47 protein-coding genes, 1 tRNA gene and 1 other RNA gene (2 of these 49 cut by a window edge) are annotated in these 57,671 nt (G+C 49.0%); 19 read left to right on the top strand and 30 right to left on the bottom strand.

The annotated features are described in order from the left end of the window. The 3 genes from JIE71_RS03845 to cysM form a co-directional block, all read right to left on the bottom strand. On the bottom strand, positions 1–225 hold the 5' portion of the coding sequence (locus tag JIE71_RS03845; protein WP_199507408.1) for a Bug family tripartite tricarboxylate transporter substrate binding protein. Its footprint begins 816 nt before the window's first position; the window shows 225 of its 1,041 coding nt (coding positions 1–225); the start codon lies at positions 223–225; the stop codon falls past the left edge of the window. A gap of 401 nt (positions 226–626) precedes the next feature. Further along, positions 627–1,436, bottom strand: a complete 810-nt coding sequence (locus tag JIE71_RS03840; protein WP_199507407.1) for a 3'-5' exonuclease — start codon at positions 1,434–1,436, stop codon at positions 627–629. A 77-nt stretch (positions 1,437–1,513) separates the two neighbouring features. Next, positions 1,514–2,452, bottom strand: a complete 939-nt coding sequence (gene cysM / locus JIE71_RS03835; RefSeq protein ID WP_199507406.1) for a cysteine synthase CysM — start codon at positions 2,450–2,452, stop codon at positions 1,514–1,516. A 255-nt stretch (positions 2,453–2,707) separates the two neighbouring features. Here cysM and JIE71_RS03830 point away from each other — a divergent pair, with 255 nt between their 5' ends. The 10 genes from JIE71_RS03830 to tsf all read left to right on the top strand — a co-directional run bounded on the left by JIE71_RS03830 (position 2,708) and on the right by tsf (position 15,600). Next, positions 2,708–6,148, top strand: a complete 3,441-nt coding sequence (locus JIE71_RS03830) for an ATP-binding protein (protein ID WP_228284530.1) — start codon at positions 2,708–2,710, stop codon at positions 6,146–6,148. Between the two features lie 259 nt (positions 6,149–6,407). After that, positions 6,408–7,223 carry a crotonase/enoyl-CoA hydratase family protein gene (locus tag JIE71_RS03825; RefSeq protein ID WP_199507405.1) on the top strand — a complete coding sequence of 272 codons (816 nt, stop codon included), beginning with the start codon at positions 6,408–6,410 and terminating at the stop codon, positions 7,221–7,223. Between the two features lie 205 nt (positions 7,224–7,428). Continuing rightward, positions 7,429–8,679: a multidrug effflux MFS transporter gene (locus tag JIE71_RS03820; RefSeq protein ID WP_228284529.1), complete on the top strand. Its 1,251-nt coding sequence runs from the start codon at positions 7,429–7,431 to the stop codon at positions 8,677–8,679. A 335-nt stretch (positions 8,680–9,014) separates the two neighbouring features. Continuing rightward, entirely contained in the window at positions 9,015–9,887 is an 873-nt protein-coding gene (locus tag JIE71_RS03815) for a transporter substrate-binding domain-containing protein (RefSeq protein ID WP_199507404.1), read from the top strand. A gap of 2 nt (positions 9,888–9,889) precedes the next feature. Further along, positions 9,890–12,046 (top strand): ATP-binding protein, encoded by a 2,157-nt coding sequence (locus JIE71_RS03810; protein ID WP_199507403.1) that lies wholly within the window; start codon positions 9,890–9,892, stop codon positions 12,044–12,046. Positions 12,047–12,066: 20 nt separating this feature from the next. Then, the gene (locus tag JIE71_RS03805) at positions 12,067–12,429 is read left to right on the top strand and encodes a response regulator (RefSeq protein ID WP_199507402.1); all 363 of its coding nucleotides are present in this window, start codon (positions 12,067–12,069) and stop codon (positions 12,427–12,429) included. Positions 12,430–12,458: 29 nt separating this feature from the next. Then, positions 12,459–12,908 (top strand): chemotaxis protein CheX, encoded by a 450-nt coding sequence (locus JIE71_RS03800; RefSeq protein WP_199507401.1) that lies wholly within the window; start codon positions 12,459–12,461, stop codon positions 12,906–12,908. 35 nt (positions 12,909–12,943) lie between these two features. Next, positions 12,944–13,390, top strand: coding sequence for a chemotaxis protein CheX (locus tag JIE71_RS03795; protein WP_199507400.1), 447 nt, complete (start codon positions 12,944–12,946; stop codon positions 13,388–13,390). Between the two features lie 347 nt (positions 13,391–13,737). Then, entirely contained in the window at positions 13,738–14,520 is a 783-nt protein-coding gene (rpsB, locus tag JIE71_RS03790) for a 30S ribosomal protein S2 (protein WP_199507399.1), read from the top strand. Between the two features lie 201 nt (positions 14,521–14,721). Then, positions 14,722–15,600 carry a translation elongation factor Ts gene (gene tsf, locus JIE71_RS03785; RefSeq protein WP_199507398.1) on the top strand — a complete coding sequence of 293 codons (879 nt, stop codon included), beginning with the start codon at positions 14,722–14,724 and terminating at the stop codon, positions 15,598–15,600. A 126-nt stretch (positions 15,601–15,726) separates the two neighbouring features. Here tsf and JIE71_RS03780 read toward each other — a convergent pair whose 3' ends face one another. The 12 genes from JIE71_RS03780 to coaD form a co-directional block, all read right to left on the bottom strand. After that, complete coding sequence (locus JIE71_RS03780) at positions 15,727–16,461, bottom strand: lytic transglycosylase domain-containing protein (protein WP_416232005.1); 735 nt, start codon at positions 16,459–16,461, stop codon at positions 15,727–15,729. Between the two features lie 514 nt (positions 16,462–16,975). Then, complete coding sequence (locus JIE71_RS03775) at positions 16,976–17,659, bottom strand: LrgB family protein (protein WP_199507396.1); 684 nt, start codon at positions 17,657–17,659, stop codon at positions 16,976–16,978. After that, positions 17,659–18,087, bottom strand: coding sequence for a CidA/LrgA family protein (locus tag JIE71_RS03770; RefSeq protein WP_228284527.1), 429 nt, complete (start codon positions 18,085–18,087; stop codon positions 17,659–17,661). Before JIE71_RS03770 ends, JIE71_RS03775 begins: the two co-directional genes overlap by 1 nt. A 326-nt stretch (positions 18,088–18,413) precedes the next feature. Beyond that, positions 18,414–19,823 carry a ribosome rescue GTPase HflX gene (gene hflX, locus JIE71_RS03765; protein ID WP_199507395.1) on the bottom strand — a complete coding sequence of 470 codons (1,410 nt, stop codon included), beginning with the start codon at positions 19,821–19,823 and terminating at the stop codon, positions 18,414–18,416. 397 nt (positions 19,824–20,220) lie between these two features. Further along, positions 20,221–21,123 carry a signal peptidase I gene (gene lepB / locus JIE71_RS03760; RefSeq protein ID WP_199507394.1) on the bottom strand — a complete coding sequence of 301 codons (903 nt, stop codon included), beginning with the start codon at positions 21,121–21,123 and terminating at the stop codon, positions 20,221–20,223. 54 nt (positions 21,124–21,177) lie between these two features. After that, a complete protein-coding gene (gene lepA, locus JIE71_RS03755; protein ID WP_199507393.1) occupies positions 21,178–22,977 on the bottom strand; it encodes a translation elongation factor 4 in 1,800 nt (599 codons plus the stop codon). A gap of 314 nt (positions 22,978–23,291) precedes the next feature. Then, positions 23,292–23,368, bottom strand: a tRNA-Met gene (locus tag JIE71_RS03750). Positions 23,369–23,520: 152 nt separating this feature from the next. Further along, positions 23,521–23,888: RNase P RNA component class A (gene rnpB, locus JIE71_RS03745), an RNA gene on the bottom strand. Positions 23,889–23,938: 50 nt separating this feature from the next. Beyond that, on the bottom strand, positions 23,939–24,673 hold the full coding sequence (gene bioD / locus JIE71_RS03740; RefSeq protein ID WP_199507392.1) for a dethiobiotin synthase: 735 nt from the start codon (positions 24,671–24,673) through the stop codon (positions 23,939–23,941). A 163-nt stretch (positions 24,674–24,836) separates the two neighbouring features. Continuing rightward, positions 24,837–26,150 carry an adenosylmethionine--8-amino-7-oxononanoate transaminase gene (bioA, locus tag JIE71_RS03735; RefSeq protein WP_199507391.1) on the bottom strand — a complete coding sequence of 438 codons (1,314 nt, stop codon included), beginning with the start codon at positions 26,148–26,150 and terminating at the stop codon, positions 24,837–24,839. Positions 26,151–26,291: 141 nt separating this feature from the next. Continuing rightward, positions 26,292–26,540, bottom strand: coding sequence for a YfhL family 4Fe-4S dicluster ferredoxin (locus JIE71_RS03730; RefSeq protein ID WP_199507390.1), 249 nt, complete (start codon positions 26,538–26,540; stop codon positions 26,292–26,294). A gap of 22 nt (positions 26,541–26,562) precedes the next feature. Beyond that, positions 26,563–27,060, bottom strand: coding sequence for a pantetheine-phosphate adenylyltransferase (gene coaD, locus JIE71_RS03725; protein ID WP_199507389.1), 498 nt, complete (start codon positions 27,058–27,060; stop codon positions 26,563–26,565). 216 nt (positions 27,061–27,276) lie between these two features. Here coaD and smpB point away from each other — a divergent pair, with 216 nt between their 5' ends. Together smpB and JIE71_RS03715 are read left to right on the top strand one after the other, a co-directional pair. Further along, positions 27,277–27,753 carry an SsrA-binding protein SmpB gene (gene smpB, locus JIE71_RS03720; protein ID WP_199507388.1) on the top strand — a complete coding sequence of 159 codons (477 nt, stop codon included), beginning with the start codon at positions 27,277–27,279 and terminating at the stop codon, positions 27,751–27,753. 184 nt (positions 27,754–27,937) lie between these two features. Further along, on the top strand, positions 27,938–28,657 hold the full coding sequence (locus tag JIE71_RS03715; RefSeq protein ID WP_199507387.1) for a hypothetical protein: 720 nt from the start codon (positions 27,938–27,940) through the stop codon (positions 28,655–28,657). Between the two features lie 92 nt (positions 28,658–28,749). Here JIE71_RS03715 and rarD read toward each other — a convergent pair whose 3' ends face one another. Beyond that, entirely contained in the window at positions 28,750–29,739 is a 990-nt protein-coding gene (rarD, locus tag JIE71_RS03710; protein ID WP_228284526.1) for an EamA family transporter RarD, read from the bottom strand. Between the two features lie 371 nt (positions 29,740–30,110). Here rarD and JIE71_RS03705 point away from each other — a divergent pair, with 371 nt between their 5' ends. The 4 genes from JIE71_RS03705 to JIE71_RS03690 all read left to right on the top strand — a co-directional run bounded on the left by JIE71_RS03705 (position 30,111) and on the right by JIE71_RS03690 (position 34,395). Continuing rightward, positions 30,111–30,578, top strand: coding sequence for an Lrp/AsnC family transcriptional regulator (locus tag JIE71_RS03705; protein WP_199507385.1), 468 nt, complete (start codon positions 30,111–30,113; stop codon positions 30,576–30,578). 206 nt (positions 30,579–30,784) lie between these two features. Beyond that, the gene (locus JIE71_RS03700; RefSeq protein WP_199507384.1) at positions 30,785–33,262 is read left to right on the top strand and encodes a YgiQ family radical SAM protein; all 2,478 of its coding nucleotides are present in this window, start codon (positions 30,785–30,787) and stop codon (positions 33,260–33,262) included. 107 nt (positions 33,263–33,369) lie between these two features. Continuing rightward, on the top strand, positions 33,370–33,774 hold the full coding sequence (locus JIE71_RS03695; RefSeq protein WP_199507383.1) for a hypothetical protein: 405 nt from the start codon (positions 33,370–33,372) through the stop codon (positions 33,772–33,774). A gap of 42 nt (positions 33,775–33,816) precedes the next feature. Continuing rightward, positions 33,817–34,395: a hypothetical protein gene (locus JIE71_RS03690; RefSeq protein ID WP_228284525.1), complete on the top strand. Its 579-nt coding sequence runs from the start codon at positions 33,817–33,819 to the stop codon at positions 34,393–34,395. Positions 34,396–34,460: 65 nt separating this feature from the next. On the opposite strand, the gene JIE71_RS03685 is transcribed toward JIE71_RS03690, so the two are convergent. The 7 genes from JIE71_RS03685 to JIE71_RS03655 all read right to left on the bottom strand — a co-directional run bounded on the left by JIE71_RS03685 (position 34,461) and on the right by JIE71_RS03655 (position 46,104). Then, complete coding sequence (locus JIE71_RS03685; RefSeq protein ID WP_199507382.1) at positions 34,461–35,225, bottom strand: sulfite exporter TauE/SafE family protein; 765 nt, start codon at positions 35,223–35,225, stop codon at positions 34,461–34,463. 48 nt (positions 35,226–35,273) lie between these two features. Then, the gene (locus tag JIE71_RS03680; protein WP_199507381.1) at positions 35,274–36,881 is read right to left on the bottom strand and encodes a hypothetical protein; all 1,608 of its coding nucleotides are present in this window, start codon (positions 36,879–36,881) and stop codon (positions 35,274–35,276) included. Positions 36,882–36,884: 3 nt separating this feature from the next. After that, complete coding sequence (gene ligA / locus JIE71_RS03675) at positions 36,885–38,933, bottom strand: NAD-dependent DNA ligase LigA (protein WP_416232004.1); 2,049 nt, start codon at positions 38,931–38,933, stop codon at positions 36,885–36,887. Between the two features lie 120 nt (positions 38,934–39,053). Then, a complete protein-coding gene (locus tag JIE71_RS03670; RefSeq protein ID WP_199507380.1) occupies positions 39,054–40,100 on the bottom strand; it encodes a cell division protein ZipA C-terminal FtsZ-binding domain-containing protein in 1,047 nt (348 codons plus the stop codon). Positions 40,101–40,337: 237 nt separating this feature from the next. Then, positions 40,338–44,132 (bottom strand): chromosome segregation protein SMC, encoded by a 3,795-nt coding sequence (gene smc, locus JIE71_RS03665; protein WP_199507379.1) that lies wholly within the window; start codon positions 44,130–44,132, stop codon positions 40,338–40,340. 108 nt (positions 44,133–44,240) lie between these two features. Next, positions 44,241–45,218: a hypothetical protein gene (locus JIE71_RS03660; protein WP_199507378.1), complete on the bottom strand. Its 978-nt coding sequence runs from the start codon at positions 45,216–45,218 to the stop codon at positions 44,241–44,243. An 82-nt stretch (positions 45,219–45,300) separates the two neighbouring features. Beyond that, positions 45,301–46,104, bottom strand: coding sequence for a sulfite exporter TauE/SafE family protein (locus JIE71_RS03655; RefSeq protein WP_199507377.1), 804 nt, complete (start codon positions 46,102–46,104; stop codon positions 45,301–45,303). Between the two features lie 133 nt (positions 46,105–46,237). Between JIE71_RS03655 and JIE71_RS03650 the strand changes: the two genes are divergently transcribed. Both JIE71_RS03650 and JIE71_RS03645 read left to right on the top strand, forming a co-directional pair. After that, the gene (locus JIE71_RS03650) at positions 46,238–47,149 is read left to right on the top strand and encodes a biotin--[acetyl-CoA-carboxylase] ligase (RefSeq protein WP_199507376.1); all 912 of its coding nucleotides are present in this window, start codon (positions 46,238–46,240) and stop codon (positions 47,147–47,149) included. Then, entirely contained in the window at positions 47,136–47,873 is a 738-nt protein-coding gene (locus JIE71_RS03645; RefSeq protein ID WP_199507375.1) for a pantothenate kinase, read from the top strand. The genes JIE71_RS03650 and JIE71_RS03645 overlap by 14 nt, the downstream gene beginning before the upstream one ends. A gap of 421 nt (positions 47,874–48,294) precedes the next feature. Here JIE71_RS03645 and JIE71_RS03640 read toward each other — a convergent pair whose 3' ends face one another. Together JIE71_RS03640 and JIE71_RS03635 are read right to left on the bottom strand one after the other, a co-directional pair. Then, positions 48,295–48,711, bottom strand: a complete 417-nt coding sequence (locus tag JIE71_RS03640; RefSeq protein ID WP_199507374.1) for a hypothetical protein — start codon at positions 48,709–48,711, stop codon at positions 48,295–48,297. A 195-nt stretch (positions 48,712–48,906) separates the two neighbouring features. Beyond that, the gene (locus JIE71_RS03635) at positions 48,907–50,088 is read right to left on the bottom strand and encodes an FAD-dependent oxidoreductase (protein WP_199507373.1); all 1,182 of its coding nucleotides are present in this window, start codon (positions 50,086–50,088) and stop codon (positions 48,907–48,909) included. 191 nt (positions 50,089–50,279) lie between these two features. Here JIE71_RS03635 and JIE71_RS03630 point away from each other — a divergent pair, with 191 nt between their 5' ends. Continuing rightward, positions 50,280–51,230 (top strand): Hsp33 family molecular chaperone HslO, encoded by a 951-nt coding sequence (locus JIE71_RS03630; RefSeq protein ID WP_199507372.1) that lies wholly within the window; start codon positions 50,280–50,282, stop codon positions 51,228–51,230. Positions 51,231–51,373: 143 nt separating this feature from the next. Here JIE71_RS03630 and JIE71_RS03625 read toward each other — a convergent pair whose 3' ends face one another. The 5 genes from JIE71_RS03625 to JIE71_RS03605 all read right to left on the bottom strand — a co-directional run. Continuing rightward, positions 51,374–52,825: an alpha/beta fold hydrolase gene (locus JIE71_RS03625; RefSeq protein WP_199507371.1), complete on the bottom strand. Its 1,452-nt coding sequence runs from the start codon at positions 52,823–52,825 to the stop codon at positions 51,374–51,376. 262 nt (positions 52,826–53,087) lie between these two features. Next, positions 53,088–55,313 (bottom strand): PhoX family protein, encoded by a 2,226-nt coding sequence (locus JIE71_RS03620; protein WP_199507370.1) that lies wholly within the window; start codon positions 55,311–55,313, stop codon positions 53,088–53,090. A 272-nt stretch (positions 55,314–55,585) separates the two neighbouring features. After that, positions 55,586–56,254, bottom strand: coding sequence for a fumarylacetoacetate hydrolase family protein (locus JIE71_RS03615; protein WP_199507369.1), 669 nt, complete (start codon positions 56,252–56,254; stop codon positions 55,586–55,588). Positions 56,255–56,307: 53 nt separating this feature from the next. Beyond that, positions 56,308–57,033, bottom strand: a complete 726-nt coding sequence (locus JIE71_RS03610; RefSeq protein WP_199507368.1) for an ABC transporter permease — start codon at positions 57,031–57,033, stop codon at positions 56,308–56,310. Between the two features lie 13 nt (positions 57,034–57,046). Then, positions 57,047–57,671, bottom strand: the 3' portion of a protein-coding gene (locus tag JIE71_RS03605; RefSeq protein ID WP_199507367.1) for an ABC transporter permease. The gene runs 95 nt beyond the window's last position; 625 of the gene's 720 nt are visible here — the last part of the coding sequence; its start codon lies beyond the right edge, outside the window; the stop codon is at positions 57,047–57,049.

The following is a 57,671-nucleotide window of genomic DNA, read 5'->3' as shown; positions in this document are numbered from 1 at the left end:
AAGAATACCTGTATCCTTTAGACCGCTTTGTGCCAACTTACAGGTCAAATCAAAACCGCCGCCTGGCTTTGCAGGAGCGATACATTCAGGACGTGATGGACCTTCAAAAGAGCCTTCAGCACTCGCGCTGGCATCAGCACCAGCAGCAGTTTCATTGCTTGCATTATTACACGCGGTAAGGGAAAGAACAGACAGGCCAAGCGCCAAATAGGATAGTTTTTTCACACTACACTCCTTGTGTGTTAAATCATGCTAAAGATAATAGCATTGCATACCAATGATTATTACCGCATGAGCATTTATTGATGAATATGCACCCCAAAATAGTTTTAAGGCTATGCTGCATACTGTGGATGGTAGGGTGCAAACAGTACGCGCATAGCCAATAAACATAAGCAAATAATAGACATTATGTTTAGGTTATCTAAATTAAGATAAATAGAGAGGGCTGTGAATCTAACAGATGAAGTGCAGTAGAAGCGGCGTGCAGAATGAGGGCGGTTTCGCTTCCATGCAATTGGTTAACCAGCATCTCTTTGCCGATTATGGAATAAAAAAGGCACCAAAACAAGTGCCTAGTAAAATATTTATATAAATATATGTATGTTTGTACGCAAAGTAAGGGCTTATGAATCCATAATAAATGCTTGATGGCGATATTGACCATCATCATCTGTAATGGACTTTAGATAGACTTTTGTCTTTTCTTTCCATGCGTCGTGAGCCTCATCACTTAGCCTTCCAGTCAAGCGTTGCCAACGCAGATAAATCAGCCACGTGTTTAACACATCACTTTCGCAATAAGTGGTTAAGGTCTGCCAATCACCGCTCGCGACCAAATCCCCCACCATGCTGCCATCGACATCGGTTTTTCCAGGTAAGCCATAGAGGCTTGCGACCACATCCATAGGCTGGCGAGGGCTGGCGCCAAATTGACTAAAGCGATCCATGAGGTCTAAATGGCGACTGTGATAACGATTAACGTAGTTATCAAAGCGCATATCGCGCGCGTTATCGCCTTCTTCAAACAATAAAGGCACGCTTAAGTCATACAGCATGGCACGATACATAAGTACAGGCAGATCAAAACCTGAACCGTTCCAACTGACCAGTTGCGGCAGGTCATCAAATTGGCTGAAGGCTCGAAAAAATTTGCGTAAAATCTCGCATTCGGACAACTGCTCCGAGCTTAAAGAAAACAGCTGCTTGATTTGTCCGTCTTTAATATATAAAGCAGAGATACAAACAATCCGCTGGAGCGGTGTACGCATAAAATCGTGCCCTGACTCTTGGATGCGCAAGGATTTTAGCGCGCTTAAGGCGTTATCATCGTTTAATCCCATCAGTTCAGGATAAATACGCTTCGCCGCTTCAATGTCGGCGACAGTCTCAATATCAAAAACCAAAACGGGATTGTATGGCAAATCGTGGGTCATCGTATTTCCTACACAAAGGCGGTCGCCGCATAGGATGCGGCCTCAAACCAAAACATATAAACAGACAAGAAGAAAGATTAGTCCTCAACGCCGAACAGTCCCGTCGATAGATAACGATCGCCACGGTCGCAAACGATAAAGGCGATTACTGCATCAGGATTCGCCGCGCCAATCTGCATCGCTGCCCACGCCGCTGCGCCCGAGGACACGCCTGCAAAAACGCCTTCACTACGGGCAAGTTTGCGCATATAGCGCTCGGCGACGCTTTGGTCAACGTCCATCACCTCATCAACCAGTTCGGCGTCAAAAATACCTGGCATATATTCAGCAGGCCAGCGGCGAATACCAGCAATAGACGCACCTTCATCAGGTTGTAGGCCAATGATTTTAATCTCAGGATTTTGTTCTTTTAAGTAGCGTGCCACACCCGAAATCGTGCCAGTGGTGCCCATTGAGCTGACAAAGTGGGTGATGCGCCCATTGGTCTGCTGCCACAGCTCAGGTCCTGTGGTTAAGTAATGGGCTTCTTTATTGTCGGCGTTATTAAACTGATCCAGCACCACCCCTAGGCCATCCGCTTGCATTTGCAGTGCCTTGTCACGCGCCGCTTCCATACCTTCATCCACCTCAATTAAGGTCGCGCCGTAGGCTTTCATCGCGTCTTTACGCTCTTGGGTTGAGTTGGTTGGCATTAATAAAATGATGGGATAACCACGCATCGCTGCCACCATGGCAAGGGCAATACCTGTGTTGCCGCTGGTCGCTTCGATTAAGGTGTCGCCAGGGGTAATGTCGCCACGTTTTTCAGCTTGATAAATCATATTGAATGCGGCGCGGTCCTTTACAGAGCCTGCGGGATTATTGCCTTCTAGCTTGGCAAGCAGTTGCGTGTTGTCGCTGATGCCTTCTTCGGTTGGCAAGCGGTGCAATCTGACCAATGGCGTTTGACCCACACAGTCGGCAAGCGCTGTGGTTTGGGTAATAAAGGTGGCATTGCTTGTGGGCTGAGAAGACATAACGCATCCTTGATGGCAAATTGTAATAAATAATCAGGTATATATAAAATGCACTGCTGAGGCATCAATATCATGCCTACAGGTGCGTGTATTTGAAAATTCAGACAGGAAATGGCGCCATTATAGCATTTTGTGTCTCTCTGCGCGTATCTGTGCATGGGCGATACACCGCTTTACTGTTAAAATAGCGCGCAGTCTTTTTATTTTTACTCTCTGATGGCTTAGGGTTTTGGGCATCAGCAATCGGTGATGAGCATGGCTTACAAAAAGCGGTTTGATACCAGTACGGCATATGGGCAGTTGATTTTATTGGTGTTTTTGCCTATTTGTGTGCTCGCCATGGTGGGTGGGCTGCTGGTATTTCATGAAACGATGCGTGCCAGTGAATCTGAGCAGCAAGCGCTTGCTGAGGCGGTACTCATTCGTTACAAACCCATGGCCACCGAGCTGATACCGACCTTGCTGGAGCAAGAACGCCAGCAGCGCGAAGACAATCAAGGGGTGGTTGATGATATTGTAGAAAACCGCAGCTCGCAGCCGACCCGCCGCAGCAGCCTCAAAGACACGCAGCCGCTACTCTCAAATCAACCAACCGAATACTACAGTAACAGCTTGGGCTACATGGTGAGCAGCGCGCCCACGCTGGGTAATGTCGTGGCGCCTGTACCACAAAATACAGCCAGCGCTGACAGTATTGACGGTCAGATGAATAAAAATGATGTACCGACAGGGGCGATTGCACAGCTGGTGATGATACGTGACAGATTGAGCCGTATGCAGTCGGAGCAGCATGTACAGCGCATCGCAATTATTCGCGAAAACAATCAAGTTTTGGCCACAGTCGGTTATGGTATTGACGCCACATGGCCAATGATTGACCCAAACACCCATTTTTTATCACAAAAAAGCACGCCCATTGGCACAGCTTACGGCACGTATTTGGGTGAGTTTGAAGGCCAAAATCTGTGGCTGCTCATCGATATGGACAATGAGCCGCTGTACATTGCCCGCTATCGTATCGCGATGGCGCTGATGGTGACGGGGCTGTTTACCATTTTAATTTTATTACTAAGCCTGAATATCTATGCCAAGCGCTGGATTGCGCCGATTTATGAGCTGCGCTTGCAGTTGCAGCGTACCAATGTGGACAATCTGTATAAGCCCATTCCTGTGGAATCGGACGGTGAGCTGAACTTATTACAGCAGGATTTGGTCAAAACCTTGCGCCGCTTGCACAGCAGCTTTCAAGAGCTAAAAAGTCATGCTGAGCAGACTGAGGACGACTTACGTCTGGCGTTTGATGAGATGGAAATGCAAAACATCTCCATTCGTAATGCGCGTGATGCCGCGATTTCGACCAGCCAAGCCAAGTCGGCGTTTTTGACCAATATCAGCCACGAGCTGCGCACCCCTTTAAACAGTATTGATGGCTTTATTAATTTGCTGGCGCGTCATGGCGAATTAAATCCTGAGCAGGACTTGTATGTCCAGACCATTCGTAAGTCGTCGGCGCATTTGCTGGCGCTGGTGAATGATGTGTTGGACTTTTCTAAAATCGAGGCAGGTAAACTGGTGCTGGATCAGCATGAGTTTGACCTGTATGACACCATTTATGATGTGGTGGACATGCTCTCGCCAGTCGCCGCAGAAAAAGGGCTGCGCATGGCGGTGATGTTTTATAACGATGTGCCGATGCAAATAATCGGCGATGCGCTGCGCCTCAAACAAATCTTAACCAATATCGTAGGTAACGCGATTAAATTTACCGATACAGGCGAAGTGTTGGTGCGTGTCAGCCTCGATGATCATCAAGACAACTGCCTGACGATTAGTGTGCAAGACAGTGGCAAAGGCATCTCGCCCGATGCACAAAAAAGTCTGTTCCAAAGCTTTAGCCAAGGGGACCCATCAATCACCCGCCAATATGGGGGAACGGGGCTTGGCTTGGTGATTTCTAAGCAGCTGGTGCGCTTGATGGGTGGTGAGATTGGTTTTTATGACAATGCCCAAGAAAACATCGACAAACAAGGCGCGACTTTTTGGTTTAGAATGCCCATGCATGTTGATGCGCTTGAGGTGCCTACGGGTGATAGCATCGCGCCGCCAGTATTGTCACCGCTGGCACGCATGCACGATACTTTCCGCATGCTGGTGTGGATTAATCACAACGCCTCAAAACAAGTCTTAAATGCAAGCTTGCAAACGCTGCCCATCAGTATTACCCACGCCAACTCCTTACCAGGACTATTACAATCATTAAAAGAGCAGGGTAACGAGTGGGATTGGGTGGTTGTTGATACCGATACCCAAGATGACATGATGGCATTGTTAAAACAAATTCGCCTGCATTATCAAGGCAAGCTGGCGGTCTTTGGTTATCAAGTCAGTGCCAATCAGCACCTTTTAGGGCGCTATCATGCCAAGATGCTTTACGAGCCACTTGATAAACGCCAGCTGTACGCCATGCTCGACACCGCAGGCAGCAAAGCGCCTGTTGTGAACACACCGCGCTGGGAAGGAGTGACCGTACTCGCGGTAGACGACCATCTGCCCAACCTACTGGTGCTCGATGCCTTGTTAAGCGAGCTGGGTATTAAAGTCATTACCGCCAATAGCGGCTTTGAAGCGATTGAGGTGGTCAGTAAAGCGCACGTGCAAAAAAATAAAGGCAACAAGACGCAGCGCCTTGAGCACAAGCCTGCACAGTCCAAAGCCGAACAGCGCCAACAAAACACGCCAGATGCCGAAGATAAAGGCAGCATAAGCGAAGGCATTGATTTGATATTTATGGACATTCAAATGCCGCGTATGTCTGGTCGAGAAGCGGCGGCGCAAATTCGTAACATCGAAGGCGGAGAACGCCGCATTCCCATCATTGCCTTGACCGCGCATGGCCTCTCTGATGAGCGCGACAAACTGATGGCAATCGGTATTGATGATTATGTGGGTAAGCCCATCAGCCAGCCGCAGCTACTGCAAGTCTTACAAAAATGGCTGGGACGTACAGAGAGCTTTGCGCATGGCAATGCGACCGAAACGGCGGTACAAGCGGCGGCGTCTATGGCAATGCACGCCACCGAAACGCCAATCAATCGCCCGCTGTCTTTGAAAAAAATTCGTGATGGCTACGTTAAGGATGTGACCAACAGTGTGCTTAAAAGCGCAACCTCAAACAGCGCTATCGTGGATACCTCTGACGACTCCCAAGACGGTGCTGGTTCTGAGTCTGAATACAGCTCAGGGTTACATTTTGGTCTACACAGCCCCATGCCAAGTACCCATGAGCACCATACAGTACTCGACTGGGAAGACGCGCTCATGCGCTCAGCCAACAAGCCTGACTTGGCCATCAAGCTATTGACCATGATGATTGATAGTGTCGATGAAGAAAAAGAGGCCCTTGCGCGCGCATGGCAAGCGCATGACCGCCAGCAGTTGGGGCAAGTTGCCCACCGTATTTTGGGTGCCAGCCGCTATACGGGTGTGCCTGAGCTGCGCTTTGCCAGCCAAAACCTTGAAGACAAATGCTTATTAAACACGCAGCACACCACCTCCGTACAGTTTGCCATGCTCACCCCTTATTATGAGGCATTACAGCATGCACTTGATAATCTAAAAACGGCGGACTTAAAAGCCCACCCACAGCTGCAGTTTCATTTGCTCAGTGAAAATGACATGACTTGGAAAATGATTTGATGGTTAAAGGCACAATGTGTTACCAAGAATGACTGGTGCTGCCTCAGTCAGTTGCGCACAATAACCACTATTATACGATGCAACATTTATTGACTGGTTGAGACAATAACGCGCATTGACGCATGGTTTTTGGCGGGTCATATTGATTTTACGCCATGCTTTGTCATTTTTCGATGACCGTTTTTGATAATAGGGTTTGCACGAAATGACGAGATGCATGGCGATTGTATACCGCCACTATTATAGATAAGGAAAAACCATGCATCCGCACGCCGTTGCCACCTATTGTTATAAAACCTTACAAGTCCGTATCGATGATGCCATCGTCACTTTGACGCTATATCGTCCTGACAAAAAAAACGCCATGAGCATTGAGATGATGGAGGAGCTGCTACAAGTGGCGCAGCATATCCGTGCGGATAAAACCTTACGTGCGGTCATCGTCACTGGCGCGGCAGATACCTTTTGCTCAGGTATTGACCTTGGTGATTTGAATCAATCAAAGCGCCAAGCGTGGATTGTCTGGCAACTGCTAAAGCCCACGCGCAGTCTGTTCCAAGAGGTGTGCCTTGTATGGCGTGAGTTACCGATTCCTGTGATTGCAGCGCTTTCAGGGCACTGCCTTGGCGCAGGGTTACAGCTGGCGCTGGCGTGCGATGTGCGCTTTGCCCATACAGATACAAAGCTTGCTATTATGGAAGCTAAATGGGGACTTGTCGCAGATATGGGGCTGAGTCAATCGGCGCTAGGACTGGTGCGCGCCGATGCGCTTAAAGCACTAGCGATGAGTGCGGAAGTTTGTGATGCTAAGACCGCGCTAGATTATGGCCTGATTACGCGCCTTTGCGTAAATCCTCCTGATGAGGCAATGGCCTTAGCAAAACAAATTGCCAATCGTTCTCCTGATGCGGTGCTGGCAAGTAAACAGCTTATTAATGGTATGCAATCAGTATCGACGACCACTTTATATAAAGAAAAGCTATGGCAGCTAAAACTGTTACTCGGCAAAAACCGTAAGCGTGCGGTACAACGCGCAAAGGACAGTAGCGTGTCTTTTTTAGCGCGTCAATGGTGAGGCAAAAGAGCACCAAAAATATTGCTGCCTTTAATCGAGCGTGTTTCTGATGCCGTATCAGTTTTACTTAGGTTTTACTATAGCTGATTATTCAAACATACCTTATTTTTAAATGTAAAAGCATCCTTATTTTTGCTCCTTGGGTATTACCAAGCGGGGCATAGGGTGTTTTATTTTTTCTTATCACAACATGACGGTTATCTTTATGTCTGCTATCAAACCCAATCTGCCCAATCCAAATGACCGTGTGCGCTCCTCAGATCTACCTGTTGCATGGATTATGATGCTCGGCCTCATGGTCGCTATAGGTCCCTTATCTATTGATATGTATTTACCTGCGCTGCCTGCCATGGCGGATAGCTTTGGGGTATCGACCGCTTTTATTGCCAACTCTGTACCCGCTTATTTTGTTGGTCTGGTCTTTGGTCAGCTGTTTTATGGCCCATTTAGTGACCGTATCGGGCGCGTCAAGCCGTTATATATTGGCATGAGCCTATACGTGGTCGCCTCCTTGGTGTGCGCGACGACAAATAATGAATATATTTTGTTTGTTGGGCGGACGGTTCAGGCTTTGGGTGCTTGTGTGGGAGCAGTTGTGACGCGGGCTGCCATTCGTGACCGCCTTACCGCAAAACAAACCGCAAAAGCCTTTTCAATTATGATTTTGGTAATGGGTCTTGCACCGATTTTAGCGCCACTATTAGGCGCACAATTTTTGGAGTTTTTTAGCTGGCATTCTATTTTTTGGTTCTTAACTGCCTTCGGTCTATTGAATCTTATATTAACCAAGTTCTTTTTTACTGAAACCTTGGCCGAAGAGAACCGCAATTTACGTCCCGCTAGAGAAGTGCTCAGTCAGTACTGGGACTTATTAAAGGACCCTACGTTTAATTATCCTGCTATCGGTGGGGGGCTATTAATGGGTTCTATGTTTGTGTATATCAGTGCGGCATCTGAGCTGCTTATGGACACCTACGGTGTCTCTGCACAACATTTTAGTTGGATATTTGGATTTAATGCTGCAGGCTTTATCGCGCTGACCCAGCTGAATCAATGGTTGACCAACCGCTTTCGTATACTCAGCTTATTGCGCTTTGGCGCGCTGGTGCAGGTCGTAGCCTCAGGCGGACTGTTTGTTTTGGGGTCGCTCTTTGGTAGCGATGCATGGTTGCCGCTGGTCTTGGTGTGTATCTTCTTTTGTATTGCAGGCTTGGGTTTGACGCAGCCAAATGCGTCAGCGATTGCGCTCGCATTTCAAAAGCGCCGCGCAGGTATGGCTAGCGCACTACAAGGCTCACTGATGTTTTCTGTCGGTATCTTTGGCGGGCTTTTATTGAATCTATTTGCTGTCAATCCAGTGTTAAAACTGGGTATAACCATGTTTGCCTTAATGGCAACAGGGTGTTTTTTGGTTTGGAAAATAGACAAAACATTGAATCTTGATGATGCAGAATAATATTTATCAAAATAACCATAAAAAAATTAAGGAATTATAATATTCAAACACAACATAAGTTCATAATGAGTAAAAATAATAGACGCTTAAAAAAGTATACGTATTCTTGATAGACAATAGTTCTTTAAATTGTTGATAATTAGACTATTTTCTTTCATTATTTATTCAGTTGCAAAGATAACATTAGATAATAATTGCATTTCTTAGATTGCTTCAGTATTATTCGGTGTAACTGCATGTAATAAATAAACCGCATATTTGTCATTTAATATTGCTGGTTTGTAAAAAAAATGCGAAAACAGGTTCAGAACTTCACGAAGTAACAAGGATGTGTCATGAAACAGCTTTATCGAATACTCCCGCTTGTATTGAGCGTAGGTATGGTTGGGTGCAACAACTCAAGCCAACCAGAAACGACCGCCAGCAATAGTACGCAAGAAAAGGGCCAAGATGCGTTTGTTAGTAGTTTGCCAGCAGATGCGCCTGTTATCAAAGTAGCGACCACAGGCACCATGCCTCCATTCTCATTTCAAGACGATTACGGCAATATGCAAGGCATCGACATTGATTCGATCCGTGCTATCGGTGAAGAAGAAGGGTTTAAGGTCGAGTTTTATAAAGAGACGTGGCAAGACATGTTTGACAGTGTAGAGTCAGGCAGTCGTGACCTAGCAATTTCTGGTATTTCTTATAAAGATGAGCGTGCAGAAAGATACGGACTCTCTAATTCTTATTTCTTCAACCCTGCGGCCGTTATGTACGCAAAACCAGAGTTAAACGTTAATAGTTTAGATGATTTGCAAGGTAAAAATATCTCTGCAATGGAAGGCTCTAAGCAGGTCGATCAAGCACTTGCGATGGGTAAATACAGTAACTTCTCAACAAGAACTACGGCGTTTTTATTGTATGAAGATTTGATACAAGGCAAAACGGATGCCATTTTGCATGATTTGCCGATTCTTCAGTACACCGCCAAAAACCATCCTGAATACAAAGTAAACATTGTTGCTTATGAAGGGGAAGACAATCCTTCAGCACAGCAGGTCATCCTAATGGCTAAAGGTAATGATGAGTTGATTAACAAAGTCAATGACGGTATTGCCAAACTAAAAGCAAGTGGTACGTTTGCAAAAATTGGTGAAAAATGGCTTGGTGAGCAAGGTGCAGCACCTGAAAACGCGACAGCAACCAATAAAGAGGGAGCGTAATCATGGCGACAACTACTACAAATAACGGTCGTTACCGTGGCTTGATTATTTCGATTGCGCTGTTCTTATCTTTGATTGGCGCTCTTTTGGCCTTTACTTTTTATACATCAAGCTTGCTTGAGCGTAATACGGTTTTGATTGACCAAACCAACCAAGTTGCCAACAGCGCACAGGCGGTAATTAAAGACTTGTTCGACTTAGAAAGCAGCTATGGTGAAGATACCAACTCACCGCACATCCAACGTGTGCTTGAGCGTTTAGAAAACAATACCAACCTAATCAACCAATCAATCGATCAGATTGGCACAGGTGGTACGATTACTGTTGATGATAACAGCTATACCTTGCCAACCATCAGTGGTGAAGCGCAGCAAAATCTACAAGTCGCTGATGCGCAGTGGAAATTATTAGAGCCGCGTATTCAGGCGTATTTAAAAGACGCAGATAACGTTATGGTTGATTCTAGTGATGAATTGACTCAGGCAGTAGAGCAGGCGAAAACCTCAAGTCTATTGATGAACGAATCATTAGGCGACTTGACCAACGAAGTATTTGAAGACGCTGAAAACCAAGCGCGTACCATTCGTTTGATTCAGATTTTGGGTGTTGCGGCGATTTTGGGCTACTTCCTAATCTTTATCTTCTTCTTCGTACGCCGTCTACGTGAAAGTGATGCTGAAGTACTCGAAGCCCGTCGCGAGACCGAAGAGATTCTAGAGACCGTAAACACAGGTCTGTTCCTACTTGATAAAGACCTAAACATCGGTCAGCAGCACTCACGTGCACTAGAAGGCATTATCGGTACGCAAAAATTGGCTGGTGAGAACTTTGCGCAAGTACTTCGTGGCCGTATTTCAGACAAAGACCTATCAACCACGCGTCAGTTTATTGAGCAGCTCTACAACCCACGCGTAAAAGAGAAGCTGGTAGACTCACTCAATCCGCTACACAAAGTGATGCTACACAATACCTCAGGCGAGCAAAGTAAAGACAGTCGCTTCCTTGACTTTAAATTCTCACGTGTTTATGAAGACAAAGAAATTGCCCGTATTTTGGTCAACGTAAGTGACGTTTCAGACGCGGTCATGCTAGAGCAGCGCCTAGAAAAAGAGCGTGCGCAAAATGACATGCAGATTGAGATGTTGACCACCATCTTGAATGTAAATCCAAAAGTGATCAACGAGTTTATCAATAACACGAAGATCAACATCGATAAAATTAACAATATCCTGAAAAACCCAGGTAGCTCACAGTACGAGCTAGAGAACAAGCTCAAAGCCATTTATCGTGAAATGCACAGCTTAAAAGGTGAAGCCTCTGCACTTAAGCTACACAGCTTTACTAAGATTGCATCAGAAGCAGAAGACAAATTATACGCGCTACAAAACCAAGGCAAGCTCTCTGGTAACGACTTCTTACCATTGACCGTACAGCTTGATGAACTGCTTAGCCTATCAAACACCATCGAAAGCTTGGGTCAGCGTATTAATAGCTCATCACCTGCAGCTACCAGTACAGTGGCAGCCAGCACAGTAGCAACCGACAACAGCACAGCCCCCATTGCGGCTGACGTCACAGATGCAGTAATCAGCTTAGATGATGAAAACGATCATTTGTACAGCTATTACCAAAACTTTGCGCGTGAGATTGCAGCTCGCCAAGGTAAGCAAATTAACCTAAACAGCGACAGCCTAAAAGATGTGCGCATCCCGCAACATCTAAACAAAGCGGTCAAAGAAATCAGCATCCAGCTGCTACGTAATGCTATCGTGCATGGGGTGGAGTCGCCTTCAGTACGTATGGGACTGGGTAAACCTGCAGCGGGTAATACAGACTTGACCATGCAAAACAACGGCAAAGAGTTTGTCATTACCATTCAAGACGATGGTCAAGGCATTGACTATGATAAGATCCGCGATCGCTTAGTGACACTGGGTCGCTATAGTATTGATGAAGCACGTGAGCTTGAGCGCGGAGAGCTATTAAACGCACTGTTTTCATCAGGATTCTCAACCAAAGAATCAGCGGATGAAGATGGTGGTCGCGGTGTGGGTCTGGATATCATCAAAGCACAAGTTAAAGAATATGATGGTACGCTCAATGTAAATAGTGAGCTTGGCAAAATGACACGTTTTGTCATTACCCTGCCAAACGCTTAAATTAAGGATGATAAATACTTATGTATAAATTAATGATTGTTGATGATTCTAATATCATTCGAAACCGCATTCAGCGCGCTTATGATTCAGGCAAGTTCACTTTAGTTGCGACAGCGACCAGTGGGGTGATGGCACTAGAAAAATTCAATATTCACCGTCCTGATGTTGTGACTATGGATTTAACCATGCCACAAATGGACGGTTTAGAGTGTATCGAAAAAATTATCGCTCAAGATCCTAATGTACGTATCTTGGTAGTTTCGGCATTATCGGATAAAGCCACAGGCATTGAAGCTTTGTCGCTGGGCGCAAGTGGCTTTTTGTGTAAGCCTTTTTCTGAAGAAGAATTGGTAGAAGCTCTCGATGAGCTGATGGAAGACTGACACCCGAACCATAAGCTATAGAGGCGATTATGAAAGAACAGAAACTTCAGGTTTTTTTAGATATTATCACTGGTTATTTTCAGCAGTTTGGTGGCGAAGAACTGTTGGTAGACACCCCATACCTGCTAGAAAATGAGCAGCCAAAAGTCCATGACTATACAGGACTAATCGGTATTTCAGGCGTGCAAAAGGGTGTGGTTTACTTTTCATCTACCACGAAATTACTAGACCGCATTTTAGACAGCATGGGTGAGTCAGACAAAAGTGAAAGTAATTTGGTAGATTTGGCAGGTGAAGTAGCCAATACCATTGCGGGTAATGCGCGTACGGAGTTTGGTTCGACATTCCATATCTCTGTACCGTTTGTATTTAAAGGTTCACCACAGAGCATCATTCTGCCCAAAAATGAACGCTCATTTATCATTCCTGTGACTTGGAAGTCTGAAGTTGGGGAAATTGTGGTGTGTTTGCAAGACTAAATGACGCGTGTGTTGCGTCGGGACGATAAGATATTATGGTTAAAGTAGAAAAGTTAGGGGTTTTTTTAAGCTCAATCAGTGCTTTTTTTTCGCAGATTGACGACAGCCCCGTTGCACTCGATACGCCCTATCTCAACAGCAATAAATCTGCTGTTGGTTATGATTATAGCGGTGTCATTCGTATCTCAGGACCGCTTGAAGGTTGTGTGTATGTGAGTGCGCCCAGTATCATGCTGCGTGAGATTATCAATGTCATGCAAGAGCCTGACTCTTCTTTGACAATGATGAAAGACTTACTCGGTGAGATGGCTAATACTATCTCAGGTAATGCGCGTACTGAATTTGGCCCTGATTTTGTTATTTCACCACCCAGTATCGTCGATGGTGCGCCAGTGGTTCATCTGAACAAAGAGAACAACGGTTATATCACGCCCTTTAGCTGGCGTGGCCACAGTGCCGTCATTGGTATTTGTATCAACTAGTCCTGTTTTATTTTAAAAAGCAGTAATAGCAAATAAAAAACAGCGTCTCGGCGCTGTTTTTTTATGCTCAGATCAAGTGTAAAAGAGCTAGAGGTTAAGAGCGATAATGTGATAAAATACGCCGCAACTTTGCATGCTTGTTCCCATCTTTCAGTCTTGTACTGCTCGATAAGATAAGTATCAAAGTATTCTTTATTTTTAATCAACCAATGACACACACATCACGGCAAAAAACTGCTGGGTGTCTGCTGATTTGATTAATTTGCCCCTTGATGGCGCAGATGCGTATCAGCAGATAGGCTGTTTTTGTGGTGTGGAGGCATAACCCAACACAAAGGACATATTCCATGGCGAATCAAAACCCAACTCAAGTATCTATGCGCGACCTACTACAAGCAGGCGCTCACTTTGGTCACCAAACACGTTTTTGGAACCCAAAAATGGGCCCATACATCTTTGGTGCGCGTAACAAGATCCATATCATCAACCTAGAGCACACCGTTAAAGCCTTCAATGAAGCGCTAAACTACGTAAATAACCTAGCCAGCAAGAAAAACAAAATCTTGTTCGTTGGTACTAAGCGCGCAGCAAGCGGCATCATCCGTGAGCAAGCAGCACGTGCTGGTATGCCATACGTTGACCATCGCTGGTTGGGCGGTATGTTGACCAACTGGAAGACCCTACGCCAGTCAATCAACCGCCTAAAAGAGCTAGAAAAGCAAGCTGAAGACGGTACTTTTGCTAAGCTGACTAAGCGTGAAGCGCTAGAGCGTACTCGTGATATGGAAAAACTTGAGCGTTCACTAGGTGGTATCAAAGACATGGGTGGCCTACCTGACGCTATCTTCGTTGTTGACGTTGACCACGAAGCCATCGCTATCAAAGAAGCCAAAAACCTAGGTATTCCAGTTATCGGTATCGTTGATACCAACTCAAACCCAGATAACGTTGATTACATCATCCCAGCAAACGACGACGCTATCCGCGCCGTAACTTTGTACGTAACTGCTGTTGCTGATGCGATCATCGCAGGTAAAGAGTACGCACAAACTCAAGCCGCTGGCAACAACGCCGCTGCTGAGCAAGAAGAAGCTGCTGACACTACTGAAGAAGCACAAGCTGACCAGTAATCCTATCAAGGGAGACGTTTTCTGACGTCGTCACCTTAAGTCAGTCAGATACGTAATGGACAGGCATGATGTAGGCTAACTCGTCATGCCTTGTTCTTATTAGGCCGTTACAAGATTTAAGGTATCGGTCACACGTATGTCACTGACGTTTGCTACCATAACACCCAATTATTTTTTTATAACAATACTGAGGTAACTCTTATGGCACAAGTAACCGCCAAAATGGTAAAAGAATTGCGTGACCGTACTGGTCTTGGCATGATGGAATGTAAAAAAGCGTTAGAAGAGTCAAATGGTGATGTTGAAGTAGCCATCGACAACCTACGTAAATCAGGTCAAGCAAAAGCAGCCAAAAAAGCAGGTAACATCGCAGCTGACGGCGCTATCATTATCGCGCAAAATGGCAATAAAGCATTGCTACTAGAAGTAAACTGCCAAACTGACTTTGTTGCAAAAGACGACAACTTCACAGCATTTGCTGAAAAAGTGGCGAACATTGCTCTAGAAAACAACACTACTGACGTAAATGAAATTGCTCAGTTGGCATACAGCGACAGTCAAACTGTTGAAGAAGCGCGTGTATCTTTAGTACAAAAAATCGGTGAAAACATCCAAGTTCGCCGCGCTGAAACTATCGAAGGCGACAACCTAGCGTCATACCGTCATGGTATTCGTATTGGTGTTGTGGTTTCTTACGAAGGCGGCACTGAAGCAACTGGCAAAAACCTAGCAATGCACATCGCTGCATTTAACCCAGTTGCTGTAAACGATGAAGATGTGTCTGCAGACGTACTTGCACGTGAAAAAGACATCATCGAAGCCAAAGCAAAAGAATCTGGCAAGCCTGACAACATCGTTGAGAAAATGATCGAAGGTGGCTTGCGTAAGTACCTAGACGAAGTGACTTTACTGCGTCAGCCATACGTCATGGACAACGAAAAGAAAGTTGGCGATGTACTAAAAGCTGAAGGCGTAAAAGTTCTTGGCTTTAAACGTCTAGAAGTTGGTGAAGGCATCGAGAAGAAGCAAGAAGATTTCGCTGCTGAAGTTGCTGCTGCCCAAGCATCAGCTGCTAAATAAGCGTGATACTGCTTAAACAAAACATTGCTTAAGCAAAAACCCGCCATAATTTATGGCGGGTTTTTTTATGGTTGGTATTTAGCGTTGGTCTAAAGCCTGTTACTGATTGGGTATATTCTTACAACCTTAACGCAAAGCAGCATACGCTTGATTGGCGTTGGCATTCACATTGGCATAACCAATACTGGCGCTATTGCTGCTCGTGCCATAGCTGACATTGCGCATAGAGCCATTTACCGTACTGTTATTACTGGCATTCATTGTACCGCCATACAGCCCTGCATCATTTTTATACAGCGTATGATAGCGGCTCATCACGTTTTTGACATAGTTGCGCGTCTCAGTAAAGGGTGGTATACCGCCGTACTTATCGACATTGCCTTCGCCAGCATTATAACCTGCTACTGCATGTTCAACATTGCCATTAAAGCGGCGCATCAGCCATGCGATATACTTGGCCGAGCCCTCGATATTTTCCGCAGGATTCCATGGATTGTTGACTGAAAAGCGCCGAGCAGTGGCTGGCATCAGCTGCATTAACCCTTGTGCGCCCACAGGGGAGCGGGCGCTGGGATTAAATGCTGATTCGGTATGCATCATCGCTTTCATGAGTGCAGGGTCAACGCCATGACGCGCTGCAGATGCGCGAATATAGCTGTCATAGGCATTGCGGTTGCCACTGCTGCTCGCGGCTGCATTACCGTAGCTGTTACTGCCATAATTATTGCTATAGCTACCAGCGCTGCTGTTGCCTTTATAATAGGTGGTTTTGACGTGCTTGGTATATTTTTGAAAATTCTGACCGCTTGGCTTGACATTGGTCAATAGCGCTTGCCCATTTTTATCCTTATAAATCGACATTTTGACACCGCTATTGGCATGAGCGGTAAGAGTAAAAGCGCTTAAGATAAATAGAGTAGACAGCGAAAGGACGGAAACACGAGGTAGAGCAGCATTTATCATAGTGGTACCACTTGTGGTCATACGGTCGCAGATGACACAGACGAGTTACAGCCTATGGGCAGCGGTAATGATTGGCTGTGTTAATCGATAAGTTAACGATCAACAAAGTTACCCAGCAGGCAGCGAAAGTGTGTGCAATAGATACAAAATATAATAATTACTTACTATAGCATAAAAAATATGACCGCTACATGATATTGCGCATAAAGCAGATACAACGCGAAAATATTTTGTAAACCTGTAAATTTTATTACAATATCAAAAGGTTAGGTTTTTAAGCGGTCAATAAATGATAAGAGAGATGACTGCTATTTAAGAGTTTGCGTCTTTAAGCTTATAAAAATGGGCAGACATTTTGTTTAATAAAATTTCTCTGATGATGCTAAAAATTTATCTATTTTTAAAGAATCCACTAAGGCGCAGGTAACGCCAGCATACTCATAAATATGGGTAGCCAAATGGCAGTCAATAGGCCATTGACCGCCAGTCCAAATGCAGCATAACGGCCAGCGGCGGTACTGATTTGCCATGCTTCAACGGTACCAAAAGCATGTGCTGCTAAGCCTAGCGCTAAACCTTTGGCGCGGTCGTCGTCAATATTGGCAAATAAGAACTTACTGAGCATGCCGCCAAGCAACCCTGAAACAATAATAATTAAGTTTGCTAGTGCTAAGGGCGCGTGTATCAGACTTGCGACACTCAGACCAATAGGTGTCGTTACAGAACGAGTAGCAAACGCTAAGATAGTATCTAGCGGTAGCGTAAACAGATATGCCAAGCCCATAGGCAGTAATGCGCCAGCAGCACTTGCTGTAGCGACAATCATACACAGGCGCTTTACAGGCAAGCCCTTAAAGTTCATTGCGGCAAGCGGTACAGCAAGCAGCACCGTCACATAGCCCAGTAGACGGTCAAAAATAGGCTTTGCTGCGGTATAGTATTCCTGATAATCCCATTTAACCAACCATAGCAATAACAATACCAAAGCAAGGGCAGTAATGACGGTAGGAAACACAGGGAACCTGCGCGATATCATACGTGAGCCAATGTGCGCAGCTAAGGTCAATACAAAAGCAGCGATTACAGCCATTATCATTAGGATTGTCCTTGTTTTGTAGTCGTGGACTGCGCGCTTGGGGTATCTTTTAAGGCGCGCTTTGCTAAATGCACCAAGCCCCAAAGTGGAATAAGGGTGCTGATGACAATGGTCGCAAGCACGCCCCACAGCTCATCTCCCATCGCAAATAAAATAAGACCTGCGCCTGCGGAGATAGGCAAGAAAGCAAAACCACTGTCCACAAGTAGTGTGTTGCTCGCACTGGTCAACCAACTGGGCAAACCGCGCCACACACGCCAAAATATCAATAGGATAAACATCACAACCAGACCGACGATATTGGCGGCTTTATCCATGCCCAGCGCTGCACAGACCAGTACTGCCAATTCGCGCACGATAATGACCATGGCAAGTGTTATAACAATACCCATCCAGCGCGGTAGGGTAGAAGTAGCGGGCGAGCGCATAAACAGTCCTTGCGGATAAGAAAGAGGAGCAAATATACCTGCGGATGCATTAGGACATAAAAGCGCGCACAGGAATAGTCATAAAAAGGTATGCAAGATTATAACGCTGTGTATACCAATCATAAACCCCAGTTGAACAATCAGCGGTGGTGATGTGATTTTTGTCATGGCAGCAATCTAAGGTAACTGAATGTTTTTATTGATATTATTAAACAATCAATGCCTATGGTAATTTTTTAAAAAATAGCACGTATAAAAAAACGCGCCTCTTATGACAAGCGGCGCGTTTTAGTAACGCTCATTGATACGTTAACGGACATTAAAGATTAAGAATCTAGCGATGCCTCGTCAAAGGTATCATCGTCCATAGGCGCATCATATGCATCAGTGACGTCGGCGCTTTTGTTTTGCTCAAATTCTTCTAGCTTTGGCATCAGTAGCGTGGCTTGCGCAGGTGGCAACACGTCACTTGGTGACAGACGTGCTTGCCCAAGCAGCTGCTTGAGTTTGTCACTTTGTAGACGCACGGTCAGACGCTCATGCCCTGTGTCGTCAAAGCTTTCTTCTTCGATGACGTTTAGCTCATACAGCGCATTTTTAAGCTGCCCTGCATCGTATGGCAAAGTCAGCTCAAAAGTCGTCAGCGTCCCTGTGAGGAGCTGCTGCACCGCAAGCGATAAGCCTTCGATACCGAGGTTTTCACGCGATGAGATATACACACGATTGGGCGTATCTTTGTCCGCATAGCCCACATGCGGCGGCTCGCCTGTCACATCGATTTTGTTGTACACGTTTAATACAGGTACGTCGTTATTAATCTCTGCCAGTACTGCCTTAACCGCGTTGATTTGCTCATGCATGTCTTCACTTGAGGCGTCGATGACGTGGAGTAGCAAGTCCGCCTCTAGCGTTTCTTCTAGCGTCGCATGGAACGACTCGACCAATTCGTGCGGCAAATGACGCACAAAACCAACGGTATCTACGAGTACCACACGGCCAACGCCTTGCCAATCCAAACGGCGCAAAGTTGGGTCTAGAGTCGCGAACAGTTGGTCAGCGGCATAGATGTTTTCATCGACCAAACGGTTAAACAAGGTTGATTTGCCCGCATTGGTATAGCCCACTAAAGAAATGGTCGGCACGTCTGACTTTTGGCGTTTCGCACGACCTTGTGCGCGGGTTTGCTTGACCTTATCGAGCTTGGTTTTGAGCTGATTGACCCGCGTTTGTAGCAAGCGGCGGTCGGTCTCAAGCTGCGTCTCACCAGGACCACGCAGACCGATACCGCCTTTTTGGCGCTCCAAATGCGTCCAACCGCGTACCAGACGCGTGGATAGGTGATTGAGCTGCGCCAGCTCGACCTGAAGCTTACCTTCGTAGGTACGCGCACGCTGGGCAAAAATATCCAAAATTAAGCCCGTACGGTCAAGCACGCGGCATTTGGCAATCGATTCGATATTACGCTCTTGCGAAGGGGACAAGCTGTGGTTAAAAATCACAATATCCGCGTTGTGCAAGCGCACCAGCTCGGCGATTTCTTCTGCCTTGCCTGAGCCGACAAAGTATTTGGCATCAGGCTTGAGACGTGAGCCTGTGACCAGTGCCAAACGTTGCGCACCTGCTGAATCGACCAGCAACTCAAACTCGCCCAAGTCGTCTGGGTCTTGCAACTGGCGAATATCCAAATGTACCAAAATGGCACGTTCGCCGCCTTCATATCTGTCAAAATATTCCAAAAATAGTCACCTATGTCATGTTATTAAAAAATGAGAATGTAAAAATCGTTGATGGAAGCAGAGGGGTATAAAAATCATAATAATATTAGGGCGTGTTGACCATTCGACCATGGCACTGACAGCGACTATTTTTTAGGCGATTCGAGGTTAAAAATAATAAGTTTAGTCATTCTAAGCGTTTATTTTTAACGATGAAGCGGCAACAAAGAGTCCTGTCCCTGCGGGCTGATGCTAAAATTGCCCCATACTGCGTTACAAATCTCGCTAAGGCATCTGCATTATCGTCGCTTTGTGCCTTGTCTGGAACAATTTTAGCAATCAGCAGTGCCTATTTGCGAATGTTCAACACGCCCTAGCCTTTATGTCGCTCTCATGCATCAATAACCGCGCGTAAGGTTTAATCAATCGCACCATTACGGTCAAAGGTTGGCAGCGTTAGGCCTGCAGGCTTATGCATCCAAATGTACACGGCTTTGCCTGCAAGGTTTTCATCAGGGACAAAACCCCAAAAGCGACTGTCCGCACTGCGGTCACGGTTGTCACCCATCATAAAGTAATGCCCTTCAGGCACAGTAACTTGCCACTGCTTGCCTTCTGAGCTGACCACATCAGGTGACTGCGACTGTAAAAATGGCCCATATTGCGAGCTGTTCATACCTGTAATATAGCGTACCAAGTGCTGATGTTCACCTTGAGTTTCTTGCAGATATTGAGCACCCATCTCTTCAGATTCGCCCATCTCTTTGGCTTGCTTGGCATCTAGCATTTGACCTGGAGCGACCTCACCTGCGCCATACAGCTGCGCGGTCAGCTCAGGATTGGCATCAAAGTCCGCCACTTTAGTAGGGACAGGCTCGCCATTGATAGAAATCTGACCATTATCAAAACTGACCGTATCGCCCGGCAAACCAATCAAGCGCTTGATGTAATAGATGTTGGGGTTTTCAGGATAGCGAAAGACCACCACATCGCCGCGCTCAGGGCTGCCAGTATCTAATATCTTATTATAAGTCAATGGCAGACGCACGCCATAGGCGTATTTGTTCACGGCAATAAAGTCACCCGTGTATAGCGTCGGTACCATCGATGAGGATGGAATATTAAACGGCTCAAGTAAAAATGAGCGCACCACAAGCACCACAGCAAGGACAGGGAAAAAGTCATAAGCCCAGCGGACAAAGACATTTTCTTGACCCCGTCCGCGTGTCTTACGCTGCTTGAGCGCAAATTTTTCCACCAGCCAAATGACGCCCAATACCAAGGTTAAGGGCACCAAAATCAAGTTAAAATCAAAATCCATACTCAGCTACCTATCTGCGCATATCGCACTGCGGCTTGTTTGCAAATGAGAAAATCAGCTATCCACCTTGAGTACCGCAAGGAAGGCCTCTTGTGGAATCTCCACGCTGCCCACTTGCTTCATGCGCTTTTTACCTTCTTTTTGCTTAGACAGTAGCTTTTTCTTACGTGACACGTCACCACCATAACATTTTGCCAAGACGTCTTTACGCATGGCTTTAACGGTACTGCGGCCAATGATTTGACTGCCAATCGCCGCTTGAATCGCCACATCAAACATCTGACGCGGAATCAGCTCTTTCATCTTAGTAACCAGCTGATTGCCACGATAGCGCGCTTGCTCTTGGTGACAAATCATCGCTAAGGCATCGACTTTTTCGCCATTAATCAGCACGTCTACTTTGACGAGCTTATCGTCTTGATAGCGCTCAAAGTTATAATCCAATGATGCAAAACCGCGTGATACTGATTTCAAGCGGTCAAAGAAATCCATGACGACCTCGCCCATCGGGATATCAAAAATCAGCTGTACTTGTTTGCCCATAAAACGCATGTCCACTTGAACGCCGCGGCGCTCAATACACAGTGTCATGACATTGCCCAAATAATCTTGAGGCACCAGAATATGACAGCGCGCAATCGGCTCACGGAATTCTTGGATATTGTTTGGCTCAGGCAACTTTGATGGATTATCGATATAGAGGATATCGCCGTTTTTCTTTTCAATCTCGTAGATGACCGATGGCGCGGTGGTGATTAAGTCCAAGTCATATTCGCGCTCTAGACGCTCTTGGATAATCTCCATGTGCAGCATACCAAGGAAGCCACAGCGGAAACCGAAGCCTAGGGCATCTGAGGTGTCTGGCTCAAAGAACAGCGCCGCATCGTTGATTTGTAGCTTTTGCAGGGCTTCACGGAACTTTTCAAAGTCGCTTGAATCTACAGGGAACATGCCCGCATACACCTGCGGCGTGACTTGTTTAAAGCCTGGAATACGCTCAACATCTGGGGTCTTGGCATGGGTGATGGTATCACCGACTGGCGCGCCAGCAATGTCTTTAATACCCGCAATAATAAAGCCCACTTCGCCTGCTTCAAGGACGCCTGTATCTAGCGGCTTTGGGGTAAACACACCGATAGCGCTAACAGGATGTGCCTCTTTGGTGGATTTGATATAAATCTTGTCGCCTTGCTTGACCGTACCTTCACGCACGCGCACCAGCGAGACCACACCCAAATAGTTGTCAAACCATGAGTCGATAATCAAGGCCTGTAACGGTGCATCACGATCCCCTACTGGCGCAGGGATATAGTCGACGAGCGCTTCGAGCAAATGATCGACGCCCAACCCTGACTTGGCCGATACACGTGGGGCGTCAACGGCTTCAATACCGATGATGTCTTCAATCTCTTGAATCACACGCTCAGGCTCAACTTGTGGCAAATCGATTTTGTTAAGCACCGCCATGACTTCAAGACCTTGGTCAACAGCGGTATAGCAGTTGGCCACCGACTGTGCCTCGACGCCTTGCGCCGCATCGACGACCAAAAGCGCGCCTTCACAGGCAGCCAGTGAGCGCGAGACCTCATAAGAGAAATCCACGTGACCTGGGGTGTCAATGAAGTTAAGCTGATAGCGCTCACCATTAGGGTGGTCGTAATACAGCGTCACCGACTGTGCCTTGATGGTGATACCACGCTCGCGCTCGATATCCATCGAATCAAGTACCTGCGCTTGCATCTCGCGGTCTTGCAGCGCACCACACATCTGAATAAAACGGTCAGCCAAGGTCGACTTGCCGTGGTCAATATGAGCAATGATAGAAAAGTTACGAATATTAGCTAGTGCAGTCACAAAGCGCCTACGAAATCATGGTGATTAAAAAATCATCGTGGAAAATAATAAAATATGGGTCGTGTCGTACGAAGAAAATGCCTGTTTGGCACTTGGCTGCCAGCCAAAGACCGTGCGTCTGTTGTGCGCTGGCAGTGATATACACGTGACCGTATTCTACCAGCTTTCGGCTATAAAGTAAGGCGATTTTATTTTAGCTGTGTATCTACATGCTATAGATAAGACAAACGGCGGCGCGCGCCAAGCAAAAACAAACAGGCAAAAAAAAACCAATCACAGCGGATTGGTTCTTTTCGCACGTAACGTGCAGTATATGGTGGCGATGGAGAGACTTGAACTCTCGACCTCACGATTATGAGTCGTGCGCTCTAACCAGCTGAGCTACATCGCCATTTGAGGCTCAGTATTATGCCCAAGCAGTGACCTATCGTCAACCCCCGAGCCATACTTTTTTTAACCTTTTTGCGCTTTTTTTGGCTTTTTTTAAAAAACTGTCATCTGTAGTATAGGGTCACGCCCTAAAAACCACTGAACAGCAAAAAAAATCTTGGTAAACCGATAAGCCGGGTTCTGTCGTGGACAATCATTCATCTAGGCGTATCGTTGCCAATACGCTCAAGCAACCTACCCGCATCGAACGCGGGCCGCGCCATGCCGATGCCTATTTGGTCTTGCTACGCGTGGAGTTTACCCTGCCGTGAACTGTTACCAGCCACGCGGTGCGCTCTTACCGCACCCTTTCACCCTTACCGATGATGCCAAAAGGCAATCATAGGCGGTCTGCTCTCTGCTGCACTGGTCGTCGGGTTGCCCCGCCCAGCCGTTAGCTGGCACGCTGCCCTATGTAGCCCGGACTTTCCTCCCCCACCTGTATGTTGCCAGCAGGTAGCGGCGATTGCCTAGTCTACCAAGCGCGCTAGTATAGCAAACCGTATCGGCTGTGTGAACTGTCTTTTTTGGCTTATTTGTCCTCCCAGTCGGCTGTCAGCGTCGCCACAAAATCTGTGGGCAAATCGGGCAACATCGCATCAGCCGATTGCAAACTGTTGGGAACGGGCGGCCTGATAGCCATACCCAACCAATAGGTCTCAGGATAATGTTTGCGGATATAGTTACGCATATAATGAATGCTGCTATTGGCAATTTGCTTATCGTCATCGTGAATGTGATTATAAATCACGCTATGCACGGTCAAACCGCGCTGGCGGATGGCTTCAAGGCTGAGCAATGTGTGATTAATACTGCCAAGCCGTCCCGTCGTCACCAGTACAATCGGGTAGCCTTGCTCAGCGATGTAATCTAAGCTCAGCAATTCATTGGTCACTGGCACCAACAAGCCACCTGCCCCTTCGAGCAGCACCATATCAAATTCAGACAACAAATCGCGGGTCGCGTCTGTCACCACCTTCAAATCTGGCGTTTGTCCTGAGAGCGCGGCTGCCAAATGTGGTGACGCAGGCTTGATATAGCGATACGGACAGGTGGTGTGGTTTAAATCGCACAGCTGGAGCGGCATGCCCATCAGCTCGCGATGGATAATAATGTCATCCGAGATGGCGTGTTGCGGCACGCCTGTCTGTATAAGCTTTTGGGTAATGACCTTGACGCCTTGATTTTGCAAGGCGCGCGCGAGCATCCCTGTGACGTAGGTTTTACCGATTTCGGTATCAATGCCTGAAACGAATAAAACGCGCATAAACTTCCTTAGGTCAAATTAATAGGGCAATAAGAGTAACGATAATAAGTGGTGGTCAGAATAAGGCAGTACAAACGCGGTCAAACCTGCCGCTGTCTGTCGTTTGGTATCAAACCTTTGTTATCAAAAAGGTCTGTATAGTCAAAAAGGTCTATATAGAAAGTCATGCCGCAGCAGACAAATAGCGACGCACCACGGACAAGAGCGCCGTGCATAACGTTGTCAGCTCATCGTCACTAATGATGTAAGGTGGCATGATGTACACAAGCCGTCCAAAGGGACGTACCCAAATACCCGCCTCAAGCAGCAAGGTCTGAAACGTCGGCATATCAACCGCGTCTATCAATTCAATCACGGCGACCGCGCCCAAGCAGCGCACTTCTTTTACGCCTACCAAGTCTTGAGCAGGCGCAAGCATATCAGTCATTAACTGCTGCATGTGGGCGGTGCGGGCTTCAATGTCGTATGAGACAATCAAGTCCACTGACGCACACGCCACCGCGCACGCCAAGGGATTGCCCATAAAGGTCGGACCATGCATCAACGCAGGATAGTCGCTTTGACCAATCGTATCCGCCACGTGCCGCGTGCATAGGGTCGCAGCAAAGCTCATATAGCCGCCCGTCAGCGCTTTGCCAATGGTCATAATGTCAGGACAGATATCGGCATGCTCACAGGCAAACAGCTTGCCACTACGCCCAAAGCCTGTGGCAATCTCATCAGCAATCAGGAGCACGCCGTAGTCATCACACAGTTGGCGCACAAGCTGTAAATACTCAGGGCTATAAAAGCGCATCCCGCCAGCGCCCTGAATAATCGGCTCAATAATAAACGCCGCCAACTCCTTACCTTGCGCGGCAAAAAACGCCGTGACCTGCTCACGCTCCGCCGTCTTTAAAGGGCGCGAAAACCCCAGCGGTGGCGCGTCAATAAAGTGCTGCATCGGCAACTGACGACCATATAAGCTGTGCATGCCCGTCACAGGGTCGCACACACTCATCGCGTGCCACGTATCGCCATAATAGCCTGAGCGCGTGGAGGCAAATTGTTTTTTGTGCTCGTAACCCGCGGCAATTTGATATTGCAATGCCATTTTCAGCGCTACCTCGACAGCGATGCTGCCACTGTCAGCATAAAAAATCGCTTCAAGCCCAGCGGGAACAATGTCCAGTAACTTTTTGCCCAAATCAATCGCAGGTTGATGCGTGAGTCCGCCAAACATCACATGCGCCATCTTATCGAGCTGGGCACGTATCGCAGCATTAAGGGCAGGATGATTATAGCCATGCACGCTCGCCCACCACGACGACATACCATCAATCAGGAGCGTGCCATTTTGGGTAAAAATATACACCCCTTCGGCGCGGTCAATAACCAAATTGGGATACGTCGGCGGCAAACTGGCATACGGATGCCATAAATGCTGTTGGTCAAAATCGCTGGTATTGCTGGGGTGCTCAGAGGGGAGTAAAGACATATGGTTTATATCAGGCGCGCTTGTTTTTGCTACAGACAAATAACAGGCAACGCTTTATAAAGGATAAAGAAGAAAAGCAGACGACGGTATTATCAACAACTCGCTCTTTTAGCGACTTAATAAAGAACGTTTAAAAACGCCCTACTGCCCCGTCAAACGCTTGTATTTTGCCAATAAATCGCTTTCGCTCTCAACGTGGTTGGGGTCTTTGGGGATACAATCGACAGGACAAATCACCACGCATTGCGGCTCATCAAAATGCCCGACGCATTCGGTGCACAAATCAGGATTGATGACATAAATGTCTTCGCCTTCTGAAATGGCTTCGTTGGGGCACGCAGGCTCACAGACATCACAGTTGATGCATTCATCAGTAATCAATAATGCCATGACAGCTCCTTAGAATAACAGGCTAACCCAGCTTTTGGGTAAAAGCACGCGACACACACGGCGGTACAAACTTATTCACATCACCGCCCAATTTGGCAATTTCGCGAATCATGGTCGAGGAGATAAACGAATAATTTTGCGACGGCGTCAAAAATACTGCTTCAAAGTTGTCGTCCAGCTCGCGATTCATGTTGGCAAGTTGAAACTCATATTCAAAATCAGACATCGCTCGTAGACCGCGCAGCACCGCCGTGGCATTTTTTTCGCGCATAAAATCAACGAGCAAGCCATCAAAACCGACAACGGAAACTTGCGGTAAGTGCGCAAATACGGTCTCAACCAGTGCCACACGTTCTTCAAAATCAAACAATGGCTTTTTGTGATGACCAAGCGCGACCGCAATCACCACCTCATCGAACAGCTTGACAGCGCGCGTGACCAAGTCCACATGACCATTGGTAATGGGGTCAAAGGTGCCAGGATACAAAACTTTGGTGTGCTGAGGGGTCGGTGTGGTCATAGGCGGCTATCGGTCGGTGGCTGGAGAATGCAAAATAGTACCGTGTATGCTAGCAAATTTTAGGCACTTTTAATACTCATGCGCTACATTTGTGCCCCTTATCGTCATACACAACGGGCGCAGGCTTTGTTACAATGCGGGTTCGACTTATTCACGTCTGTCCCTTGGCTTATAAAGGGTGTGCGTGAACTAAGGATAAGCAATAATGAGGACACCATGTCAAAAAAAGCCAAAAAACCAGACAATCAAATCTGCGCCAATAAAAAGGCGCGGCACGAATACTTTATTGAAGAGACCTTTGAAGCGGGTATTTCCTTGCAAGGCTGGGAAGTCAAAGCCATCCGCGCAGGCAAAATGAGCATCACCGAAGCCTACATCATCTTGCGTGATGGCGAGGCGTTTTTGTTCGGCTCGCACATTCAGCCGCTACTCTCAAGCTCGACGCACATCAGCCCTGATAACATTCGCACGCGCAAACTGCTGCTTAACCGCCGCGAGATTGACACCTTATACGGTGCGGTCAACCAAAAAGGCTATGCCTGCGTGCCGCTGTCATGCTACTGGAAGCGCTCATTGGTCAAATGCCAAATCGCGCTTGCCAAAGGTAAAAAACTGCACGACAAACGCAAAACCACCAAAGACCGTGACTGGGAACGTGACAAAGAGCGCGGCTTTAAGCAGCATATGGATTAATCGGGTACTCGTGCTACCCGCCTTATCCAAAAGCCAAACGGTAATGCGTTTGGCTTTTTTATTTGTTAAAAGTCTGCCTTACTTTTCATGAAATAAAACACTGGCGCAAATGAACACAAACCCGCTAATATACCAACGAAAGTTTGTCTTTTATTGCTCTCTTTGATTATGAATGGAAATCGTTATGTCTCAATTCTTCAAGCGCCCAACCTACAAGACCCTACTCGCTACAGGCACAATAGCAGCCATGCTTGCCAGCTCGGGCTGTGCTACCAGCAGCGTGCTCAATGATGGCTCATCATACAGTTCAACGGAAAAAGTCACGCTGTCTACCGACCAAATCGTCGCCTTTGGTAAACCTGCTGAAGCACTTCCGCGCACACCCAACGCATCGATGGTCATCATCGGTGAGAAGAAAAGCTATGTGCTGACCGAAGGCGGTAACGAAATGATTAACCTGCTGAGCAACCTTGACCCCAGATACATCACGGTCAAAAACGCCATGGAATTTGAAGTGCCCAACAATGATGGCTACTTTACAGGCATGATGAGTTTTTCTTATGCCAAGCTCAAAGAAGAGTTTAATAAGCGCGATTATCAATACTTTTTACAACATGGCGGCGAAGACTGCACCAGCAGCAGCGATACCCGTATTAATGCGCAGCGTTTTTGTTTTCATGTGCCTGTACGCGGCGCCATCTACCCTGCGGTCAGTAACCTAAACGTCATCCGTGCCAATTACCGCCCGCTCAGCAAACCTTACTCCGTATCGTTTTATAACTACCAAAAAACAACCAACAATCGCGGCAAGAACGCCGCAGACAAGCTAATTTTATTGCCTTTTGCGTTGGCCTTTGATGTGGTCACCCTGCCGCTACAAATTCTTGAAAAAGCCGCAGATTAAGACGTCTTTGTTAGCCAAAAGTGACAAACACAAAAAAAGCCGTCCCCACGTTATTACGTGAGGACGGCTCTTTTCATATACATCACTAAAGTTTAAACAGGCAATGCCTTTTTGGCATCGCGCGGACGACGTAGCTGCCGCGCCCCGTGCACGAGCAAACACACAATCCCAAGCCAAATCAAGCCATAGCTATAAAGCATTGCCGTTTCTAGCGGATTGCCGAGCACCGTCACCGCAAGTACAAACAAAATCGCGGGCTCCACATAACTGAGCATGCCATACATGTTTAAAGGCAACAGCTGGCTGGCATCAATGTTGGTCTTCATCGCCAAGACACTAATCACACCAAGCCCCGCAAGCAGCAGAATCGTTAGCCCTGAGCCGCCAACAACCGCAAGACTGCTGCTGTCAATCCACCACAAATACGCAAGGATAAATGGCAAGGCAACAGTCAAATCAAACAGCAACCCCGTCACTGCGCTGATGCCCTGCACGCGGCGCACGACAAAATATATCGGATAAGTGCTACACACCCACAAGGTCGCCCAAGACACGCTGTGCGTGCGCCAAATCTCTGCGCTCACGCCCAAAACCGCTAAACCAACCGCGAGCCACTGCAACGGGCTTAAACGCTCCTTAAACACCACGCAGCCTGAAAGCACCATCGTCAATGGCAATAAAAAGTAACCCATCGCGGTTTGGATACTCTGACCATTGACAGGCGCCCACATAAACAGCCAAAACTGACTCAGAAAAATCGGCGTGGGCAGCAGCAATAAAGCCCAAGCGCGCCATGTACGCAAACCGCGCACAATCGCCACATGCTCGCCCAAACGACCACTGACCATGAGTACCAAAACCAGCGCCGTCCACATTGCAACGATACGCCATAAAAACACCTGCGTGCCTGATAACGGCGCTAAAAAATTGCTGTATAAATACAGCACGCCAAACAGCACGCTAGAAAACAGCAGCAGCGCGATACCTGACATCATCACGCGCTCGCTTGCTGAACGGCTGTGCCAATAAGTGCCCAAGCCAAAAGTTGGAAATCTTGATTTTGAAGTCAAAGTAGATAGCATCGCAGACCCCATATGTCATTATTGTGATAAGAGTTGATATGCGGCACAGTGTAACGACTATCGGTGATAACGCTTCTCTAATTTTACATTTTTATGGTTATATTTTTCTAATTGTCGTTAATTTAACAACTTTTTTATCATTTTAAAAAAATTCATGAAATTTCTGTTCATTTATACGTTATTTTGGGCACAATATAGACATTATTTTTTAAAATCAATGCAGTAAGATTAAATGATGTTTTTCGCAGCATCGAAAGACGCAGTCACAGCAAGCAAGAAAAATATCGTTTAATCTCGCGTGTTTATCAGGAGATGTTTTTCTGTTGGCATTTGACGGCAATTATTTTTTATAACGCAAGATAGGAGGAACCATGCAGCACGAGCTCGACGCCATCGACAAGGCCATTTTGAACTTATTACAAGACGATGCGACCTTGCCTCTAAAACGCGTCGCCGAGGCGGTGCATGTGTCTACCGCGACCGCGCAACGCCGTATCCAAGCGCTGACCGACACGGGCGTGATTACCAAACAAGTCGCTATCGTCAATCCCAACAAGGTCGGCTATGGTCTGACCGCTGTGGTGATGATAGAGATGCAGCGCTCTAGTCGCGTGATGCAGCAGCGTTTTGAACGCTTGATGACGCGCCAGCCTGAGGTGATGAGCTGCTATGAAATTTCAGGCGATGTGGATTTTTTATTGGTGGTCAATGCCAAAAATATGAGCGACTATCACCGCTTTACCCGCAGCGTGCTGACCGATGAAAACAACGTGCGCCACTTTAAAAGTCAGTTTGTGATGAACTTTACCAAAAGTGGAACCAAGATTGCGCTGGATTAAAAGCCGTGCTGGATTAACAGTAAAGCAGCGCGCTATTTATCGACATTTTTTCTTAGACTATCAATAACTTATCCGTTGATAATTTCGCAGTTATTTGGGCAGTTTTACACAACCTGAGCGTGATTCATGATAAGATGAGCCGTTTTTTTAAACGGTGCGCCGTCATCGTTTTACGCCACTTCAGCCAATCAGCCAAAGGGTCGCCCATGTCTGCCGATACCATCGCCCGCACCGCCTTTAAACAAGGCACCAAGCCACTTTATGACTACGACAAACATTGGGCAAGCTGCTACGAGCCTGCGCCCTATCTGCCGATGAGCCGTGCGGAGATGGACGCGCTCGGCTGGGACGCGTGCGATGTGATTATCGTGACGGGTGATGCCTATGTCGACCATCCAAGCTTTGGCATGGCGATTATCGGGCGTTTGCTTGAGGCGCAGGGCTTTCGCGTGGGCATCATCGCGCAGCCTGATTGGACGAGCAAAGACGCGTTTATGGAACTGGGCAAGCCTGTATACGCGTATGGCGTGACGGCGGGCAACATGGACAGCATGATTAACCGCTATACCGCCGACCGCAAAATCCGCAGCGACGACGCCTACTCGCCTGGTAATGTGGCGAACAAGCGCCCTGACCGCGCTGCCATCGTCTACAGCCAGCGCTGCCGCGAAGCCTACCCCGATGTGCCGATTATTCTAGGCGGTATCGAGGGCAGCTTGCGCCGTATCGCGCATTACGACTACTGGTCGGACAAGGTGCGCCGCAGTGTGCTGTTGGATTCGCGCGCCGATGTCTTATTGTATGGCAATGCCGAACGCGCCATCGTCGATGTGGTGCATGGACTGTCAAAGGGCTATAGCTTTGAGCAAATGAGCAAACTGCGCGGTGCAGCCTACTTACTGACGCCTTCACGCCGTCACTGGCAAGCAGACATGACCGAAATCGCCAGTAATGACGTTGATACCGTCGGGCGCGTCGACCCGATTATCAACCCATATGTCATGACCGAAGACGTCGACAGCTGCAAGATTGAACAAGAAAAGCCGAGCGACTCACCTGTCGGTCAAGCCATGCCGTCATCAATGGCCTCGCAGTATCAAGGCTTCGTCGCTGAGCCTGTCGCCAATAAAATCATCAACGCCGAGCAAGTCGATACCGATACCCAAGTGGTGCAGCTGCGCGGCTTTGATAACACATTAGATAGTGCGTTTAACAAGCCAAAAACCGCACGCAAGCACAAACTAAAGCTGCCGCCACGCGAGCAGACGGTGATTCGCCTGCCCGATTATGAGCACGTCAAATCTGACCCAGTCCTCTACGCGCACGCCAGCCGTATCCTACATATGGAAACCAACCCCGGTAACGCCCGCGCGCTCGTGCAGCGTCACAGCATGGGCGGCAACGCGCAGACCGCGATTGATGTCTGGCTGAACCCGCCACCTGTGCCGCTCTCGACCGAAGAGATGGATTATATCTTTGATTTGCCATACGCTCGCCTGCCGCACCCAAGCTATGGCAATGCGCGTATCCCTGCCTTTGATATGATTAAATTTTCGGTCAATATCATGCGCGGCTGTTTTGGCGGCTGTACCTTTTGCTCCATCACTGAGCACGAAGGGCGCATTATTCAAAACCGCTCAGAAGAATCTATCTTGCGCGAAGTCGAAGCCATCCGCGATACCGCGCCGAACTTTACGGGCGTCATCTCTGACCTTGGTGGTCCAACAGCGAATATGTACCGCCTAAGCTGTAAAGATGAAAGCATTGAGAAAAACTGCCGTAAGCCCTCGTGCGTGTACCCAACGGTGTGCGAAAACCTACTCACCGACCACAGCAACCTAACCCAGCTGTACCGCAAAGCGCGGGACATCAAGGGCGTAAAAAAAATCCTTATCGCCTCAGGTCTGCGCTATGACTTGGCGGTTAAAGACCCTGAATACGTCAAAGAGCTGGTCACGCACCACGTCGGCGGCTATCTAAAAATCGCGCCTGAACACTCCGAAGACAACGTATTGTCAAAAATGATGAAACCTGGCATGGGCAGTTATGACGAGTTTAAAGCCATGTTTGAGCGCTTTAGTGCCGAGGCGGGCAAAGAGCAGTACCTCATCCCTTACTTTATCGCCGCGCACCCTGGCACCACCGATGAAGACATGATGAACCTTGCGCTGTGGCTCAAACGCAATGGCTTCCGCGCGGACCAGGTACAGGCGTTTTACCCAAGTCCGATGGCAACCGCGACCACTATGTATCACACGCACAAAGACCCGCTGCACAAAATCAACCGCGAGCAAGGCGATGTGACCATCGTCAAATCGGGCAAACAACGTAAATTGCACAAGGCGTTCCTACGTTATCACGACCCCAAAAACTGGGCGCTACTGCGTGATGCGCTAAAAGCCATGGGGCGCAGTGACTTGATTGGCAAGAGCCGCGCTTGTCTTATTCCGCCGTTTAACGCAAGCCTTGAGGGTCGTGACGCAGGGCAAGACAGCTATCAATCGGCGCGTAAAAAGAACAGCCGTCTGGGTAACGACTCGGTGAAACGCCGCGGCAAGCAAGACGGTAATGGCAGCCAAACCAACAAGCAAAAAGCTTCAGGCAAGCCGCCTGCGCGTAAACGCGTACAAAAGGGCAACTTCCAAACCCAGCACACAGGATTGCCGCCACGCAAACAAAAATAGCGCGCCCGCAGCTACCTGCCGCGTGCGCACTTTCTATACGCACGCGGCGATTGGTCTGCTACACTAAGGCTCTGTTTTTTGACGATATATACTGATTGGAGCACCTCATGACCCTATCAAAATCACTAGCCCTTATTCCTGCCATCGCTTTGTTGAGCGCCTGTGCGACCACATTACCAAAAGCCCCTGTCAGTGACGGCGCAAGTCAAACGCCAAGTGCTGCCTATGACCGCATGGCATCACCGCGCTATCAGTGCACCGATGATGCCGTGATTACTGCCAAGCAATCAATTAATAAACAACAAGTCATGATCACCGCAACCGTGCCAAACATTGGCTGGAAGGATCAGCGTATCATCATGAATGGCAGCGTCCAAGGCGACACCGCAAGCTATATCAATGATGCGCAAGACAACATTATCTACGCTTGGCACATGAAGCCAGGTGCAGGCCTCCTCGCTATGAAATGGAACAATGGTAAGAGCTACCACATCACCTGTGAGCGCATATAAACTGCCCGCTTGCCAACACCTCTAATAAGGAAATCGTGCCCCATGCGTCTGCCTCACCTTGCCAGTATCACGGCGCTTAGCGCGCTGCTTCTCATTGCTTGCACGCCCAATAATGAAACGAGTGGCGCGGACAATGCGAGTACAGACACAGCAACTGAGGCAGCGGATACGCAAAACGCAAACAGCGCGGACGACGCACAAAGCAGTGCACAAGGCGCTATCGACTGGACAGAGCTGGACACAGGCGTTACCAAAGTCGCGCCTAGTGACTACGACTACTCCTTTGCGCCCGACAGCCAACCTGTGCGCGCCTATATGGACTACTTTGGGGTAGATACCGCCACCGCACAATACAACCTAACCGTCAGCATGGCGAGCAATGAAGCGCTGTCCAAACTGCTCGACCAGCTGGGCACCAACTATGTGTCGCACGAAATCATTGACGGTAATGACTTAAAACTGGTCGTCCACACCACCGACGCCGTCCCCGCCGCCACGTATGACTATGTGATTGCGGGCGACTTTGGCAAAGGCTTGGTGCTGCCGATTGAGATTGTCCCTGATGGGGTGAAAGACACGTCCGCCACTGATGAGATGAGTGCAGCGCACGCGGGGTCGTAACTTATCGCGTTGCGCTGTCGTCCCGCTATACGCCAAAGGCAACGCGGTATAAAGAAGGGCTTACGCTAAAATAAGACCGTCACATTTTGCGCAACCATCACCACGCCACTGACGACCATCAAGATAATGAGCAGCACTCGAAACTGTTTGACGCTCATACCTGCCAAAAAGCGCTTACCAATGATATTGCCCACCACCGCACCCAGCCCAAGCGCCAAGCCATAAATCCAAAGCTGAAGGCTAAGCACGCCAAAAAAAGCATAACTGCCAATCTGCGCAAGCCCCACAAAAAAAGAATTGGCGGTCTTAGTGGCGACGAGGTCTTCTTTTTTGAGTCCGGCATTCATATAAAAAGGGTTGAGCACAGGACCCAAACCACCGACCAGCGTACTGATAAATGCGGTGATAAAACCTAAAGACACAAAGCCCAGTTTTGGCATAGCAAACGACTTGTCTACTTTGCCAAAGCGATACTGAAAGACCGTGGATATCAAAAACACACCCACCAACAGCTGAATCCAGCCGCCCTCAAGTCGGCTAAATAACAATGCCGCTAGCCACGCGCCAATAATCGCGCTGGGGACGTAATACTTGATCAGTGACCAGTCGATATCGTGCCAAAACAGATAAAGGCGTGAGGGACGGCTAATAAAAGTCCCCAAGTTAATCACAGGCGGCGCGGCGGACGTACCAATCAGCGCCGAGGTAACAGGAATCAATAGCAATGCGCCGCCACCTCCTGAAATGGTCGAGACAACAAACGCAATCACCCCTGCCACAAACAGCCCGACCAGATGCCAAACAGGAATGGCTTGTATCATCTCAAACATCGTGACACCCCCGTATTAGCAAGAAAGAAAAAGTTTTAAGTGTTAATTTTAGTGGCTCGTAGGTAAGCGGAAAGGGTTATTTGAGAGTTCGATTTTGACATCAGTATCGCACAGCAGTTTTGCTAAGTAAGTCTGATATTGTGTTGCGGCTGGTGCGATATAAATTTTGTCCAAATTTGCTTTTACCTCTGGCTCGTACTCTACGTATAGAAACTTGCCGAAATCCATTTGTACTCTTTCGTCTTTCAATGATGTGATATACACCATACGGCATTCCTGCTCTTCTTGAAATGCTGAATGCTTGATGAGATATTTTAGAGGTAGAATTATCATGTCTAGCAAGCTGTCTATCTCATTTATATCCTCTTCACTTACATTTTTTAAGGATTTCTTGCTTGCTATAGCAGCACGATAAATCTCTTTTAGCTCTTTAAATGCTTTTTTAAACTCCTCTGTTTTCTCTGTTATATATTTTTTATACTCATTCCACTCAGCTTCAGCTTTAGCAGTACTACTTCCTTCCAAATTTTCACGACCAAACTCACGGAAAAATGTCAGGCGATTTCTTTGAGCTAAATGGATATAGTCAGAAGTAGGATCAATATACACACATCTCATCACTGATTGTTTTTCTATTCTCTTAGTTGAACTATCACCTTTTTCTTCATCTGAATCATCATTTACATTTTTTATCGTTCTATCAATAGATATATTAGTCATACTAGACTGGCTATCAGTCTCTTTAAAGAACTCCTTATTAAATACCAAACTTACGCCAGAGGCTTCTTTGTTATCTTCTTTTCCATACAGCCTAAACTGATTTAAACTGTCATGGTTGAAAGTGAAACAGCTAATAAACGCATGTAATTTTTCATCAAAATCAGGTTTGTAGAAAGAGCTTTCTTTCACATCTTCAAGATAATTTTTGAGTAATTTACCTTCGCTAGGGTCATTAACATTATTAATAGTATTTAGACGGAAAGCGCTTGCTTTGTCTTTATTTTCTTCTTTAAAAAGTAACTTGTTCGTGGTGTACGTACCTGTATAATGTGCTAATTTTCTTTCAGGAGCTTGCTCGTCTTCTGATAAAGGAAGAAAATCTAGTCTTAAAATATCTATGATTTCCTCTACCTTCCTTATCAGAGATTCGCTCAACTCTCCTATTCTTTTAGTCTCCATCTTAATTGTTAATTCACATACTCTTTCATAGCAAGTCGCTTGATATGAATATGAACCCCCAATCAAACTAAACAACTTCTTAGAATTTCTACAATCTCCATTTTCAAGACACTCTTTAGCAATTTTAAAAGCATTATTGAAAAAAACATCAAATGACCATTTACCTTCTTCTAAAACCCTTATAAACAACAGGCAATTTTCATCATAATTTTTTTTAAGAATACTCTGTGTTAAGGCTATAAAAGATATTGCTAAGTAATAATTGTTTCCATCTGCTTCTTTCACATTACGTAAATAAAATATACCATTATCAAGTTTATCATGACCAAACTCATATGGTTCCAATATATATCTGAATATATCGATTTGAGCATTTGCATAGGCTTTATTTCCATCCTTTTCACGCGTTACTTGCAGTAACTTCTCAAGTTCTTTACGCGTTGCTTCATCCAAACCATCAAATAAATTATCTTCCATAACCTACTCCCCAACCATTCCCAAAAACTCATCTTCACTCACCACTTTTACGCCCAACTTTTCGGCTTTGGTGAGTTTTGAGCCTGCTTTTTCGCCTGCCAGCAGCGCGCTGGTTTTGGCGGAGATGCTGCCTGAGACTTTTGCGCCCATCGCTTGCAGTTTGGCTTTGGCTTCGTCCCGCGGCATGGCGTGCAGTGTGCCTGTGATGACCCACGTCTGCCCATCGAGCGGCAAGCCTGCTGCCGAGACCGCCTCGACCGCGTCCCAATGCACACCCGCTGCCTGTAGCGCGCCGATCACCTCGATATTGTGCGGGGCGCGGAAAAACTCATGCACCAGCTCGGCGGTAATCGCGCCCACGTCGGGGGTCTGTAGTAGCGCCTCGATGTCTGCCTGCATCAAGGGGGCAAGCTCGCCAAATTGCTGCGCGAGGTTTTGCGCGGTGCTCTCGCCCACGCCGCGAATGCCGAGCGCGTAGATAAAGCGCGCAAGGGTGGTGTGTTTGCTCGCTTCAATAGCGGCAAGGATGTTGTTGACTGACTTTTCACCCAGCTTTTCAAAGTTAATCAAGTCATCGGTGTGCTTGTGCAGCTGATAGATATCGGCGACGGTCTTAATCAGTCCGTGCTCAAAAAAGCTGATCAGCCAGCGCTCGCCCAAGCCATCAATGTCCATGGCGCGGCGCGAGACGAAGTGAATGAGCGCCTCTTGCTGCTGCGCGGGGCAATACAGTCCGCCTGTGCAGCGGGCTAAGGCTTCGCCCTCGGGCAAGATGACGGGCGAATGACAGACAGGGCACGCGCTGGGCAAGGTGACAGGCTCGCTGTCTGCGGGGCGCTGGTCTGTCCAAACGCGCGTGACTTTGGGTATCACATCGCCTGCACGGTGCACGCTGACCATGTCGCCTGCGCGCACGTCAAGACGCTGAATCTCGCCAAAGTTGTGCAAGGTGACATTGCTGACGGTGACGCCGCCGACTTTGACAGGCTCCAGCTTACCCACAGGGGTAATCTGCCCTGTGCGCCCGACCTGCCATTCAATCGCTTGCAGACGCGTCATGACGGTCTCAGCGGGGAATTTGTAGGCGGTCGCCCAACGCGGCTCACGCGATAAAAAGCCAAGCTGCTGCTGGAGCGCAAGGCTATTAACCTTGATAACCATGCCGTCAATTTCGTAGGGCAAGTTGGCGCGTTCGTGAATTATTGACTCATAATAATTTTGTGCCTCATGCAGACCATTGACTATTTTTAATATACTAGCCGCGAATCCTAAACGACTAAGCCAATAAAGTACTTCAGATTGCGTATCGATGCTCTCGGGTAAACCTTGATTGACCGAATAGGCATAAAACGCCAACGGACGACTGGCGGCAATGCTGGGGTCGAGCTGGCGCAAGCTGCCTGCGGCGGCGTTACGCGGATTGGCAAAGACTTTGTCGCCCTTTTCACTGGCGATACGGTTTAGGCGCTCAAATCCTGCTTTGGGCATCAACACTTCGCCGCGTACTTCTAACAGGTCAATGTCTGAGGCTTCGGGCAGCCACTGCGGTAGGTTGCGGATGGTTTTGGCGTTTTGGGTGATGTCCTCGCCCGTCTGCCCATCGCCGCGCGTCACCGCTTGCATGAGTTTGCCGTTTTGGTATTTGAGCGATACTGCCAAACCGTCCAGCTTTAGCTCCATTTCATATTCAGGGTTTTGCTGGGCGGCGCTTAAGCGGTCATTGATGCGGCGCATAAAGTCGCGCAAGTCGTCCATCTCAAACACATTGCCGAGTGAGAGCATGGGCACATCATGGGTGACTTGAGTAAAGGCGGATAACGGCTGGTCGCCCACGCTGTTGATCGGGCTGTCTGGCTGTATCAGGTCGGGATAGGCGTCTTCTAGTTCAATCAGCTGGCGGCGCAGTTGGTCATATTCGCTGTCTTCGAGCGTTGGGGCATCAAGGACATAGTAGGCATAGTTGTTTTTTTTGAGCGCGTCAATCAGCTGGCGCATGTGCGCTTGGATGTCGGTATTGTCAGTGGCAGTAGTTGTTGGTTTTGTAGTCGTCATAGTCGGCATCTGGCTAATAAAAGATGCCGATATCATAACAAATTTTGCGGACAGTTTTGGCTGGGGCGTGCGCTTATCACGACAGATGTTGACGTGATAAGCGCGGGATGTAGGTTTGGCTTAGATACCGTATTCGCGGATTTGGTTGCGCAAGACTTGCTTGTATTCTGAGGTGATGGGGTCGTTGTTTTCATCCAGTACTTCAGCGTTTAAGTCGCTCGCCATCATATAAGCGATGCTCATCATACCATCAAAGCCCATGACCGCTTGCGGATGAGGCAAGGATAAGAACAACACTACGCCATTATAGGTGCTGGTGGCGACATTGTGCGGGTCAAACGGCGCAATGCCTTGGTCGGTCACGCCCATCATACTAAACCACAAGATGCCTGTGCCGTCTTTGTTTTCGTAGCGGTGGAACATGTTCATTGCACCAAAACGCAAGCCGTATTTGTCCACCAATGCCAAGAGGTCACGTCCGCGCACGATGTTCGCTGGGCGGTCGCGGTACTGGTGCGGCATGATGGTGATGTTCAGGTTGTCTTCGGCATAGATTAGCGGCGCGTTTTGTGCGTCGTCTGCCGACTCAATCAAATGGCGATCCAGTATCGGGCTGTTTTCGGTAAAGTCAGGCTCGTCCGCGGTTTCAATCGGCGGCATGATGTGGTCGGTCGCCGAGACAAGGCTTGAGAACGCATCGTCTTCATCATCCTCAATGATGCGCGGTGCGTAGTCGTCATCGCTTGGCGCACTAGCTGCCAGCATCGCGTCTAGCTGCTGGGTGTCGGCGCTGCTGCCACTCGCAGGGGTTGTGGCAGCGTCACTGTCATTATCGCCAGCAAACGCATTGTCATCGGTCACGACATTTTTGGGCTTATAGGTTTTTGGCTGTTTGCTGGTGTGTTCTTTGACGCGACTGCTCGCGACTTCAGCAGACGGCGTTTGTGCCGTTTGGCTGTCGGCTTCTGGCGCGTCGTCTTCATCTGCATCCAGCGTTTCGGGCAACTTGCGCTCGTGGCGCGGAATGATAGGAATGCCATTTTTGTCATAGTTGATGACAGGTTGGTCAACGTCCTGACGCTGTTTGAGGCTTCGCATGACCATAAGCAGCCCTGCCAAAACGATTAATGCGGCAATGACAATCAATATAAACTGAATAGCAGTCATGAGAAACACATCCTGATGCAATAGATAAAGGAAAGAAAAAACAAAAAATACCTAAAAATAACCGACCCGCAAAGACGGTATAAACGGAAACAGTCTAGCACGCTACGCCCTACCCGTCACCACATTGTCGCGCTCAGCGTGCGCCAAGTACCGCCTATATTTTGTCTCTCTCATGCGCTTTGTCAAGTGCCGATTTCGGTCTATAGCGCACATAGGGCGCGGTCTTTCGCGCTACCATCAGCTCTCGATATACTGCGCCGCCTCGTCGAGCGACACACTGACCAAAGTCGAGATACCCGCCGTCGGCATGGTGATACCTTTTAACTCATGCGCGATTTGCATGGCCAATTTGTTATGGCTAATAAAGACAAACTGCACCTCTTCGGCAAGCTCGTGAATCAGGCTGGTAAAGCGCGTCACGTTGGCATCATCAAGCGGCGCATCGACCTCATCAAGCACACAAAACGGCGCGGGATGCTGCTTAAAAATTGCAAAAATTAGGCTGAGCGCGGTCAAGGTTTTCTCCCCGCCTGAGAGTACCGCAAGGCGGCTGTTGCGCTTGCCTTTGGGCTGTGCCATTAGTGTCAGACCTGCGCGCCAGTGCTCGGCTTTTGGCGTGCCAGCGGGCAGCTCGTCAATGTTTAGACTGAGGCTGGCTTTACCACCGCCGAATACTTTGGCAAACAGACGCTCAAGCTCAGCATTAACCGCGCTCAGGGTCTGCATAAACAGGCTTTTGGTGGTCTCATCAATCGCGCTGATGGCGCTGCTTAATGTCTCGATACTTTGGCGAATGTCGGTGGTTTGCGCCTCTAACGGCTCAAGGCGCGCCTCCACATCGGCAAGCTCGGCGGCAGCAGCAAGGTTGACCGCACCGATACGCGACAGCTTGCGCGTCACCGCGTCATATTGAGCGGTCAGCTCGGCGGTCTTGTCTTCGCTTAGGCGATGCGGATGGGCAATAAAATCACTGAGCAGTGAGCCAACGTGCTGAGGCTGGCTGTCCTGTTTTTGGCTATCGCTTCGGCTATGTTTTTGATAAGCGGCAATAGCGGCTTCGGTATGCGCGCGCGCGTCTTCTAGGCGCTGATTGCTGAGCGCTAAGGCGGTGGCGGCTTCGGCAGCGGCGTGCTGTTTGACTTGCAGCAGCTCGCTTGCAGCATCAAGGGCGGCTTGGCGGGTGCTGTAGTCAGCTTTTAGCGTGCTTAACTCTTGCTCACGCTCGGCGAGCAGCGCGGTTTTGGCGTCTTTTGCGGCTTGGGTGCGGGCGCACTCGGCGGTCAGCTCGGGCAGCTGCTGCTGATAGCGTTTTTGCCGCGTAAGTAGCGTTTGCGCTTTGCGTCCTGCTTGGTAGTGGCGCTCTTTGGCTTGCACCAGACTGCTGCTGCTGTGCTCGTGGCGGATTTCTTGCTGCTGGATATTTAGCTGCAATGCTTGATAGGTGTCGTCATCGGCGCGGCGCGCTTGGCTCATGGCTTGGCGCTCGGCTTGATGACTGTCGCAAGCGGCACGTGCGGCGTGCAGCTTGGGCGTCAACTCGTTGATGCTTGCTTGCAGTGTATCCATGCTGTCGGTGATCGCTTGGCGCTCGTCATCCAGCTCTTTTTTCTCAGTATCGAGCAGCGCCTTGTCCGAATCCAAACGCTGGGCAGCGCTTTGGTTGCGCTCAAAGGCGGCACTACGCGCGCTGTAGGCTTGCTCGGCGCGGTGAATGTCTTGGGTTAAGCGCTGGCTTTGGGCGTGCAATTCTTCGAGGTTAATTTTGATGGCGTCATAGTCGCGGGTCTGCGCTTTGATGGTTTTACTGCGCGTGTCCATCGCCGCCTCAAGCGTATCGAGCGCGTCTTCGAGTTCAGTCAAGCGATGACGCTGGGCAAGGCGCTCACTTAAAAAGGCGCTGCTGGTGTCGGTTTTGCCCATCAGCTTACGCAAATGCCATGTGCCATGCGTACTGACCAGCCAACCATCGGTGGTGAGCAGTAAAGCGTGCGGCGGCAAGCCTGCCAAGATAGCGGCAAGTGTACTGCTGTCGCTCTCGGTGGTAGGCGCGTACAGATAGCAATGCTGAAAAATGGACAGTGCAGGCGCTTTGATTAACTCACGGACAGCGAACACATCGGGCGGCAAGTTCTCAGCAGCTTTGATTGTCTGTTGCGCGGGTAGCCACAAGCCGATATGGGCGCCGCTTTTCTTATCCTGAGCACTGTTTTTATTGTTCTTGCTGTTATTGTCGCGGCCGTTGTCTGTCTCAACGCCTTGCTGATATTGCCACAATAATGCGCCTAATGACGCATCGATACTCAAGGCTTTGCTGTCCAAGACGTGCGTCTCTAGTAACATTTCAAGCCATGTATCCAAGGTGGCAGCGTGCGCTTGTCCCGCTGCGGTCAGCTCAATGTGCTCGCGTAGGGTCTGAATATGTGCCTCGACCGCGTATGGGGTGGCGCTGTTGGCTAGGCTGCTCGCTTGGCTAGGCGCGTTTTTGGTCGGTGCGGGATGAAGAATTCGGTGCAGGGCGTCATATTCGCCCGCTAAGGTGGCATGGCACTTTTCATCATTGCTGTGCGCGCGGGTAAGCTCGTCAAGTGCGGCTTGCAATTTGGCGGCTTGTGGCTCAGTGTCTTGGATTTGCTCTTGTAGCGCCTGCTGCTGCGCATTTAGGGTGTCGATATGCGCACGGCTGTCTTTTAGGCTATCGGCGCTGTCGTCATTCTTTTGCCCCTCACATTGCGCTTGATGCTGCGCGAGGCGATTTTGCCAGCTCTCTTGCTGCTGCGTCCATTTGTGCTCACTGCGTTCAAGACGCTTTTGTGCTTCGCGCTCAATGGCGCGCTGCTGCTCAAGGGTACGCAGGCGTTCTTCTAGTTGGTGCAAGGTCTGTTTTGCGTCATCCCACGCCGCTTGTAGTGGCGCGCTAGAAGACTCATAGCGGGCGCGCTTCTCGGTAATCTCGGTCAGTTGAGGGCGCAGCTCGCTCAGGCTTTGCGCTTGCGCCGCAGTCTCTGCCTCTAGGCGCTCGATGTCGGCATCAAGACGCTCGCGCTGACGCTCAATTTGGGTGATTTGCTCGTTGATTTGCGTAAGCTGGGCGGCAAGCTCATTGCGCTGATGCTCGCTTTGTTGGTGCGCGAGCTTTTCTTCATAAAAGCTCGATTGCGCCTCGTCTTTGAGCCACTGTGCCTCATTAATGCGCGCGCTTAGGGTGTCTTGTTTTTGTTTGAGTAAGGCATAAGCCTGCTGCTGTTCGCTGGCGGCGGCTTCGCTCTGGCTCTTTTGCGCCTTTTGCGTCATTTGTGTTTGTTTGGCGCGGTAGAGCGCTTGGATGCTGAGCGCTTGTGCCAATTCGCTTTGTTCCAAGGTTAAGGCGGCGTGCGTTTTGGCGCTTTCGGCTTGTTTGCTCAGGCGTTTTTGCTGCTGGGTCAGCTCGCTTTGGATGTCGTGTAGGCGCGCCAGATTGTCACGGGTTTGCTCAAGTTTTTTGTAGGTTTCTTCGCGTCTAACCTGATAGCGCGACACGCCTGCCGCCTCTTCGATAAACTCGCGCAGCTGCAACGGGCTAGAATCAACAATACGCCCAATCATGCCCTGCTCAATCACCGCATAGCTGCGTGCGCCCAAGCCTGTGCCCAAAAAGATATCCACCACATCGCGGCGGCGACAGCGCGTGCCATTGATAAAATAATCCGAGCGCCCCTCTTTATTGACTTGACGGCGTACCGACAGTTCGTGATACAGATTCAGCTCGTGGCGGATGCCCGTGTGCTCGTCTTGGGTGTGCTCAAAAGTCAGCTCAACACTGGCGACACTTTTGGCGACGCGGGACTCTGTCCCTGCAAAAATCACATCACTCATCGCCCCGCCGCGCAGCTGCTTTGCTGAAGTCTCGCCCAGCACCCAGCGAATGGCGTCAATCACATTGGACTTGCCGCAGCCGTTCGGGCCAACGATGGCGGTAATGCCTTTGGGAAAATTGAACGTCGTGACATTGGCAAAAGACTTAAAGCCTGCCAATTTTAAGGATTTTAGGCGCATGGCGTGTCAATTCATCTACAAAAAAAACCAAGCGCCATTTTAACGTAAATCGCGCTTGGTTTTTAGGGTTTGTGGAAGTGTTCTTAGCTTAAGCGAGCGCCCAGCACGCTAATCTGTTGAGCCGCTCTTTATTTCAGCCCGTTTTTGGTCAGCCAGTGCCATAAAGGATTTTTTCCGTAAGCTCTGATTAAAACCTTGAAGCAATTTTCGCTCGACTTGGCAAGGCATCGACTGTGTTAAATAAGCTTCATTAAAATCAATCAGCGCTGTCCATGTACTGCCAATGACGTCTACATGCGCAATGACGTCTTGCAGCGTCTCTTTTAATAGATATTGATACTTTTTAGGGTTGCTCTGACACCGCTCAATCTCTTGCGCAACGAGGCTTTGCTTGTCTCCTACCAACATTTTACTACCAATAAATAGCAGCAAAAATTTGGTGTCCTTTTTGATAAACCCTTTATCCAATAAATGCGCATACATTAGGCAGTATTTTAAGATTTGGTCAGGGTTTTTACTGCCATTAAGTTTTAGCTCATTAGCAACCAAGATATTTGCATGGTGGTTATAGGCGAGATTGTCCATCGCCATACTTTGTAGCTCAGTGCTATATTCAAACAAGCAACTGTTGCCATGCGTTGACCATGACCCGCCTTTATTAAAATCAATAAATTGACTGTAAAACAAGTCTAGATAAACATCACTGCATAAACTGAGAAAGATATCGAACTCTTTATTCAGATACGCCTCAGAAAAAAACGTCATACGGCGAACAGCTTCTCGAGCGTTACAAATCCCAGTCGTTTGCTCAGAATAGGTCTCTAACTGCTCGGATGCTTGCATTTCTTGAATGAGTTTTTTATTAACTACTTTCTCTATTTCTGCAAAGCTTTTACCGCTTAATTCTGGCTGCGTTGCCCATTTGATGATCTGTTGTACATATTGTTTTTTACTGACGCCAAGAACGCGCTGCGGCTCCCAAACGAGAAATTCCGCCATATTGGATAAGCCTGTAGTCCACGGCAACTGCTCTTTAAGATGGCTGATTGAGCCAAATACTTTGCGATATTTCTCTGCTGCTTTCATGATCATGCTTCTTCGCAGTTAGGTTTGTTTGTAGACCACAAGATGACATTAATACTGATATGACTGTTTCACAAGATTGTTATTAAAACACCCCAAGCCCGCTTAACAACAACTGACCGCCTGCAATCAGTAGCAAAATCCCAAAGGCGCGTTTTAAGGTTGCCGCTGGTAGTTGATGTGCCCATTTTGCGCCGAGCTTTGCCATAATAAAACTGGCAATCGAGATAAAGAAAAAGCCTGTGATATGCACAAAGCCGACCGCGCCATCAGGCAGGTTTTGCACGTCTTGACCGAACCACGCAAAACCGAGCGCGCCCGCCACCGCAATCGGCAGACCGCACGCCGCTGAGGTGCCGACCGATTGCCGCATAGGCAGTCCCGCCCAGTTTAAAAACGGTACGGTCAAGCTGCCACCGCCGATACCAAAGATAGAGGACGCCAGTCCAATGCCTGTGCCCGCGCCAAATTGGATGCTTTTGGGTGGCAAGGGTTTGCCCAGTTGTTCTTTATTGGGGATGAACAGCATTTTAAAGGCGACGAGCAATGCGCCTGCACCGATGATGGCTTGGAGAGCATCGCCATTAATATTATCGGCAACGCCTGCACCGACGATACTGCCGATGACCAAGCCGCCCGCCATATATCGCCAGATATCCCAGCGCACGCCGCCGCGCTTGTGGTGCGCGCTTAATGAGCTGATAGAGGTGACGATGATGGTCGCGAGTGACGTGCCGACCGCCATATGAGTGATGACGTCGGGCGGCATCTGATAGGCGGTAAAAATCCACACCAGCGCAGGCACGATAATCATACCGCCGCCCACACCGAACAGTCCTGCACAGACACCCGCAAACGCGCCTGCGATAACAAACCACATATATAACATTATCGCTTCAACCTTTCATCGCACAAAATTTTGTATCATAATAGCCAACTTGCTCGGCAAACGCACGCGCCAAGCGTGACCGCCTCACATAGCAACGCTGCCCCTCTCACCGCCCGATACAAATGAGTACCTCATGTCCGCTGCCCATACGCCGCCCCTGTTTCATCGCCATGTGGCGCAAAGTGTCTCGACCAACAGCGAGCTGATTGCCGCGCTGCAAGCGGGCGAATTGGCCTGCACGCACCGACATTTATTGACCGCAGACACCCAATCAGGCGGGCGCGGACAGCATGGGCGCTCATGGCAATCGCCCAAGGGCAATGTGTATCTGTCCCTCTATCACCCGCTGTCCGTACCTCTCAGCGGCATTTTATCGCTGATTATCGGCAGCAAGCTTGCAGCAATGCCGATTATTCAAATGCTAAATGACGCACGGGCTGATAATGCACCCGCAATCGGCGTAAAATGGGCAAACGATTTGGGCTTTTATCAAGACGTAGCGGATACGGCAACAGGGCTGCCCTACTTTCAAAAACTGGCAGGCATCTTAATTGAGCCTGTGTGGTATGCGCGCAAACTGGTTGGCATCGTCATCGGCGTCGGCGTCAATGTGCAAACCACGCCGCAGCTGACCGCCCGCACCGCTGAAGGCATGAGCTATCACGCCATCAGCGTGCAAGACATCATCAATGACTTGCCAGCGCCCATTACTGCGCCTACGCTGCCTGACTTATACGCACAGCTCAGCAATGCCTTAACCCAGGCGGTCGCGCAATTTATTGCCCTCTCAGTTGATGACACCGATGCAGCCGAGCAAGTAATACTCCGCGAGTTCGCCGCCGCCGATGTGTTGCGCGGCAAGACTTTGCGCATCAGCGAATCAGGACAACTGGCAGACGGCACGGTAACGGGGCGCGCCGATGGCATTGATGCGCACGGCTGCTTGCGTTTGGTATTGGCTGACGGCGAGGTCATTTCATTATTCACAGGTCGCATTGATGTCATCGACCCTCACGCGAAAAAGGATACGCATGCTCTGGCTTGATTTGGGAAACACGCGGTTAAAATACTGGCTGACCGATGATATCGGACAGATTGTCGCGCATGATGCCAAGCAGCATTTGCAGTCGCCTGCTGAGCTGTTGATGGGTTTGACCGACCGCTTTGAGCGCTACGCACCTGATTTTATCGGTATCTCCTCGGTGCTGGGCGCGGCGATTAATACCCGCGTGGCAGAAACCTTGAGCCGCTTAGACATTCCCTTTGAGTTTGTGCATGTCGATGCCAATCATGCGCTGCTCTCAAGCCGTTACGACGCCAATCAGCTGGGCGTGGACAGATGGCTACAGATGCTCGGCGCGGTGGACAAAAAAAAGCGCCAATGCGTGATTGGCTGCGGTACGGCGGTGACCATTGACTTAATCGACCATGCCGAGCATTTGGGCGGCTATATCTTTCCCAATATCTATTTGCAGCGCGAGGCCTTGTTTTCGGGCACCAAGCAAATCAGCATTTCAAACGGTACTTTTGACAGCATTGACCAAGGCATCAACACACAAAACGCGGTGCATCGCGGGATTTTGCTGTCCATCGTCGGCGCGGTCAACGAAATCCACCGCCGTCATCCGAACTTTGAGCTGATTATGACAGGCGGCGATGCCAGCATTATTGCTCAGCATATCTCTCGCCCTGTGCATCTGCGCGACAATCTGCTGCTGGGCGGTCTGGCGCGCTATTTTGAGCACAGACGTCAGCCTGCGGATGAGTAGGATAATACTCATCCGCTTCGATGATTATTGCCAAGGTCGCGACGCCTCGTACCGCGACGCCATTTTTCATAAAAGGCTTGAGCCGAGCACGAAAAAACGCCTCTTTTAAGTCGTATGCTTCTCTTCTACTTATGCTGCCATTAATTGCTATGTTGTGTATACTTCCTGTGGTACTGACTAAAAATGTTACCGAAATTTCAATATCCTTACCTGACTTATTAATAAAAATACCAGAGAGGTTGGGCGGTCTAATCCAGCGCGCATCTGACGCACTAAGGCGTATCACCGTATTTGAGTCCTCAATCAGTTCGGCATGGCTGGGTGTCATCACGGTCAAAACGCTGCTAATCAGCAAAGCATTCACAACCATCCTGTTCAAAAGTTTGCTGTTAAGCAGCCTCATTTTTTATTTATTCCTTATCTATTGCAGTCTAACAGGTACTGTTACCATGCCCTCGACAGCATGGCCATCGATGACGAACGGTGATACTTTAGCGCGATAAAATGCTTTTTTGACTATTCTTTCTAACATGAGACGTGACTCTTCGCTGAGTGTGGGTGTATTAGTGGTGATCCGCACGTATGTAATATCGCCTTGCTTATTCGTTGTCATAGAGACCTCAAGCGCAATCTCTTTATGCAGAAATTCACGATGGGAACTCAGCTCGGAAAAGTTAGGCGGTCTAATCCAGCGCGCATCTGACGAGCTAAAGCGTATCACCGTTTTTGAATCCTCAATCAATTCGGCATGGCTGGGTATTGCCGTCGCCATTGCACCCAATAATAGCGCTGCCGCCACGCTATTTTTTATAAAACCAGCTCGAAAATAAACAGACATAAAACCAGTAAATTCCTTATTAAAATATAACCAAAATACGCAAATATTAAGAAAGGCCATCATTCTTGTGCTGTGTACTATAGCATAATTTATTTTTAAATTTACTTTTGTTTATCAATTTATAAATAAGAAAAAAACGCGCCAGCTTATGCCAGCGCGGTTTTTGAATCGTTTGCTTAAACGAAACGTGAGGAATTAAGCCGCAGGCGACTTAATCGTCACGGTTGCCATGACGTTACCCGCATCGTCAAGACGCTCCATGACCAGCTCGTCTTCGGTTTCGGTGGTGGTTTGCCAGTTACCTGAGACGTGCGGCGTACCTGTCGCCATGACCGAGATGGCTTTGTTTTTTAGGCGAATCATCGGCGGCTTGTGCGCGTAGCCTGCGTGCTCTGCGCCCAAGATATCATCCGCGATGGTCGCCGCCTGCGCGCGTAGCGGCGCGACATAACGGCAGGGCACACCATCAATCGACATACAGTCACCAATGGCGTAAATGTGGTCGGCGTCGGTGCGCAAGGTGCTGGCATCCACGGTAATACCCGTGCGGCGGTCGAAGCCCACACCTGCAGCGCTCGGCAACGCCTCATCAACCATCAAGCCTGTACTGGCAATGACGTGGTCAACTTCGATAGAGAAGCCGTTATCTTCATCAGCATCATTATGCTGATAGTCCACTTGCAAGGCGCCATTGTCCAAACGGCTGACGTTATTGACTTGGGTATTGCCCAAAAAGCGAATGCCTTGTGAATCAATCGCCTTGGCAATACGCGCCGTGGCGGTCGCTGGTAGCATCTGTGATAAAGGCGCATCGTTTAGGTCAATCAAGGTGACCTTGTGCCCTGCTTTGAGCAAATCTTCGGCAATCTCGGTGCCGACCATACCCGCACCGACAATCGCCACGCGCTGGCTGCCGCTTGCCAGCTCATCTTGCAAACGCCCAAACTGCTCAATATGATTGACGTGCCAGACCACATTACGCGGCAAACTCGGCGGAAAAATCGGATGCGCGCCCATGGCTAAGACCAGCTTGTCATAGCCGATGGTCTCAGAGCTGTCACCCTCCGCATTTGCAGGCTTGATGCTGATGGTCTGGTTGTCCGCATGGATGTCGGTCACGATGGTATGGGCAAGCAAATTGACATTGCTCGCGCTCGCGGCATCTGCCCCACTGGCGCGCACAAGGTCGGCGGCGCGTTTGTTTTGGCTGATTGCCATCGTCAGCATCGGCTTGTGATAGCGGTCGGCATTGTCCGCCGTGATAAGGGTAATCGGCACGTCTTTGTCTTTACTACGGATGGCATCAATCACATGCCAGCCTGCCAGACCTGCCCCAATCACCACCACGCCTTGCTGGTTCGTTTGCTCGCTACTCATAACGACTTCCTTATTGATTTGTTTTATGGCTCTCAACTGTGTAGCTGCCAGCGCACGACTTGGCAGCATGACTGGCGCTATTGTAGCAGCTATCTCCACCCAGCTCACCTCTCTAGCAGCACAGGTAAGCGCTTGATAAATGCACGCGTGTCCCCATAAAGTTAGCAACTTCTTAATGGTATACAACCCTTATGACACAAGACACGACAGACCACCAAATCTCAGCTGCCGACGCCTATCACAACGACATTCGCCAGCGCTTTTTTATCGAAAACTCGCCCGTCCGTGGTGACGTGGTGCGCCTATCGCGCAGCTATGCGACCATCATTTCGCAAAAAGCCTACCCTGAAGCCATCAAGCGTTTGCTTGGGGAAATGCTGACCGCCGCCAGCCTATTGATTGGTACGCTCAAGGTCAACGGTCGCCTATCGATTCAGCTGCAATCGTCTGATGACAACAGCCTGCTCAACTGGGCAATGGCAGAGTGCGACCACGACGGCGTGATTCGTGCGCTTGCCAGCTGGAAAGCGGACACCGAAGAACAAGTGCAAGCATGGAACGAAAAAACCCTTGCCAAAGAAGCCTTTGCAGAATTGGGCGCAATGGGCGAAGGCGTGTTATTTATTAACATTCACCCTGAGGGCAGCGAAGCCTATCAAGGTATCGTTGAGCGCAGTCATGACAACCTTGCTGACTGCCTTGCGCATTATCAAAAGCAATCGGCACAGATTCCGACCTTGATTAGCCTTGCCTCAGACGGCTTGCAAGCGGGCGGTATCCTAGTGCAGCTATTGCCGCGTCGTGACGATGAAGAGCAAGAAAAAGTCGATAGCGACCTATGGCCACGTTTATCCATGCTGACGCGTACCATCAAGCCTGAAGAGCTGACCAGCCTGCCTGCGACCGAGCTTTTGTACCGCTTGTATAATGAAGAAGAAGTGGTATTGCCTGAGTCGGCGGCGCTCAGCTTTGGCTGTACCTGCTCAAAAGAAAAATGCGCGATGGCGATTGAGCAAATCGGCGAAAGCGAAGCCTTGGACATCGTTGAAGAACAGGGCGGCATATTTGAGATGGATTGCGGCTTTTGCGGCGCGGTCTACCGCTTTGATACCGCTGATGTGCAAGAGATTTTTGCTGAATAACAGCCTTACCCTCACGCTTAGTTATGCTAAGACATGACTGACAGCACTTAAAAAAACACCGCGCCTCTAAAAAGAGAAACGCGGTGTTTTTTTATGGGCGGTCTTTGTATTTAAAAAAATAATGATGAGCTTGTAAGCTGCTCTTACCACAACAATTCAAAATGCTCAGGATAAGAATGAATGCGCCCACGTAAGGCATAATCATCATCAAGCACTTGTCGCCCATTGTCTTTTAGCCAAAGCAATACTTGCTGATGAATACGCTCGTTGTACAACAAGTTGTAGTGACTGACACCGTAAAACACTGCCTTGTGCGACTCAGGCACAAAGAGTACATGCTCGTCATCTTCTGCCTCGCCAAGCGCTGAAGCGACTGTGACCAAGCCATCACCCAAAAAACTGCTGGCGCGGGCGTCGTAATGCTCCTCCATCAGCGTACCTGCCACAAAATAGCTGTAAATGTCTAAAGGCAGCTGCGCGGGATGTAAAAACTCTGGTGGCAAGATGCCTCGCCCCTCAAGCGATTGCCAATCGGCTTCGCGGATACTGCCGTAACGCAAGTCAATAATGCCTGCACTGCGCAAATCACCAAGCTTAGCAAACGAGCTGGCGAACGGAATACGCGCCCACAAATCATGAATATAGTAGCCGATACGCTCAAGGCTTGCGCCATGATGTGGCGAGCCTAAAGTAATGAGATTGCCCACGCGCTGCGCCCAGCTGTCCCCTTGCAGACGCGCATAAAACAGCGCACTGCGCGCCACCAAACCGCCCATACTGTGCCCTACTAAATCAATTTGGGTAATGTCGGGATGCTTGGTGACGAGCGTCTGTAATTCAGCCGCCAAACTGAGGCCATTATCCGAAATGCGCCGCCCTGTATTGTAGTCCAGATATAAGACCGTCGTGCCTTCAAGACCGTCATGCAAATAGCGGCCTAAGCTGTCGCCGTAGCTGTTCTCCCAGCTCAAATAACTCATACACAGCCCATGACATAAGATAATTACCCGACCTGACAGCGGTGCTTTTGGGCGCTGACCTGTATAATCATACAGGCTCATGCTGATGGCAAGAGGATTTTTTAGACGCACCAAATGGTCACCCATCACCCCATTTAAGACATTAATCAGGCGTTTTAAACGTGTAGATACAGGCTTATTGGCTGGGCGCAACTGATTGTACCAGCGCATACCAGAGGTCATGTTGTCACCCACAAATGTGGTCAGACTGCGCACCCCACCATAAACGCGGCCAATACAACCTGTCGGCCATTTATTGATGTTTTTTTCATTCAAGCGCCCAAGCGGCCGCAGAATAATCTCCCGATGCAGCGCTTCGGTAATGTCGGTCGCACCAACCACCCCTACAGTTGCCAGCTGGGTCAACCCTTCTATGACATCCGCAATCGATTGCGGCGCGCTTTTACGTGCATCATCCGCACGGCGCTCAGACAATAAAGGCTCGATGTCTGCCATGTCTATCGACTCCAGCTGCGCGTACAATTCAGCATCAAACGCAGCGTCGCGCGCGCGCTTTGCTTTGGCAATGCGTCTTGCCCGTTGGCGGCGTTTGAAGTTCAGCAGGTTGTCATTCATAAAGACCCAATACAGTGGTATAACATGTTCATTAGATGCTAATACTAGCGGTTTGACGCCCCTAAAACCAAGCGCGGATTTGTATCTCGTGTATAGCCGTTGTTGGGCAGAGCGGGTCAATATGTCACTGCTGGTATGATGTGCAGACTTTGTAGGATAGCGTCTATATAGATAACCACAAAAACCACCCAAAGCCGCTGCATTGGGTGGTAAATGTGACATAAAAACTATTGTGCTGTTTAAACGTTATCTCGGCGCAGTTTTATGCACTGGCAGCAGGTGCAGCAAACGATTCTGCCAAGATGACATCGCCATCTTTACGGGTAATCATCACGGTCGCAGAGCGCGGTGTTGAGCCGCCTGCCACAGCGCCCCATGTATTGCCTGGGTGCTGAATATTAATAAATAGGGTCTTAAAGTCTGGGGTCATGGTGATGCCCGTCACTTCGCAGCCTTCTGGTCCGACAAAAAAGCGCTTGATATTGCCATCATCAGCCTGCATCCCAAGGCGCGTCTCTTGACCTGCCGAGGTGCTAACCAGCTTACCGTCATTGACTTGACCAGGCAATGCGGCGAGCAGCATACAGTTGGTGGTATCGGTATACGCGCCGTCATCGGTCTGAATCCACAACACACCGCGTGGGTCAAAATACAAACCATCTGGCGAGGATAAGTCGTTATTGTTATCAAGACCTGATAGGTTTTGTGCCGCAAGGTCGCTTGGTGCAGCGAACAGATAGATGTCCCAGCTAAAGCTCGTTGCCGCATGGTCGCCGCCTTGCTCTGCCCAGCGGATGATGTGCCCGTGGTCATTGCCTTTGCCGTTATAGCTGCGCGGATTGGCGCCATCAACAGGTTGGTCATCGCGCTCACCGCGATATTTATTGTTGGTCAAGGTCACATACACCTCACCCGTGATTGGGCTGACCGATACCCACTCAGGACGGTCCATTTTGGTAGCACCAAGCGCATCCGCTGCGGCACGAGCAAAGACCAACACTTCATCTTGACCTGCAAATGGCAGATTGGTATTGCTGCTGTCTAAGCCGTTTTGTCCATAAACCAATGGCTGCCACATACCGCTGCCATCGTCATTAAACACCGCCACGTAGAGTGTGCCGTCATTCATGTATTTGTCACCCGCTGCCAAGCCGCCGCCGATGTCGCTGTCTGACCACAGCGCGGTCGAGACAAACTTATAAATGTACTCGCCGCGTGAGTCATCCCCCATATAGAACACCACAGGCTTGCCCGTTTCGACAGGCGCAAAGGCACAGTTTTCATGCGCAAAACGACCTAAAGCCGTACGCTTACGCGGCGCAGACACAGGGTCAAACGGGTCAATCTCCGTAATAAAACCAAAGGTGTTAAAGGTATTTCGGTGGTCATCAGTGGCGCTCGCGCCTGATGCGGTCATGTCCCAACGGGCAAACTCATCGGTAAAGATGGCGTCGCTCGCAGGCGGCGTGTGCCACAGATAGTCCCAGCCTGGGAAGTTTTCGCTCGCGCCATAGCGGGTGCGACCGTAGTTTTCTTTGGCGCTTAATTGGCTGGCGTCCGCACCACGAGCAAACACGCCCAAGAAGTTTTCTTCAGTGGTCAGATACGTGCCCCATGGTGACAGTCCTGCGCCGCAGTTGTTATTGATGCCGCGTGTCTTATAGCCTGTCGGATCGAACTTGGTCTGTACCCACGCTGAGCCTGCCACAGGGCCTGTCAGCATCGCTTCGGTACTGCTGGTGATACGGCGGTTATAGTTGGACACAGGCACCATCTCGTAGCCGATGCCACTGGCGCGGCGCTTCATCTCCACCACGGCCACGCCATGACAGTTGACCTCACGGCGTACATCCGATGCCAGACGGTACTCTTGATAAATGGGCGCAGCGTTTTTATCCTCTTGGACATAATAACCAAACGGGCTCAGCTCAGCGCTGTTCACGTATTCGTGGTTCATGACCAAAAGGCCGCCTTCTGAGGCTTTTGGATCATATTTGTTGCCATTTTTGCCAAAGAACCACATACCATCATGGTTGTCGCCCATACGATGTTCAAACGATTCAGCTGACTGCTCGCGGTTGTCTTTCCAATCAGCAATGCCAGGCATTAATGGCGTGCCAAGGGGCAAAATCATTTCCGCTTGATAGCCTTCTGCCACGCTCATTTCAGGCGCAGTTGAGTGGGCAACCGCGCTAAACTGTAGTGACGTCGGGCGCGCCAAATCACCTGACGCAGGCACCGCGGCATTGTCCCCTGCACCGACCACAGGACGGCTGCCATTATTATCATCGCTACAGCCAACCAGTGGCAATGCGCCAAAGAACGCCGCCGCGGTCAAGCCTGTACCGCCTTTGAGCACATTACGACGACTTAGACGGCGACTGATGACGCTTTGCATCTCTGGGTTGTTGGTTGGGTTTGAGTCTTCTACCACTTCGTGGGCAAGGTTTTGTTTATTCAGGGCATTTGGCGTAGTGATGCGAGTCATGAGTCAGTCACCTTATTGTATTGGGGTCTTATAAGCATTTGGTCGGTCAAAACAGCACGTAAAGTAATAAATCACGGCTGAGTTTACGTTGGCTATATGACAAAACGTTGAAGATTAGATGACGGTTTGATGACAAACTGGCATAAAGACACCAAAGCCCTATTAAATAAAAACGAAAATAAAAAAAATCCCAAACACCGTAGCGTTTGGGATATAAGGGCGTAATACGATTAAATAAGCGATTGGTCAAGACAATTGCCTTAGGGCGTTTCTTATTTGACCACTGCCTGCCAGCTGTGCTCGCCAAGGGTTAAACGTAGTTTGTCACCCGCGTGCAACACGCCGACACCGCTTGGCGTGCCTGTCATCACCACATCGCCTGCCTTTAAGGAAAAAGCATGACTGATATCCGCGAGCAGCTCATAGACCGAAAACAGCATCAGACGGGTATCACCATCTTGGGTCAACGTGTCATTGATATACAGCTGATAGTTGACTGCGCGTAAATCGCCAAACGCCTCAGGCGCGACCCAATCAGCAAGCACGCACGCGCCATCAAAACACTTGGCACGCTCCCACGGATAGCCTTTTTCTTTGAGCGTGCTTTGCAGCCCGCGCAAAGTCAAATCCAGCCCCAAGGTTACCGCACCCATAGCACTCGCCGCCTCGGACGCATCAGCGCGGCATAAGTCTTTTGCCAGTTGCACGCACAGCTCGGCTTCGTAATGCGTCTCGCCATAAGTCGCCTCATCTGGACGGATAACCACATTGTCATTGGCGTTAGCATAGATATGCACAATGCTGGACGCAGGCTTCATAAACAATATCGGCGCACTTGGCACACTATTGCCCAGCTCAGCGGCGTGCGCGGCGTAGTTACGCCCAACGCAGACCACTTTACCGATGGTATTTGCGGTTGATTGACTTTGCGACTGACTCATAACGGCACCTTATTTTTTTATTAATAAAAAAGCCACACAGCAAACGCGCCGTATTAAGGAATGGTGCGCGTCACCACATCAGGTGGCTCATAGCTCATATAGCGATTGAGCTTTTTCTCAAACAATCTAAACCCAAACAAGATTACCCATGATAGCAGCAAATAAACGATACCTGCCGCAAAAAACAGCTCCATCAGCGTATAGGTGCGTGCGCTGATGGTACGCGCCACGCCCGTGATGTCCATCAACGCGATGGTCGAGGCAAGCGCACTGCCCTTGAGCATAAAGATGACTTCGTTACTGTACGCAGGAATGACGATACCAAAGGCACGCGGCAAGGTAATGCGTGTTAGCTTTTGCCAATATGACATGCCAATCGCGTCAGCGGCTTCCAGCTCGCCTGCAGGAATCGCCTGAATCGCCCCGCGAATAATCTCCGCCAGATACGCACTGGTATTCATAGTAAAGGCAATGATGGCGCACCAATAGGCTTGGCTTAAGACGGGCTCCCAAAGGAACGAGTTGCGCACTGCATCAAACTGACCCAAACCATAATAAATCAAAAAGATTTGTACAAGGAGCGGCGTACCCCGAAAAAAGAAAATATAGGCAAAGGGCAGCGCTTGTACCGCCCAGCTTTTGGACAGACGCAGCTGCGCTAAAATCAAACCAAAAAACAAACCAACAATCCCTGAGATGACTACCAACTGCGTGGTCAATACCGCGCCGCCAAGCAAATCGGGAATGTGCTCGAAAATAATCCGCCAATTCCAATCCATGAGTCTCTCTCCTCTACCCTGCAGTCGATTGACGGGTTAGTTTTTTGGCATAGCGCGCAGCTGGATTGGCGCGCCACTCCAGCCACATCATAAAGCCAGTAATCAATATCGTCAGCCCCAAATAAATGATGGCGGCTGCCATATAAAAGGTAAATGGCTGCTGCGTGGATTGCGCCGCTCGCGAAGACTGATACATGATGTCCTTCAGACCCACCACAGACACGAGCGCCGTGTCTTTTAAGAGCACCAAAAACAAATTGCCCAAACCAGGCAGGGCAATCTGCCACACCTGCGGCAATGTAATGCGCGAAAAAATCTGCAAAGGACGCATACCTATCGCTTGCGCTGCCTCCCGCTGACCGACAGGAATCTCCTGAATCGCCATACGAAAGATTTCGGTCGCATACGCACCAAAGGCAATCGACAGCGCCATCACCCCGCCCCAAAACGCACTAATCTCGATATAGTCGTTGTAGCCAAATTGTTTGAGGATGCTCATCAGCAGCATGGAGCCACCATAGTAGATAAACAATACGAGCAGCAGCTCAGGAATACCGCGCATCGTCGCCGTATACACCGTTGCCAGCTTGCGTAGCAGCCACACATTAGAGAGTTTGGCCGTCGCCCCGAGCAGCCCC

It is taken from the genome of Psychrobacter sp. bablab_jr014, assembly GCF_016464015.1.
Classification (GTDB): Bacteria; Pseudomonadota; Gammaproteobacteria; order Pseudomonadales; family Moraxellaceae; genus Psychrobacter.
Note: the sequence above shows the minus strand (reverse complement) of the source record. Positions and strands in the feature narration are given on the sequence as shown.

Bases quoted from the DNA above. Each gene is read 5' to 3' on its own strand.
- JIE71_RS03655 (WP_199507377.1), bottom strand. From the start codon at position 46,104: ATGTTATATATGTGGTTTGTTATCGCAGGCGCGTTTGCGGGTGTCTGT.
- JIE71_RS03780 (WP_416232005.1), bottom strand. From the start codon at position 16,461: ATGTCGATTTATAAGGATAAAAATGGGCAAGCGCTATTGACCAATGTC.
- JIE71_RS03730 (WP_199507390.1), bottom strand. From the start codon at position 26,540: ATGGCATTATTGATTACTGATGAATGCATCAACTGTGATGTCTGTGAG.
- JIE71_RS03615 (WP_199507369.1), bottom strand. From the start codon at position 56,254: ATGAGTCAGTCGCAAAGTCAATCAACCGCAAATACCATCGGTAAAGTG.
- JIE71_RS03805 (WP_199507402.1), top strand. From the start codon at position 12,067: ATGTATAAATTAATGATTGTTGATGATTCTAATATCATTCGAAACCGC.
- smc (WP_199507379.1), bottom strand. From the start codon at position 44,132: ATGCGCCTAAAATCCTTAAAATTGGCAGGCTTTAAGTCTTTTGCCAAT.
- ligA (WP_416232004.1), bottom strand. From the start codon at position 38,933: ATGACGACTACAAAACCAACAACTACTGCCACTGACAATACCGACATC.
- JIE71_RS03680 (WP_199507381.1), bottom strand. From the start codon at position 36,881: ATGGAAGATAATTTATTTGATGGTTTGGATGAAGCAACGCGTAAAGAA.
- JIE71_RS03660 (WP_199507378.1), bottom strand. From the start codon at position 45,218: ATGAAAGCAGCAGAGAAATATCGCAAAGTATTTGGCTCAATCAGCCAT.
- JIE71_RS03800 (WP_199507401.1), top strand. From the start codon at position 12,459: ATGAAAGAACAGAAACTTCAGGTTTTTTTAGATATTATCACTGGTTAT.
- JIE71_RS03705 (WP_199507385.1), top strand. From the start codon at position 30,111: ATGCAGCACGAGCTCGACGCCATCGACAAGGCCATTTTGAACTTATTA.
- JIE71_RS03815 (WP_199507404.1), top strand. From the start codon at position 9,015: ATGAAACAGCTTTATCGAATACTCCCGCTTGTATTGAGCGTAGGTATG.
- tsf (WP_199507398.1), top strand. From the start codon at position 14,722: ATGGCACAAGTAACCGCCAAAATGGTAAAAGAATTGCGTGACCGTACT.
- bioA (WP_199507391.1), bottom strand. From the start codon at position 26,150: ATGTCTTTACTCCCCTCTGAGCACCCCAGCAATACCAGCGATTTTGAC.
- JIE71_RS03775 (WP_199507396.1), bottom strand. From the start codon at position 17,659: ATGATAATGGCTGTAATCGCTGCTTTTGTATTGACCTTAGCTGCGCAC.
- JIE71_RS03810 (WP_199507403.1), top strand. From the start codon at position 9,890: ATGGCGACAACTACTACAAATAACGGTCGTTACCGTGGCTTGATTATT.
- smpB (WP_199507388.1), top strand. From the start codon at position 27,277: ATGTCAAAAAAAGCCAAAAAACCAGACAATCAAATCTGCGCCAATAAA.
- JIE71_RS03795 (WP_199507400.1), top strand. From the start codon at position 12,944: ATGGTTAAAGTAGAAAAGTTAGGGGTTTTTTTAAGCTCAATCAGTGCT.
- JIE71_RS03695 (WP_199507383.1), top strand. From the start codon at position 33,370: ATGACCCTATCAAAATCACTAGCCCTTATTCCTGCCATCGCTTTGTTG.
- JIE71_RS03620 (WP_199507370.1), bottom strand. From the start codon at position 55,313: ATGACTCGCATCACTACGCCAAATGCCCTGAATAAACAAAACCTTGCC.
- JIE71_RS03825 (WP_199507405.1), top strand. From the start codon at position 6,408: ATGCATCCGCACGCCGTTGCCACCTATTGTTATAAAACCTTACAAGTC.
- JIE71_RS03715 (WP_199507387.1), top strand. From the start codon at position 27,938: ATGTCTCAATTCTTCAAGCGCCCAACCTACAAGACCCTACTCGCTACA.
- coaD (WP_199507389.1), bottom strand. From the start codon at position 27,060: ATGACCACACCGACCCCTCAGCACACCAAAGTTTTGTATCCTGGCACC.
- JIE71_RS03625 (WP_199507371.1), bottom strand. From the start codon at position 52,825: ATGAATGACAACCTGCTGAACTTCAAACGCCGCCAACGGGCAAGACGC.
- rarD (WP_228284526.1), bottom strand. From the start codon at position 29,739: ATGCTATCTACTTTGACTTCAAAATCAAGATTTCCAACTTTTGGCTTG.
- JIE71_RS03645 (WP_199507375.1), top strand. From the start codon at position 47,136: ATGCTCTGGCTTGATTTGGGAAACACGCGGTTAAAATACTGGCTGACC.
- JIE71_RS03640 (WP_199507374.1), bottom strand. From the start codon at position 48,711: ATGTCTGTTTATTTTCGAGCTGGTTTTATAAAAAATAGCGTGGCGGCA.
- JIE71_RS03685 (WP_199507382.1), bottom strand. From the start codon at position 35,225: ATGTTTGAGATGATACAAGCCATTCCTGTTTGGCATCTGGTCGGGCTG.
- JIE71_RS03635 (WP_199507373.1), bottom strand. From the start codon at position 50,088: ATGAGTAGCGAGCAAACGAACCAGCAAGGCGTGGTGGTGATTGGGGCA.
- bioD (WP_199507392.1), bottom strand. From the start codon at position 24,673: ATGCGCGTTTTATTCGTTTCAGGCATTGATACCGAAATCGGTAAAACC.
- JIE71_RS03690 (WP_228284525.1), top strand. From the start codon at position 33,817: ATGCGTCTGCCTCACCTTGCCAGTATCACGGCGCTTAGCGCGCTGCTT.
- JIE71_RS03610 (WP_199507368.1), bottom strand. From the start codon at position 57,033: ATGGATTGGAATTGGCGGATTATTTTCGAGCACATTCCCGATTTGCTT.
- JIE71_RS03770 (WP_228284527.1), bottom strand. From the start codon at position 18,087: ATGCGCTCGCCCGCTACTTCTACCCTACCGCGCTGGATGGGTATTGTT.
- JIE71_RS03650 (WP_199507376.1), top strand. From the start codon at position 46,238: ATGTCCGCTGCCCATACGCCGCCCCTGTTTCATCGCCATGTGGCGCAA.
- JIE71_RS03840 (WP_199507407.1), bottom strand. From the start codon at position 1,436: ATGACCCACGATTTGCCATACAATCCCGTTTTGGTTTTTGATATTGAG.
- cysM (WP_199507406.1), bottom strand. From the start codon at position 2,452: ATGTCTTCTCAGCCCACAAGCAATGCCACCTTTATTACCCAAACCACA.
- JIE71_RS03830 (WP_228284530.1), top strand. From the start codon at position 2,708: ATGGCTTACAAAAAGCGGTTTGATACCAGTACGGCATATGGGCAGTTG.
- JIE71_RS03820 (WP_228284529.1), top strand. From the start codon at position 7,429: ATGTCTGCTATCAAACCCAATCTGCCCAATCCAAATGACCGTGTGCGC.
- JIE71_RS03670 (WP_199507380.1), bottom strand. From the start codon at position 40,100: ATGACTGCTATTCAGTTTATATTGATTGTCATTGCCGCATTAATCGTT.
- lepB (WP_199507394.1), bottom strand. From the start codon at position 21,123: ATGGATTTTGATTTTAACTTGATTTTGGTGCCCTTAACCTTGGTATTG.
- JIE71_RS03630 (WP_199507372.1), top strand. From the start codon at position 50,280: ATGACACAAGACACGACAGACCACCAAATCTCAGCTGCCGACGCCTAT.
- JIE71_RS03700 (WP_199507384.1), top strand. From the start codon at position 30,785: ATGTCTGCCGATACCATCGCCCGCACCGCCTTTAAACAAGGCACCAAG.
- rpsB (WP_199507399.1), top strand. From the start codon at position 13,738: ATGGCGAATCAAAACCCAACTCAAGTATCTATGCGCGACCTACTACAA.